This is a genomic window from Shinella zoogloeoides (assembly GCF_020883495.1).
GTDB lineage: Bacteria > Pseudomonadota > Alphaproteobacteria > Rhizobiales > Rhizobiaceae > Shinella > Shinella zoogloeoides.
On record NZ_CP086610.1, the window covers coordinates 3711666 to 3768200 of the forward strand.

Genomic DNA, 56535 nt, shown 5'->3' on the forward strand with positions numbered 1-56535 from the left:
GCCACCTGGCTCTCGGGTTTCGGCATGCTCTGTCTCGTCTATTACGCGGGCGCGGACCTCTACCTCATCGATCCGAACGTGCTGAACGTTTCCAAGCCGGTGGCCATCGCCATCTCGCTCGGCTCGCTCGCCTTCGGCTGGATCATGTACGACCTCATCTGCAAGTCGCCCTTCGGCAACGACAACACGCGGCTGATGGTGGCGCTGTACTTCATCCTGGTCGTCGTCGCCTGGGGCTACACGCAGCTCTTCACCGGCCGCGCCGCCTTCCTGCATCTCGGCGCCTTCACGGCAACGATCATGTCGGCGAACGTGTTCTTCATCATCATGCCGAACCAGCGCATCGTCGTCGCCGACCTCATCGCCGGCCGCACGCCCGATCCGAAATACGGCAAGATCGCCAAGCAGCGCTCCACACACAACAACTACCTGACGCTGCCGGTTCTATTCCTCATGCTGTCGAACCACTATCCGCTGGCATTCGGCACGGAGTTCAACTGGATCATCGCCTCGCTGGTCTTCCTGATGGGCGTCACGATCCGCCACTACTTCAACACGACCCATGCCGGCACGGGCAACCCGACCTGGACCTGGCTTGCAACCGCGCTGCTCTTCGTCATCATCATGTGGCTTTCCACGGTGCCGAAGGTGCTGACGGGTGAAACCGCCGACGCCACGGTCTCGGCCACGCAGCAGCCCTTCGTGACGGCGGAAGCCTTCCCGAAGGTGCGCGACACCATCGCCGGGCGCTGCGCCATGTGCCACGCCAGGGAGCCGGGCTGGGAAGGCATCGTCACGCCGCCGAAAGGCGTGATGCTGGAAACCGACGCGCAGATCGCGGCCCATGCCCGCGAGATCTACCTGCAGGCCGGCCGCTCGCACGCCATGCCGCCGGCAAACGTCACCCAGGTTTCGGACGAGGAGCGTAAGCTCTTCGTCGCCTGGTACGAAAGCGCCGTCAGCGGGGAGAAGACCCAGTGAGCGATCTCCTGATCCGCGGACGGGTGCTTACCTTCATCGCCGAGCCCCAGGGCATCGACGACACGGCCGCCTATCGCTACCACGAGGACGGTGCCGTCCTCGTGCGTGACGGCAAGGTGGTTGACACAGGCGACTATGCTGCCATCAGCAAGCTCGCCGGCACGGATGTCGAGGTGGCCGATCATCGGCCCAACCTCGTTCTGCCGGGCCTTATCGATACGCATTTGCACTTCCCGCAGACTCAGGCCATCGCCTCCTACGGTGCCCAGCTCCTCGAATGGCTGAACACCTATATCTTCGTCGAGGAACAGAAATTCGCCGATGCCGTCCATGCGGCGGCCGTGGCGGACCGGTTCTACGACGAGCTTCTGTCGAACGGCACCACCACCGCCGTCGCTTACTGCTCGGTGCATCCCGAAAGCGTCGACGCCTATTTCACGGCGGCCGAGGCGCGCGGCATGCGCATGGTCGGCGGCAAGGTGATGATGGACCGCAACGCGCCCGACGCGCTGCGCGACACGCCGCAGAAGGGCTATGACGAGACGAAGGCGCTCATCGAGAAATGGCACGGCCGCGGCCGCGCGCATTACGCGATCAGCCCGCGCTTCGCCATTACCTCGACGCCGGAGCAGATGGAGATGAGCCAGGCGCTCGTCGCGGAAAATCCCACCTGCTACGTCCAGACCCATCTTTCGGAAAACCACGACGAGATCGCGTTTGCGACCTCGCTCTACCCGGAAGCCAAGGACTATACGGACATCTACGCCCGCTACGGCCTCCTGAACGAGCGCATGCTGCTCGGTCACTGCATCCACCTCAGCGACCGGGAAGTCGGCGTTCTCGCCGAGACCGGCAGCGTTGCGGTCTTCTGCCCGACCTCGAACCTCTTCCTGGGGTCCGGTCTCTTCGACCGCGACCGTTTCGACAAGGCCGGCGCGCGCTGGTCGGTGGCGACGGATGTGGGCGCGGGCACCAGCTTCTCCATGCTGGAGACGATGGACGAAGCCTACAAGGTGCTGCACCTGCGCGGCCAGAAGCTGACGCCGTTCAACTCCTTTTACCGCATGACGCTCGGCAATGCCCGCGCGCTCGGCCTCGAAAAGCATATCGGCTCGCTCCATGCCGGGGCGGATGCGGATATCGTCGTGCTCGATTCCAGCGCCAAGCCCGCCATGGAATACCGCATGCGCACGGCGAAATCGCTGCTGGAGGAACTGTTCGTCCTCCAGACCATGGGCGACGATCGCTGCGTGGCGGAAGTCTATGTCGCCGGCAAGCCGATGAAGCCGAAGGCGCACGGCGCGCGGGGGTAACCCGCCGCCTCACGCCTGACGGTCAACACCATTACGCCGCCGTATCCCTCCGGATGCGGCGGCGTTTCATTTTCCGTTGAGCCGCCCGCCCATCGCCTTGGTCACGCCTTCCGCCGCGGCGCGCACCACGGGGCCGAGCGCATCCACCTTGGCATCGGGCAGGCGCACAGCCGGCCCGGAAACGGAAATGCCGGCGACGGCCTCGCCATATTCGTCGAAGATCGGAGCGGCCACGCAGCGCATGCCGAGCGTGTGTTCCTCGTCATCGATGGAAAAGCCGCGGGCGCGGATTTTCGCGATATCGCCGAGCAGCAGGGGCAGGCTGTCGCGCGTCTTGTCGGTGAAGTGCAGAAGCTCGCGGCCGGCAAGCAGCGCCTCGATGCGTGCATCCGGCCAGGTCGAGAGGATCGCCTTGCCGATGCCGGAGGCGTGGATCGGCCCGCGCCGGCCGGGGCGGAAGAAGGCGCGCATCGGCGCATGGCTTTCCACCTGCGAGATGAACACCACGTCGCCGTCGTCCTCGATGCCGATATTGGCGGTCTCGCCGCAGCCCTCCATCAATTGCTTCAGGAAAGGCCGGCTGATCGTGCCGAGCTTGCGGAAGCGGAGATAGGCGGTACCGATCTCGAAGGCCTTCACGCCGATGGTCCAGGCTCCGGTCTCCCCGTCATGGGTCACCATGCAGTGCTGGGCGAGCGAGGTCAGCAGGCGATGCACCGTCGAGGGCGCCATGCCGGACTGGTCGGCAAGGTCCGTCAGCGCCGCGCCGTCCGCCCGCGCCACCAGATCGAGGAGTTTCAGGCTCCTGTCCAGCACCTGCACGGAAGAGGGCGCCGCATTCTCCGCCGGTTTGCGGCCGGGCCGTCCCCTCGTCTTTTCCTGATGCTCCGCCATGGCCTTGTCTCCTCGTCGCCGCATCATGCCATAGCCCGCTTGCGGCGATTGTTCCAGATTCGTTGAAAATGTTTATTTCCATCTGATGGGATGAATTTCCATTTTCCCATTGCGTGAAAAACGGAATGCGGTACCTTCCGCCCTGAGAGACGGAGGAAAACCCATGGCTAAAATGCGTGCTGTCGATGCAGCGGTGCTGGTTCTGGAAAAGGAAGGCATCGACTGTGCCTTCGGCGTACCGGGCGCAGCGATCAATCCCTTCTATTCGGCGCTGAAGGCGCGCGGCTCGGTCCGCCACGTCCTCGCCCGCCATGTCGAAGGCGCAAGCCACATGGCCGAAGGCTATACCCGTGCCCGCTCCGGCAATATCGGCCTTTGCATCGGCACGTCCGGCCCGGCCGGCACCGACATGATCACCGGCCTTTATTCGGCATCCGCCGACTCGATCCCGATCCTGTGCATCACCGGCCAGGCGCCCCGCGCCCGCCTCGACAAGGAAGACTTCCAGGCTGTCGACATCGCGAAGATCGCCGCGCCCGTCACCAAGTGGGCCGTCACGGTCATGGAACCGGGCCTCGTTCCCTATGTCTTCCAGAAGGCCTTCCACACGATGCGCTCCGGCCGTCCCGGCCCGGTCCTTATCGACCTGCCGATCGACGTCCAGCTCGCCGAGATCGAGTTCGACATCGACGCCTACGAACCGCTGACGCCCTACAAGCCGGCCGCGACCCGCGCCCAGGCCGAGAAGGCGCTCACCATGCTCAATGAATCCGAGCGCCCGCTGCTCGTCGCCGGCGGTGGCATCATCAATGCGGATGCCTCGGACCTGCTCGTCGAATTCGCCGAAATCATCGGCGTCCCGGTCATCCCGACCCTGATGGGCTGGGGCACGATCCCGGACGACCATCCGCTGATGGCCGGCATGTGCGGCCTGCAGACCTCGCACCGCTACGGCAATGCCACGCTGCTCGCCTCGGACTTCGTCTTCGGCATCGGCAACCGCTGGGCAAACCGCCACACCGGCAATGTCCCGACCTATACGGAAGGCCGCAAATTCATCCACGTCGACATCGAGCCGACGCAGATCGGCCGCGTCTTCACACCCGATTTCGGCATCGTCTCCGACGCCGGCGCCGCCCTTCAGGTCTTCCTGGAAGTCGCGACGGAATGGAAGGCCGCCGGCAAGCTGCGCGACTGGTCCAACTGGGCCAATGAATGCCGCGAGCGCAAGCGCACCATGCTGCGCAAGACGCATTTCAACCAGATGCCGCTGAAGCCGCAGCGCGTCTACGAGGAAATGAACAAGGCCTTCGACCGCGATACCTGCTACGTCTCGACCATCGGCCTCAGCCAGATCGCCGGCGCGCAGTTCCTGCACGTCTACAAGCCGCGCAACTGGATCAACTGCGGTCAGGCCGGCCCGCTCGGCTGGACGCTGCCGGCAGCGCTCGGCGTGCGCGCCGCCGATCCGGATCGTCCGATCGTCGCCCTGTCGGGTGACTACGACTTCCAGTTCATGATCGAGGAGCTTGCGGTCGGCGCCCAGCACAAGCTGCCCTACCTGCATGTCGTCGTGAACAATTCGTATCTCGGCCTCATCCGCCAGGCCCAGCGCGGCTTCAACATGGACTTCGAAGTTTCGCTCGCCTTCGACAACATCAACGCGAATGCCGACTCGGAAGCCGGCTACGGCGTCGATCACGTCGCGGTCGCCGAAGGCCTCGGCTGCAAGGCGCTCCGCGTCCGCAGCGCCAACGAGTTCCAGGAAGCCTTCAACACGGCGCAGAAGCTGATGAAGGAACACCAGGTTCCGGTCGTCATCGAGTTCATCCTCGAGCGCGTCACGAACATTGCCATGGGCGCAGACATCAACGCCGCCGTCGAGTTCGAGGAACTGGCCGAGCGCGGCGAAGACGCACCGACGGCGACGCTCGCCGCCCTGCTGGACTAAGGAGAGAGAACCATGCCGAAATTTGCGGCCAACCTCACCATGCTCTTCAACGAAGCGCCCTTCATGGAGCGCTTCGCCCTGGCCGCCAAGGCCGGCTTCGAAGGGGTCGAGTATCTCTTCCCCTACGATTTCGACAAGGACGCCATCCGCGCCGAACTCGACAAGCACGGCCTGACGCAGGTCCTGCACAACCTGCCGGCCGGCAACTGGGCCGGCGGCGAGCGCGGCATCGCGGTCCTGCCGGATCGCGTGGACGAATTCCGCGAAGGCGTGGCGAAGGCCATCGATTACGCAACGAAGCTCGGTTGCAAGCAGATCAACTGCCTGTCGGGCATCGCGCCTGCCGGCGTGCCGGACAGCGTGCTGCGTGCCACCTTCGTCGCCAACCTGAAGCTGGCGGCCTCCGAACTCGGCAAGCACGGCATCAAGCTGCTGATCGAGCCGATCAACCATTTCGACATTCCGGGCTTCTACCTGAACACCCCGGATCAGGCGGCCTCGATCATCGCGGAAGTCGGCTCCGACAACCTCTATATCCAGTACGACCTCTACCATCAGCAGCGCACCGAGGGTGAGCTGATCGGCACGTTCAAGAAGCACCAGGCACAGATCGTCCACGTGCAGCTTGCCGACAATCCGGGCCGCAACGAACCGGGCACGGGCGAGATCGCCTATCCCTTCGTGTTCAAGACGCTGGACGCGCTCGGCTACGACGGCTGGATCGGCTGCGAATACAAGCCGCGCACGACCACCGAAGAAGGCCTCGGCTGGCTGGCCGAAGTCGGTCGCTGAGCAAACCATACATTCTAAGATTGGGAGACAAGATCATGGCAAATATCGGTTTCATCGGCCTCGGCATCATGGGCACCCCCATGGCGCGCCACCTGCAGAATGCCGGCCACACGGTCATCACCTCGAAGTTCTTCATTCCGCCGCACAAGGATCTGGTCGATAACGGCCTGCAGATCGTCGAAAGCCCGAAGGCGCTCGCCGAAACGGTCGACACGATCATCCTCATGCTGCCCGACACCCCGGAAGTCGAAGACGTGCTCTTCGGCGAGAACGGCGTCTCCTACGGTCTTTCGGCCGGCAAGCTCGTCATCGACATGAGCTCGATCTCGCCGATCGCCACCAAGGAATTCGCCAAGAAGGTTCGTGCGACCGGTGCGGAATATGTCGACGGCCCGGTTTCGGGCGGTGAAGTCGGCGCCAAGAATGCCTCGCTCTCCATCATGGCCGGCGGTTCGCAGGAAAGCTTCGACCGCGCCCTGCCGCTCTTCCAGCTCATGGGCAAGAACATCACGCTCGTCGGCGATTGCGGCGACGGCCAGGTGACCAAGGTCGCCAACCAGATCATCGTTGCCCTCACCATCGAAGCCGTTGCCGAAGCGCTCGTCTTCGCATCCAAGGCCGGCGCCGATCCGGCCCGCGTGCGCGCGGCGCTGATGGGCGGCTTTGCCTCCTCGCGCATTCTCGAAGTGCACGGCGAGCGCATGGTCAAGCGCACCTTCGATCCGGGCTTCCGCATCTCGCTGCACCAGAAGGACCTCAACCTGGCTCTCCAGGGCGCCAAGGCGCTGGGCGTTTCGCTGCCCAACACCGCCTCGACGCAGGAACTCTTCAACCAGTGCGCCGCCCATGGCGATGCAGGCCTCGATCACTCAGGTCTCGTCACGGCGCTGGAGCGCATGGCGAACCACGCCGTCGCATGACGGCCTGACCGGGCGGGGAGGGGAGCCCCGCCCGGTCACCCCTTCTGGAGGAGGAGATACAGCCCCTCGCCCCGCTGCGCCGTTACCGACTGGAGGCGGTTCTGGCGCGCGGGCGGGGGGCTGTGTTTATATGAGCCATTCGCATGAACCGGAGGAACCCTATGCCGACCATCGCCGATCCGCGCGCCTTTCTCGAAAACCTCTTTTCCGTCGCGGTTTCCGCTGCCGACCCGGAAAAGGTGCTGGCCGCCAACCTGCCGGAAAAGCCGAAGGGCCGCACGGTGGTGATCGGCGCCGGCAAGGGCGCCGCGCAGATGGCCCGCGCCTTCGAGCGCCTGTGGGATGCGCCGCTGACCGGCGTCATCGTCACGCGCTACGGTTATGCCGTCCCCTGCGAGCGCATCGAGGTTCTGGAAGCGGCCCATCCGGTGCCTGACGATAGCGGCCTTCTCGCCTCCGGCCGCCTGATGGCCGCCGTACGGGGCCTTAACGAAGACGACCTCGTCGTCGCCCTCGTCTGCGGCGGCGGCTCGGCCCTTCTGCCCGCGCCCGCCGGCGACCTGACGCTGGCCGACGAGATTGCCGTCAACAAGGCGCTGCTCGCCTCCGGCGCGCCGATCAGCGCCATGAACGCCGTGCGCAAGCAGGTCTCGCGCATCAAGGGCGGCCGGCTCGCCGCGCTCGCCCATCCGGCCCGTGTGGTCTCGCTGGTCGTTTCCGATATTCCCGGCGACAATCCCGCCCTCGTCGCCTCCGGCCCGACCATCGCCGACGAGACGACCCGCGCCGACGCGCTGCGCCTCATCGAGCGCTACCGCCTCGACCTGCCGGAAGCCGTCATGCGCCATATCCGCGACGGTAAGGACGAGCCGCCGCTGCCGTCCGATCCGCGTTATGCCCGCAACGAGGTGAAGCTGGTCGCTTCCGCCGCCGTCTCGCTGGAAGCTGCTGCCGCTGCCGCGAAGAAGGCCGGCGTCGAGGCCGTCATCCTGTCGGATGCCATCGAAGGCGAGGCCTCCGAAGTCGGCCGCGTCCACGCCGCCATCGCGGCGGAAGTCGTGCGCCGCAACCGGCCATTCGAAAAGCCCGTCGTCATCCTTTCGGGCGGTGAGACCACCGTCACGATCAAGGGCAAGGGCAAGGGCGGCCGCAACGGCGAATTCCTGCTCTCCTTCGCCTGCGCCACGGATGGCCTTGCCGGCCTTTCGGCGCTTGCCGCCGATACGGACGGCATCGACGGCTCGGAGGACAATGCCGGCGCCTTCGCCGACGGCACCACCGTCGCGCGCCTCGCCGACAAGGGCAAGGACGCCGCCGAATTCCTGTCGCGCAACGATAGCTGGACCGCCTTCGACGCCCTTGGCGACCTCTTCGTGCCCGGCCCGACCGGCACGAATGTCAACGATTTCAGGGCGATCCTCATCCAGTAGCCCAAAACAGAAAGCCCCGGCATTGCCGGGGCTTTTCGTTTGGTCCTCCAGGCGATCAGCCTTCGAAGAATTCCTTCATCCGGGCGAAGAAGCCCGCCGATTCCGGGTTGTTCTCCTTCGAGGAAATCTCCTCGAATTCCTTCAGCAGCTCGCGCTGGCGCTTGGTCAGCTTCTGCGGCGTCTCGATCTGGATCTGGATGTAGAGATCGCCGACCTGGCTGGAGCGCAGCACCGGCATGCCCTTGCCCTTCAGGCGGAACTGTTTTCCCGCCTGCGTGCCCTCGGGCACCGAGACGCGCGACTTGGTGCCGTCGAGCGTCGCCACGTCGAAGGTGCCGCCGAGTGCCGCCGTCGTCATCGAGATCGGCACGGCGCAATAAAGGTCCGCCCCGTCGCGCTGGAAGAATTCGTGCGGCTTCACCGACAGGAAGATATAGAGGTCGCCCGCCGGTCCGCCGCGAACGCCCGCTTCACCCTCGCCGGAAAGGCGAATGCGCGTGCCGTCCTCGATGCCGGCCGGGATGTTGACCGACAGCGAGCGCTCTTCCGTGACGCGGCCGTTGCCGTGGCACTTGGTGCAGGGATCGGTGATCGTCTGGCCGCGGCCGTGGCAGGTCGGGCAGGTACGTTCGACCGAGAAGAAGCCCTGTGCGGCGCGCACACGGCCGGAGCCCTGACAGGTGGCGCAGGTCTTCGGGCTGGTGCCGGGCTTTGCGCCCGTGCCGGTGCAGACGTCGCAGGTGATCGACGTCGGCACGCGAATCTGCGCGGTCTTGCCGGCGTAAGCCTCTTCCAGCGAGATTTCCATGTTGTAGCGAAGGTCACCGCCGCGCTCGCGCCCGCCGGAGGACCGCCGCTGGCGCCCGCCGCCCATCATCTCGCCGAAAATGTCCTCGAAGATGTCGGAGAAGCCGCCGCCCTGGAAACCGCCGCCGCCGAAGCCGCCGCCACCCATGCCGCCCTGCTCGAAGGCGGCGTGGCCGTAACGGTCATAGGCCGCGCGCTTCTGCGGGTCCTTGAGCGTCTCATAGGCCTCGTTGACGTCCTTGAACTTCTGTTCGGAAGAGGCATCGCCCGGATTCTTGTCGGGGTGATACTTCATCGCCATCTTGCGGAAGGCGCTCTTCAGCTCCTTCTCGTCGGCGGTCTTGGAGACACCCAGCGTCTCGTAAAAATCAGCTTTTGCCATTCGGGTTCACGTCCGTTTCGCGGGAACGGTCTTGTTGTGTGTATCGGGAAGCTTGCCTTGGCCGCACGCATGCGAAAGGCGGAAGCCGGGCGAAGGGAAGGCCATGACGTCGTCGCCGCGATAAACGGGAGTGATCATGGTGCCTTGTTTCCCTTCGCGCTGACTTCCGCCTTTTCGCTATCCGTTGCACCGGCCGCGCTTGCGCGGCCGGTTTGGCTGGAGGCTTAGGCCGACTTCTTGTCGTCCTTGACTTCCTCGTAGTCGGCATCGACCACGTTGTCGCCGGCATCGCCCGAGGCGTTCTCTTCGGCCTGCTGGGCCTCGTAGATCGCCTGGCCGAGCTTCATGGAGACTTCCATGAGCGTGTTGGTCTTGGCCTTGATGTCCTCGGCGTCCGGCTCGGAGGCTTCGACAGCGGTCTTGAGGTCGGCAATCGCGTCCTCGATGGCCTTGCGGTCGGCTTCCGTGACCTTGTCGCCGTATTCCTTGACGGACTTTTCCGACGAATGGATCAGGCTTTCGGCCTGGTTCTTCGCCTCTACGCCCTCACGACGCTTCTTGTCGGCCTCGGCATTGGCTTCGGCATCCTTGACCATCTTCTCGATGTCGGCGTCGGAAAGGCCGCCGGACGCCTGGATGCGGATCTGGTGCTCCTTGCCGGTGCCCTTGTCCTTGGCCGAAACCTGCACGATGCCGTTGGCGTCGATGTCGAAAGTGACTTCGATCTGCGGCATGCCGCGCGGTGCCGGAGGAATGCCGACGAGGTCGAACTGGCCGAGCAGCTTGTTGTCCGCGGCCATTTCACGCTCGCCCTGCGAAACGCGGATGGTCACGGCCGACTGGTTGTCTTCGGCGGTCGAGAAGGTCTGGCTCTTCTTCGTCGGGATCGTCGTGTTGCGCTCGATCAGACGGGTGAAGACGCCGCCCAGCGTTTCGATGCCGAGAGACAGCGGGGTCACGTCGAGGAGGAGAACGTCCTTGACGTCGCCCTGCAGAACGCCGGCCTGGATGGCGGCGCCCATGGCGACCACTTCATCCGGGTTCACGCCCTTATGCGGCTCCTTGCCGAAGAGCTGCTTGACGACTTCCTGCACCTTCGGCATGCGGCTCATGCCGCCGACGAGAACGACTTCGTCGATCTCGGCCGCCGTGACGCCGGCATCCTTGAGGGCTGCCTTGCACGGGGCGACGGTGCGCTGGATGAGGTCGTCGACGAGCGCTTCGAACTTGGCGCGGGTCAGCTTCATCGTCAGGTGCTTCGGACCGGAAGCGTCCGCCGTGATGAACGGCAGGTTGATTTCGGTCTGCTGCGAGGACGAAAGCTCGATCTTGGCCTTTTCGGCAGCTTCCTTGAGGCGCTGCAAGGCGAGCTTGTCGTTCTTCAGGTCGATGCCCTGGTCCTTCTTGAACTCGGCTGCGAGATATTCGACGAGACGCATGTCGAAGTCTTCACCGCCGAGGAAGGTGTCGCCGTTCGTCGACTTCACTTCGAAGACGCCGTCGCCGATTTCCAGGACCGAGATGTCGAACGTGCCGCCGCCAAGGTCGTAGACGGCGATGGTCTTGCCGTCCTTCTTGTCGAGGCCGTAGGCGAGCGCGGCAGCCGTCGGCTCGTTGATGATGCGGAGCACTTCAAGACCCGCGATCCTGCCGGCGTCCTTGGTCGCCTGGCGCTGCGCGTCGTTGAAGTAGGCCGGAACCGTGATGACGGCCTGCGTGATGGTCTCGCCGAGATAGGATTCGGCGGTTTCCTTCATCTTCTGCAGGATCATCGCGGAGATCTGCGAGGGAGAATAGCCCTTACCGCGGGCGTCGACCCAGGCATCGCCGTTGTCGCCCTTGACGATCTTGTAGGGAACGAGACCCTTGTCCTTCTCGACGAGCTTGTCGTCGTAGCGGCGGCCGATGAGGCGCTTGACGGCGAACAGGGTGTTTTCCGGGTTGGTGACCGCCTGGCGCTTGGCCGGCTGGCCGGTCAGCCGCTCACCGTCTTCGGTGAAGGCGACCATGGAAGGCGTCGTGCGCGCGCCTTCGGCGTTTTCAATGACCTTCGCGTCCTTGCCATCCATGACGGCGACGCAGGAATTGGTCGTTCCAAGGTCGATACCGATTACTTTAGCCATGTCATTCTCTCCTTCAAGCGAACTGCCGGAACCCATTCAGGCATTCTTTTGGCAGCCCCTAATGGTATGGTCTTGTCGAAAACCCCGGCCTGAACCGGAGCTTTGCGGGGTATATAAGGACCACTCCAGACGACTGCAAGACATGGACGAGCCGCAAAGCTCGCGAAATCAGCGTGTCCGGGAGGATTTTGTACGCCGTCTGCGTTCCCCGCAATCAACCGCAATCGCGCGCGGGTTTCAAGGGACTGTCCGTGGTTCCTCGCGGCGTTGCGGGAAGAGGGTGGGCAGAAGTACGGAAACGGCGAGCCACCATCCGCCGCGCTGGGATGAGCAGCGGCGTTCCAATGGCAATGGGTGCAGGAAACATCCAGCATATTCAATGGCACCCCCCGGCTTTCCAGGCGCTATTTCATCCCCGCTGCCTCCAGTCACGCACACAATCGTCCAACTGAGCGAGAACGGACTGCTGCAGGGGAGTGGGTCGTTGCACCGGAAATCTACAGGCGGCCTAACCGGGTGGAACAGATGGAAATTGATCGAATCGGCCGCGTCTATGGGTGCCATTGGTGCGGTACAAAGGTGCCAGGAACCAGAAGAGGCCATTTCATCGGCGATCATCAGGTGCCAAAGTCGGTAGGAAAGCCAAGCCGGATTTATCCGCATTGCTGGTCGTGTAGCCAATCACAAGGCGGCTTGTTGTCAAAAGGGAGATACTGACATCATGACTGTTCAACGCCTGTCGATCGCGCCGGAATATGTAAGTTTCTATGCTGCAGGCCGCCGAGATGTGCCCATTCCAACCCATATGGATCGAAGAGGCGTCCTTTCCTCAAAAAACTGCATCTTAATTCCGGCACTCTACTATTACGACGGAGACACGCATGTGACGTTCGGCCCGGCGTCCGAGATTACCGAAGCAGGGAAACCCGATTTCGACGGCATCCTCAATACGCCGAACAGAGAGCTTATCCTGTTCGATGCGAATGAGCCTCAGTATGCCATTGCGACCGTAGCTGCGGAGAGGACTCGTATCAGGATCTGGATGGATCACCCCGACGAGCCCGAACACGTCACCATTGCTTGGGGATAGAGACGGTGCGCCAGTGCTGTCACTCGTTACCAATGATGGCACCATGTATCGACGGCGCAAAGGACGTTCGGCATCACCCCCCGGTGAGGAAGTCGAAGAGGGTCGTGCGGCGTGTGCCGGTCTGGCGCTCGCCGCCGACATCGGTCGGCGGGATCAGGCCGTCGTCGAGGGGGACCGCGCCCGTTTGGTCGGTCGCTACCGCTTCGCCGTTGCCGGCGGGCCGCTGGTCGGTGTCGAGCGTGCGGGAAATGATGTCGAAGAGCTGGTCGCCGCCTTCTTCCGGCGCGGCGCGGGCCGGGTCCTGCAGCGGGTCGCCGTTCGCCGTGCCGAAGAGCGGGGAGGGCGAGAGGCCCGCATGGGCGGCGGTCATGAATTCGCCCCAGGCTTTCGCCGGAAGTCCCCCGCCCGTCACCTTCTTCATCGACTTGCCGTCGTCGTTGCCGAACCAGACGCCCGTCGTCAGGTTGCTGGTATAGCCGACGAAGAGTGCGTCGCGGAAGGATTGCGTCGTGCCGCTCTTGCCGGCGGCCGGCCAGCCGGGAATGCGGGCATTCTTGCCGGTGCCCTCGGTGATGACGCGCATCATCATGCCGTTCATCATGGAGACGATGTTCGGCTCCAGCACGCGGGGCGGGTTGTCGTAGGTGTTCTCGTAGAGCACCTTGCCCTCTGCCGTCGAGATGCGCCGGATGATGTGCGGCGTCGCCTTGTAGCCGCCGTTCATGAAGGGGGCGTAAGCGGAGGTCAGTTCCACCAGCGTCACTTCCGACGTGCCGAGCGCGATGGAGGCGTTTGATTGCAGGTCCGATTCGATGCCGAGCCGGCGCGCGAGCTTGATCACCTCGCCCGGGCCGACCTCCATGACGAGCTGCGCGGCGATGGTGTTCAGCGAATTGGCGAGCGCCGAGGCGAGCGTCACCTCGCCGCGATATTTCTGGTCGTAGTTTTCCGGCGTCCAGTTGCCGATCTTCACCGGCGCGTCGTTGCGCACGGAAAGCGGCGAGCGGCCGGCTTCGAGCGCCGCCGCATAGACGAAGGGCTTGAAGGCGGAACCCGGCTGGCGCTTGGCCTTGGAGGCGCGGTCGAACTGGCTTTCGGCATAGTCGCGCCCGCCGACCAGCGCGCGGATCGCGCCCGTGCCGTCGATGGAGACGAGGGCGGCCTGCGAGGCGTTCGATTTCGCGCCGTCCTTGTCGAGCATTGCCGAGAGCGTCTCGTCGGCCTTCTTTTCGAGGTCCAAGTCGATCGTCGTGTCGATGACGAGGTCTTCCTTGATGTCGCCGATCATGCCGGGAAGCTGCGCCATCACCATGTCGGCGGCGTAGTATTGCGCGCCGGACCAGTAGCTCTTGGCCCGCGCCGGGGTCTGCGACATCGCGCTCTTGATCTCGTTGTCGGTGACGTAGCCTTCCTCGCGCATGGCGCCGAGAACGACCTGGGCGCGCGCTTCCGCCGCCTCCGGGTCGCGGGCGGGCGACAGGCGCGAGGGTGCTTTCAGGAGGCCGGCGAGAAGGGCGGCCTCGCCGAGATTCACATCCCGCGCCGACTTGTTGAAGTAGCGCCGCGAGGCGGCTTCCACGCCGTAGGAATTGGAGCCGAAGAAGACGCGGTTGAGATACATCGCAAGGATCTGGTCCTTGGAATATTTGTGCTCCAGCCAGAAGGCGAGCAGCACTTCCTGCACCTTGCGCTCCAGCGTGCGCTCGGGCGAGAGGAACATGTTCTTGGCAAGCTGCTGGGTCAGCGTCGAGCCGCCCTGAACCATGCGGCCGGTCGTGACATTGGTCAGCATCGCGCGGGCAAGGCCGAGCGGGTCGACGCCGAAATGCGAATAGAAGCGCCGGTCCTCGATGGCGATCACGGCCTGCGGAATATAGGGCGACATGTTCTCCAGCGACAGCGCCTCGCCGCCGGTCAGGCCCCGGTTGGCGATGATGTCGCCGCTGACGGCGAGGATCTTGACGTTCGGCGGCCGGTCCGGGATCGACCAGCTCGTGGCGCTCGGCATGCGCGCGCCGTAATAGAGCACCAGCCCGCCGACGCCGATGGCGCCCCAGATGCCGAGCACGATGCACCAGTAGAAGAGCCGGCGGAAGAGGCCGAAGACGCCGCCGGAAGAGTCGCGCCGCCGGGACGATGCGCGCCGCTGCCGCTCGGCCTTGGCCGGCTTGCCGCGCCCGCCCTTGCGGCCGCCGCCCGCCACGCGGTCGCCTGCGCCGACGTGGAAATCATCGTCGTCGTCGCGGCCTGCCGATCCCTGGAAGGACGGTTCGATGCGCTGGGATTTGCGGTTGCCTGCCATAAGCGGTCGGATATGCCCTCGGAACGTTGGCGTCCGGTGGACTCTAAATGCGGCGATTTAAGGGGTGGTTAAGAAGCGGTGAACGGCGTCCGCCACTTTAAGGGGATCGGGCGGCCCGAAGGCCGCCCGGAAAGTCGCCTCAGAAGTAGGGCGAGAGGCACTGGCGGCGCGGCCCCTGATTGGGCTGGAACGTGTTGTCCCAGGATCGATAGGAGCGGAAGCGCGCATAGCACCACTGGACATGGCGCGGGTTGATGCCCGCGTCGCGCGGCCGGTTGTTATTGTTGTTGTTGGCGATAGCGCCGCCGATGATCGCGCCCGCGCCGAAGGCCGCCATGGGATACCACCAGCCGTCCGAGTGGCGGCGATAGCCGCGGCGATGATAGCGGGAGCCGCGATGGCCGTTGTGCCAGCCATGGCGATTATGATGGCGGTTGCGGCTATGGTGGCGATTGCGGTTGCGGTTCTGCACCTGCAGGACATCGCTGGTCTGGGCGATATCGGCCTTGACCAGCGGCATGGCGACAACCGGCGCCGGAACGAATGTCGTGGCGAACATGGCCATGCCGATGAAAGCGGAAAAGCCGCTCTTGATCATTGCCTTCATATGGATCTCCCTCAGTTGCCATTGTCGAATTGCGATGGCACGCACCATAGCATGAATGCCCCCGGATGAACCGGAGGTGAACCAAAAATATCCGCCCCGTCAATCCTCGCCATTGCTGCGGCGGGCGAGGAAGCGGGAGCGCTCGTAGACCAGAATGACCACCAGCGCCATGATGAAGGGAACGATGAGATAGAACAGCCGGAAGACGGCGAGCGCCGCGAGGACGGCGGCCGGATCCATGTCCGGCAGGCCGGCGATGAAGACGAGTTCCAAAACGCCGATGCCGCCCGGCGCATGGGAGAGCAGCGCGACCGAGAAGGAGGCGAGGAAGATACCGAGAACGACGAAGAAGCCGGGATTGCCCGCCGCCGGCAGCGCGAAATAGATGATCGCCGCCGCCCCGATCAGCTCGATGGGCGCGATGATAAGCTGGCGAAAGACGAGCGAGGGCTTGGGATATTCCAGCTTCAGCCAGCGCGTATCGACCGGCCGGAAGCCGACGAGGCTGCCCACCACGTAGAGCGCGACGAGGGCGAGCAGGAAGATGCCTGTCGAAAAGGCCGCCTCGATCGGCAGGAACTTGGCGAAGCGGCCGACGATTTCCGGCTCCAACACCAGCACGAGGCCGAACAGCATGACGGTGCCGAGCGCGAAGGTGAAGGAGCAGAAGGCGACGAGCATCCCCACCTCGGACCCGCTCAATCCCTTCGACGTATAGGCGCGGTAGCGCACCAGCGCCCCGGAGAACACCGAGGCGCCGATATTGTGCGACAGCGCATAGGTGGTGAAGGAGGTGATGGTGATGAACCACAGCGAGATGCGGTGGCCGAGGTGCTCCAGCGCCAGATGGTCGTAGGCGGCGAGCGCGGCATAGGCGAGAAGCGTGGCGAGGCAGGCGAGTATCCAGCCGGAGGCTGGAATGGCGTGGATGCTCGCCATGAATTCGTCGAGCGACAGGCCCCTGAGGTCCCGGTAGAGGATATAGACCGACAGGGCGATCGCGGCGGTGCTGACGAGCGGCCAGAAGAATTTCCTGAGCCGCTTCATTCCGCCTTGCCCCCGGTCTCCGGCATATCGCCGCCCGGGCGGCAAAGCCCCCTTGCAATCGGTCCCGACGCCATCCTTGCCCTTTTCCCATCGTCCGGGCCTGTCATCGCCTTGCGGCGCGCGGCCCTTGTCGTTGTTCAGTTGGCCGGCATTTCCATTCCCTATCGTTAATGCCGGCCAATTTCGTCATCACATCTGCGTCAGTGCGCCGCGAGCGCCGCAAGGATGCGCACCCAGGAGCGGATGCCCTTCTCGAAGGAGCGCAGCTCGTATTTCTCGTTCGGCGAATGGATGCGGTCGTCCGACAGCGCGAAGCCGACGAGCAGGGATTCCATGCCCAGCATCTTCTGGAAATCCCCAACGATGGGGATGGAGCCGCCCATGCCGATGACGACGGCGGGCTTCGGCCATTCGTCGGAAAGGGCCGACTTCGCCTTTTCGAGCAGCGCGGAATCGTAGGGAAGCTGGATTGCCGGCGAGCCGCCATGGGCGTGGAAGGAAACCGAGCAGTCGGCCGGAACCTTCGAGCGCACATAGGCGCGGAAGGCATCGCGGATCTTGGCCGGATCCTGCTTGCCGACGAGGCGGAAGGAGACCTTGGCCGAAGCTTCCGCCGCGATTACCGTCTTGAAGCCTTCGCCGGTATAGCCGCCGGTGATGCCGTTCACTTCCGCCGTCGGGCGCGCCCAGGTCAGTTCCAGCACGGAGCGGCCCTTCTCGCCCGAGGGGATCGAAAGGCCGATCTTGCCGAGGAACTGTTCCGCCGAGGTGCCGAGCTTGTCCCAGGCGGCCTTGATCTGCGATGGGGTCTCCTCGACGCCCTCGTAGAAGTCGTCGAGCGTCACGCGGCCGGTCTCGTCGTGCAGGCCGGCAAGGATGCCCGAGAGGATGTGGATCGGGTTTGCCGCCGCGCCGCCGAAATGGCCCGAATGCAGGTCCCGGTCGGCCGCCTTGACGATGACCTCCTCGCCGACGAGGCCGCGCAGGCCCGCCGAGATGGCCGGCGTATCGGCGTCCCACATGCTGGTGTCGCAGACGAGCGCGAAATCGGCCGTCAGTTCCGCCGCATTGGCCTCGAGGAAGGGTTTCAGCGAGGGCGAGCCGGATTCTTCCTCGCCCTCGAAGAGGATGGTAACGCGGCAGGGCAGGGCGCCGGCGGTTTCCTTGTAGGCGCGGCAGGCTTCCACGAAGGTCAGGAGCTGGCCCTTGTCGTCGGAGGTGCCGCGGCCGGTGATGATGCGCCGGCCGCCCTCGACTTCGCGCACGGCCGGCTCGAAGGGATCGTTGTCCCACAGGTTCAGTGGATCGACGGGCTGGACGTCGTAGTGGCCGTAGAACAGCACATGCGGCGCGTCGGGCTTTGCGCCGTCGTGATGGGCGACGACCATGGGATGACCGGGCGTGTCGCGCACCGTGGCGTCGAAGCCGAGCGAGCGCAGCTCCGCGACCAGCCACTCGGCCGCGCGGCGGCATTCCGGCTTGAAGGCCGGGTCGGTGGAGATGGACTTGATGCGGACGAGTTCGAACAGGCGTTCGAGGCTGGCGGGAATGCCGGCGCTGGCGCGGTCGAGGACGGGCAGAATATTGGTCATGGTCGAATCCCTTGCGAATTGCGCGGCGACATTAGACCGATCGTGTCGGGGAGGGCAAATCGTATGACGGTCTTGCGATGGTCAGACGCGCGGATCGCGCCCGAGATTGGCCAGCACCATGCGCATATATTCGAGAAGCAGTTCCCGCTCGAAGCGGCGGAACCCCTGGAACAGCGCATCCTCCGTGGCCGAGGCCGCCGCGAGCGCCGTTTCCTGCAGCGCCTTGCCCCTTGCGGTGAGGAAGACGAGCTGCGCGCGCTTGTCCTTGGGGTGGCGGCGGCGGGAAACGAGACCGTCCCGCTCCATGCGCGAAAGCGTGTTGGCCATGGTCGCCTGCTCGATATCGAGACGGTCGAGAAGCTCGCGCTGGGTCAGGCCGTCGCCGCTCCACAATTCGAGCAGGACCGGGAACTGGCCGGGCGCAAAGCCTGACCCGTCCGCCCGCGCCTGGAGTGCGCGGGACGCCGCTTTCGCCAGGAGATTGGCGAGGTAGGCAGCCGACTCCTTCCGGTCAAAGTCCATGAGCGGAAGCTAAGCTGGTTCGCGGCCGAAGACAATGCGCTATCGGCGGCGGTTGCAAGGGGTGGATCGCAGGCTATGCAAGCCCCAAATGAAAGAAGCCGCCGTCGACAGGAGGCTTGTCGCGGCGGCTTCTCCCGAATTATGGACAAAGGCCCGGAGAGGGGGATAAGGCCTTTGTCCTCGTCTGGCGCGGCGGGGGACAGGCCGGGATGCCAGACAGCGGCTTGATCAGGTGCCGATGAGGAATATTTGTGGGTCCGAATGTGGCTTTTCAAGGGATTCGAGGCCCCCGGAAAATTACAAATTGGTAACGTTCCTGTGAGGCTTTCCGATCCTTCGAAAGGGGGCTGGAAGCGCAATGAAAGATGGACGCGGAAAGCCGCCCGCGCTATCCATTCCCCCCATGAAAAAAGGTGATCATCTCTTCCTCGTTGACGGCTCGGGTTTCATCTTCCGCGCCTTCCATGCCATCCCGCCGCTCAACCGCAAGTCGGACGGGCTGCCGGTCAATGCCGTCTCGGGTTTCTGCAACATGCTGTGGAAGCTGCTGAAGGATGCGCGCAATACCGACGTGGGTGTGACGCCGACCCATTTCGCCGTCATTTTCGACTATTCCTCGAAGACCTTCCGCAATGCGCTCTACGACCAGTACAAGGCCAACCGCACTGCGCCGCCGGAAGACCTGATCCCGCAATTCGGCCTGATCCGCCACGCCACGCGCGCCTTCAACCTGCCCTGCATCGAGAAGGAAGGTTTCGAGGCCGACGACCTGATCGCCACCTATGCGCGCCTTGCCGAAGCCGATGGCGCGGACGTCACCATCGTCTCCTCCGACAAGGACCTTATGCAGCTCGTGACTGAGAACGTCTCGATGTATGACGGCATGAAGGACAAGCAGATCTCCATTCCCGAGGTCATCGAGAAATGGGGCGTGCCGCCGGAGAAGATGATCGATCTCCAGTCGCTGACGGGCGACAGCACGGACAACGTGCCGGGCGTGCCCGGCATCGGCCCGAAGACCGCCGCCCAGCTTCTCGATGAATATGGCGACCTCGATACGCTGCTTGCCCGCGCCGAGGAGATCAAGCAGGTCAAGCGCCGCGAAAACATCGTCGCCAACCGGGACCTCGTGCTGCTTTCGCGCCAGCTCGTCACGCTGAAGACGGATACGCCCCTCGACGTGCCGCTTGACGAGCTGATCCTGCATCCGCAGGACGGCCCGAGGCTCATCGCCTTCCTCAAGGCAATGGAATTCACAACGCTGACGCGCCGTGTCGCCGAAGCCTGCGACTGCGATGCCGGCGCCATCGACGCCGCCGACGTTCCCGTCGAATGGGGCACCGAGGCGCGCGGCCCCGACCTCGACAAGGGTGAGGCCGCCGCAGCGGCTCCTGCTGCCGAGGGCAAGGCGGCAGCAGCCGAGACGACAACGCTTCCGGCCACAGCGCCCGGCGAGGCGACGCCCGCGGCGCTCGCCAAGGCCCGCGCGGAGCGTTTTTCCGCAGCGCCCATCGATCACTCCACCTATGAGACGGTGCGCGATCTCGCCGCGCTCGACCGCTGGATCGCCGCCGCGCGCGAAACCGGCCTCGTCGCCTTCGACACCGAAACGACCTCGCTCGACGCGATGCAGGCCGAGCTTTGCGGCTTCTCGCTCGCCATCGCCGACAATGCCAGGGACCCGACGGGAACCGCGATTCGCGCCTGCTACGTGCCGCTGAACCACAAGACCGGCGTCGGCGATCTTCTCGGCGGCGGGCTGGCCGAGGGGCAGATTCCGATCCGCGCCGCTCTGGAGCGGCTGAAGGCGCTGCTGGAAGACCCGTCCGTCCTCAAGGTCGCGCAGAACCTCAAATACGACTACCTCGTCATGCGCCGCCACGGCATCACGGTTCAGGGCTTCGACGATACGATGCTGATGTCCTATGCGCTGGATGCGGGCGTGACGACACACGGCATGGACACGCTCTCCGAGCGCTGGCTCGGCCACAAGCCGATCGCCTACAAGGACGTCGCCGGCTCCGGCAAGGGCGCACAGACCTTCGACATGGTCGATATCGCCCGCGCCACCGCCTATGCGGCGGAGGATGCCGACGTGACGCTGCGCCTCTGGCATGTGCTGAAGCCGCGCCTTGCCGCCGAGCGCATGACGACGGTCTATGAGCGGCTGGAGCGCCCGCTGGTGCCCGTGCTCGCCCGCATGGAAGAGCGCGGCATCACCATCGACCGGCAGGTGCTCTCGCGCCTTTCCGGCGAACTGGCGCAGGGCGCGGCCGGTTTCGAGGAAGAGATCTATGAGCTTGCCGGCGAGCGCTTCAACATCGGCTCGCCCAAGCAGCTCGGCGACATTCTTTTCGGCAAGATGGGCCTTCCCGGCGCGTCCAAGACGAAGACCGGCCAGTGGTCCACCTCCGCGCAGGTATTGGAAGACCTTGCCGCGCAGGGCATTCCGCTGCCGCGCAAGATCGTCGACTGGCGCCAGCTCACCAAGCTGAAATCCACCTATACCGACGCGCTGCCCGGCTTCGTGCATCCCGATACCAAGCGCGTGCACACATCCTATGCGCTCGCCTCGACGACGACCGGCCGCCTGTCCTCCTCGGACCCGAACCTGCAGAACATCCCCGTGCGCACGGCCGAAGGCCGCAAGATTCGCACGGCCTTCATCTCGACGCCCGGCCACAAGCTGGTCTCGGCCGACTACAGCCAGATCGAGCTGCGCGTGCTCGCCCATGTGGCTGACATCCCGCAGCTCAAGCAGGCCTTCGCCGACGGCATCGACATCCACGCCATGACGGCCTCCGAAATGTTCGGCGTGCCGGTCGAGGGCATGCCGTCCGAAATCCGCCGCCGCGCCAAGGCGATCAATTTCGGCATCATCTACGGCATCTCGGCCTTCGGCCTCGCCAACCAGCTCTCCATCGAGCGCTCGGAAGCGGGCGATTACATCAAGAAGTATTTCGAGCGTTTCCCGGGCATCAAGGACTATATGGATTCGACCAAGGCCTTCGCCCGCGAGCACGGCTATGTCGAGACCATCTTCGGCCGCCGCGCACACTATCCGGAGATCAAGTCCTCCAACCCCTCGGTGCGCGCCTTCAACGAGCGCGCCTCGATCAACGCGCCGATCCAGGGGTCTGCGGCCGACATCATCCGCCGCGCCATGGTGAAGATGGAGCCGGCGCTTGCCGCTGCCGGCCTTTCCGCCCGCATGCTGCTGCAGGTGCATGACGAACTGATCTTCGAGGTCGAGGACGGCGAGGTCGACAAGGCCATTCCCGTCATCGTCGACGTCATGGAGAACGCCTCCATGCCGGCGCTGTCGATGAAGGTTCCGCTGAAGGTGGATGCGCGCGCGGCGACCAATTGGGACGAGGCGCATTGAGCGGGCGAACCGGAACGGAGGCAAGACATGCGGTTCCTATCCGGGACGACGGGGCTTTTCCGGCTGGCGGCGGCCGTGGCGGCGATTGCGTTTCCTCTTGAGGCCGGCGCGGCCTGCCTGAAGGGCGTCAACCTCGCCGGGGCCGAATTCGGCGAGGGGCGCGGCGTCTACGGCAAGGACTATACCTATCCCTCGGTCGAGACGATCGGCTATTTCGCCGGCAAGGGCTTCAATGCCGTGCGCCTTCCCTTCAAGTGGGAACGGCTTCAGCCGCGGCTGAACCGCGGCTTCGACAAGGCCGAGCGCGTGCGGCTTGCCGAGACGGTTGCGGCGCTGCGCCAGGCCGGCATGACCGTCATCCTCGATCCGCACAACTACGCCTATTACGACAAGAAGCAGCTCGGGGCCGAGGGCGGCGTGCCGGACAGCGCCTTCGCCGATTTCTGGCGGCGGCTCGCCGAGGAATACAAGGGCGATGCCGGCGTGCAGTTCGGCCTGATGAACGAGCCGCATGACGTGCCGGCGGCACAATGGCTCGCCTCCGCCAATGCCGCCATCGCCGCCATCCGCAAGGCGGGCGCGAAAAACCTCGTCCTCGTGCCGGGCACGCTCTGGTCGGGTGCGCATAGCTGGGAGGAGGAGCGCGAGGGCGGCTCCAACGCCGCCGTCATGCTCGGCATCGTGGACCCGGCGAACAACTACGTTTACGAGGTGCACCAGTATCTCGACGCGGACTTTTCCGGCACGGCCAAGACCTGCGAGCGCGCTGACGATGCGGTGAAGGCGCTGGAGCGGTTCACGGACTGGCTGAAGCGCAACGGCCAGCGCGGCTTCCTCGGCGAATTCGGCGGCTCCGCCGATCCGGCCTGCCTTGACGGACTTGCCCGCATGACGGCGCTCGTCGGCAGGGAGAACACGGTCTGGACCGGCTGGACCTACTGGGCGGCGGGCGACTGGTGGCCGGCGGACGAACCGCTCAACATCCAGCCGACCGCCGATGGCGACCGGCCGCAACTGGCCGCGCTTGTCGCCGGCGGCGGGCTTGCCGCCAAGCCGGAAGCCTGCCCGGCCCTGCCCTAGAGGCGTTTTCACGCGCCGGGCCGCTTTTCCACGGCGCTTTCACCCTATGGATAACGAAGCCTGAACGCTCCCGGTTCGTATCGTTACGGAACGGCGGCCGCCGCGTGCAATCCCCGGGAAAACCGGGCGCGCTCAGCTTTTCTTCATGAAGGGCCGGAAAGGTGCGTTTCAGGGCGATCCAGTTTTCCCGGCGGCTTCACGAAATCTTATCCATGTCCCTTCAGGTGATCTTATACAGCGGGGCGTATGCCTGTCGGGAATGATGAACAGGCCAGCTTTCCGGCTGCAAAGAAAGCGATGGAGAAGAACATGAAGCAGAAGATTCGTGACATTCTGGGCAAGCACGGCGGTCTCCCGGTGCCGGTCGACACGCTCTCGGACGATGCCGATCTCTATGCGGCGGGCCTGTCCTCCTTTGCCTCCGTGCAGGTGATGCTCGGCATCGAGGAAGCCTTCGACGTCGAGTTCCCCGACAGCCTGCTCAACCGCAAGTCCTTCCAGAGTATCGACGCCATCGCCCGGGCCGTCGCAAGCCTCGTCGGCAATGCGGAGGCCGCCGAATGACACTCACGGTCGGTTCCAGCCTCGTGGAACGCGCCGAGCGCGTTTCCGCCGTGGCTGCCGCGCATGCCGACGACGTGGACGTCAAGGGCCGCTTCCCGCGCGAAGCGGTCGATGCGATGATCGCCGAGCGGCTGCTGTCGATCCAGATTCCCGCCGCCCTCGGCGGCGAGGGCTGCACCCTTTCCGAGATCGCCGAGGTCTGTTCGCTGCTCGGCCAGGGCTGCTCGGCCGCGGCCATGATCTTCGCCATGCACCATATCAAGCTGTCCAGCCTCGTCACGCACGGGCAGGAAAGCGCCTGGCACGCCGCCTTCATGCGCCGTGTCGCCGACGAGCAGCTTCTGCTCGGCTCGGCGACGACCGAGGGCGGCATCGGCGGCAACCTGCGCAACAGTATCTGCGCCATCGAGGTCGAGGGCGGCACCTGCCGCCTGACCAAGGACGCGACGGTCATTTCCTACGGGGCCGAGGCCGATGCGATCCTCATCACCTCCCGCGCCCATGCCGACGCCGCCTCGACCGACCAGGTCATGACGGTCTTCACGAAGGACCAGTACACGCTCGACCGCACCCATGTCTGGGATACGCTCGGCATGCGCGGCACCTGTTCGGACGGCTGGCTCTTCAAGGGCGAGGCGCCGAAGGAGCAGATCTTCCCCAAGCCCTTCGCCGAGATCGCCGCCCAGTCGATGCTCGCCACCTCGCACCTGCTCTGGAGCGCGGTGTGGTACGGCATCGCGGTCAACGCGGTTTCCCGCGCGCAGGCCTTCGTGCGCGCCGCGGCCCGCAAGAGCCCCGGCGTCACGCCGCCCGGCGCGCTGCGCCTTGCGGAAGCCTCGAACCTCCTCCAGCTCCTCAAGTCGAACACGATCGCGGGGCTGCGGGAATACGAGGTGGCCAAGGCCGATGCGGACCGGCTCTCCTCCATGGGCTTTGCGGTTGCGATGAACAACGTGAAGATCGCCTCCTCCGAGACGATCCTCGTCATCATCAACCAGGCCATGCTGATCTGCGGCATCATGGGCTACAAGAACGGCACGCCCTACAGCCTCGGCCGGCACCTGCGCGACGCGCATTCGGCCCAGCTCATGATTTCCAACGACCGTATTCTCGGCAACACCTCGAACCTCCTGCTCGTTCACAAGCAGGACACCAGCCTGATCGGGTGACACCATGGACATGCAGACTTCCCTTCTCGACCGGCTCTTCGACACGGGCCTTCTCATCGATACCGGCGTCGAGGGCCTTTATGGCCGCAGCGGCGCCTTCGAGGACGTCATCGCCCGCTTCGAGCGGCTGATCGACGCCTATGGCGCCGACGACGGCGCGGAAGCCATGCGTTTTCCGCCGGGCATGAACCGTGCGCATTTCGAATCCTCCGGCTACATGAAGAGCTTCCCGCAGCTTGCCGGCACGGTGCACAGCTTCTGCGGCGGCGAGCTGGACCATATGAGCCTGCTGCAATGCATGGAGGTCGGCGGCGACTGGACGAAGGACCAGAAGGCGACGGAGATCGTGCTGACGCCGGCGGCCTGCTATCCGCTCTATCCGACGATCGCCAGGCGCGGCCGCCTGCCGGCCAAGGGCGGTCTCTATGACCTCCAGTCCTACTGCTTCCGCCATGAACCCTCCAACGACCCGGCGCGCCAGCAGCTCTTCCGCATGCGCGAATATGTCTGCATGGGCATGCAGGATCATGTGACGACTTTCCGCCAGACCTGGATGGACCGGGGTCTGGAAATGATGGCCAAGGTCGGCCTCGACGTGACGATGGACGTGGCGAACGACCCGTTCTTCGGCCGCGCCGGCCGCATGCTCGCCAACAACCAGCGCGACCAGAACCTGAAGTTCGAGCTGCTCATCCCCGTGACGTCCGCCGCCAAGCCGACCGCCTGCATGAGCTTCAACTACCATCAGGACGCCTTCGGCGCGAAATGGGGGCTCAACCTCGAAAACGGCGATGTCGCGCACACCGCCTGCGTCGGCTTCGGCCTGGAGCGCATCGCGCTCGCGCTCTTCGCCCGCCACGGCCTCGATATCGCGGCCTGGCCGGCGGATGTGCGCAAGGTGCTGGGATACCAGGACTGACATGGCCGCCGTCTTCGCCGGGGCCGATCCCGAGAGCTACCGGCCGCACACGCTCCATGACCCGGAGCGCATGTGGCCGGAGACGAACTGCTATGTCGATCTCTGGATCGAGGTGCTGAACGCCTTCGGCGTCGCCCCGCAGGCGATGCTCGGCTTCTCGCTGACGCAGGATTTCGAGGGCGACCAGTTCACCTTCTTCAAGGTGCCGCTGGAAGACCTCGAAACGCTCTACGGCATCCGCTGCACCGAGCTTGCCATCTTCGACCGGGTGGAGGACCACGTCGCGACCCAGATCGCGCGCGGCCGCCTCTGCCTGCTCGAGATGGACAGTTTCTACATGCCGGATACGCGCGGCGTCGCCTACCGCCAGGAGCACGGCAAGACGACCGTCGCCATCAATCGGCTCGATCTTGCGAACAGGCGGCTCGACTATTTCCACAATGCCGGCTTCTTCCGGCTGGAGGGCGAGGATTTCGACGGCCTGTTCCACCTGAACGACGGCCCCGAAGACCTGCCCTTCTTGCCCTATACGGAATTCGCCAAGTTCCCGGCGCATGTGCCGGACGAGGCGCATCTGCGCCGCGAGGCCAAGCGCCTTGCCGCCTTCCACTTCGCCCGCCGGCCGGCCGAAAACCCGGTGGCGGCTTTTGCCGGGGTCTTCCCGAAGCAGGTCGAGGCCGTGGCGGACCGCCCCTTCGGCTTCTTCCACAAATACGCCTTCAACACGCTGCGCCAGCTCGGGGCCAATTTCGAGCTTGCCGGCAGCCATCTCGACTGGCTCACGCCGGACGGCAGCCTCACAGAAGCCGCCGACGCCGCGCGAAAAATTTCCGAGACGGCGAAGTCGGTGCAGTTCCAGCTTGCTCGCGCGGTGACGCGCCGCAAGTTCGATCCGCTCGCCACAGCGCTCGATCCGGCCGCCGAGGCCTGGGACAGGCTGATGGCGACGCTCGCCGCGCGCCTAGGCTGAAGGGGGTGCGAGTGTCTTCCACCGGAAAAGCGCTCTCGGACGGCTGGCGGATGATCCTGACACCGGCCGGCGCCGTTTCCGGGCCGGCAGGGCTTGCGGCCTTTTCCGATGCTGTCGACGCCCCCGTGCCCGGCACGGTCGCCGGGGCGCTGGAGCGCGCCGGCCGCTTCGACCGGACGACGCCCGAACCGCTCGATCATCTCGACGCCTGGTATATGCTGGACCTTGCCGGCGAGGGGCCGGGCGAGGCCGTGTTGCATTTCGAGGGGCTGGCGACAATCGCCGAGGTCTGGTGGAACGGCGCGCTGCTGCTTTCCTCCGACAGCATGTTCGTCCGCCACGACCTGCCCATCACGCTCACCGGCGGCGACCGGCTCGCTCTCTGCTTCCGTGCGTTGAAACCGCATCTGGAAAAGCGCGGCCCGCGCGCCCGCTGGCGGCCGCAGATGATCACGCCGCAGGGCCTGCGCCTTGTGCGCACCACGCTGCTCGGCCGCATGCCGGGCTGGTGCCCGGAGGTTCATGCCGCCGGCCCCTGGCGGCCCATCCGTCTCTCGCGGCCCGAGCCGGCATGTCCTGCCGATATCCGCATCTCCGCCCGGCTGGAGGAGGATGGCGCGGGCCGTCTCGACGTCCGCTTCGATTTCGAGGGCGAAGCGCCGGCCGTGGAATGTGCGGGCGTGATCGTCGCTTCCGTTGCCGAAGGGAAGGGCCGGTTCAGCGCGCGCCTCACCATCCCGAATGTCGAGGCATGGTGGCCACGAACGCATGGCAAGCCCGCCCTGCACGATGTCTTCGCGATCCTGAAGGGCGAGCGCCGCAGGATCGGCCGCACCGGCTTCCGCCGCATCGCGGTCGACCGTGGCGCGGATGGCCGGGATTTTGCGCTGTCCGTCAATGGCGTTTCGGTCTTCTGCCGCGGCGCGGTCTGGACCAGCGCCGATATCGTCGAGCTTCCCGGCAGCCGCGAGCGTTATGAGCCGCTGCTGCGGCTGGCGGCGGACGCCAATATGAACATGCTGCGCATCGGCGGCACCATGGCCTATGAGACGCCGGATTTCTTCGCGCTTTGCGATGAGCTCGGGCTGATGGTGTGGCAGGATTTCCAGTTCGCCAATTTCGATTATCCGGCTACCGATCCTGCTTTCGTGGAGAATGTACGCCGGGAAGCCGTGCAGTTCCTCGACGCGACCGCCGCCTCGCCATCGCTGGCGATCCTGTGCGGCGGCAGCGAGATCGACCAGCAGGCGGCGATGCTCGGCCTGCCGGAGGCAGCCCGGGCCGGCCCGCTCACCCGCGAGGTCCTACCGGAAATCGCCGCCGCGCACCGGCCGGACGCGTCCTATGTGGAGAATTCGCCGAGCGGCGGGGCGATGCCCTTTTCGCCCAATGCCGGCGTGACGCACTATTACGGCGTCGGGGCCTATTGCCGGCCGCTGGAGGATGCGCGCCGCGCGCAGGTGCGCTTTGCCGCCGAAAGCCTCGCCTTCGCCAATGTGCCGGAACAGCAGACCCTCGACGCGCACCTGCCGGTGCCGGCCGTACACGATCCGCGCTGGAAGGCCCGCGTGCCGCGCGACCGTGGCGCCTCCTGGGATTTCGAGGATGTGCGCGACCACTATCTCGCCCTCCTCTACGGCGAGGACCCGGCGCGCCTGCGCCGCGAGGACCCGCCCCGCTATCTCGATCTTTCCCGCGCTGCGGTCGGCGAGGTGATGGAGGCGACCTTCGCGGAGTGGCGGCGGTCGCAATCCACCTGCAACGGCGCGCTGGTCTGGACCTTCCAGGACCTGTTGCCCGGCGCCGGCTGGGGTGTGGTCGATGCGACGGGCCTGCCGAAATCCGCCTGGCACGCGCTGCGCCGCGCCTTCCGCCCGGTGCAGCTCATGCTGTCCGACGAGGGCACGAACGGGCTGGATATCCACGCCGTCAACGACAGCGCGCAAGAGCGGCGCGTGACGGTGGAACTCACCTGCCTGCGCCACGGCCGCCAGCCGGTCGTCTCCGGCCGCAGGGAACTGGTCCTTGCGCCCCATTCGGCCGGGTCGCTGCCGGCGACCGATCTCTTCGGCGCGTTCTTCGACACGGCCTATGCCTTCCGCTTCGGCCCGCCTTCCCATGACGTGACCGTCGGCCGGCTGCTCGATGCGGAGGGGATAGTGCTTGCCGAGGCCTTCCATTTCCCGCAGGGCCGGACGAAGGCGATCCATTCCGCCGTGCTTTCAGCGGTGCTGCGGCAGGATGGGGAAGGGTGGCTGCTGGATGTTTCGGCGGATCGCTTCGTGCAGTCCGTGGCAATCGAGGCCGAGGGTTTCCTGCCGTCCGATAGCTGGTTCCACCTTGCGCCGGGCGGCGTGACGAGTGTGCGGCTTGTGCCCCGCACGGGCATCGATCCGGCGGCAAGGCCGGCCGGCACAGTCCGCGGCCTCGGCGCGGAGGCCGTCGTCTCGTTCTGAGGGGCGAAAATTTCAGAAGAAGACGTGAACCGGCCACTGCACCGGGCGGCGGGAGGCCGAAAGGCGGCTGCCTTCGAGCGGGAGCCTGTCTTCCGTCGCCGGGGCGGCCTTTTCATCGCTGCCGGCTGCTTCGGTCTTCGGCTGGAAGCCGACCGGGTAGAGGTTGAAGTAACCGAGCGTCACGCCACCGAGATACATCATGCCACCGTCTCCGTCGTTGTACGATCCTGAGGACATCATGGCAAAATCGTGGCGACTGTCAATAGTCTATAGAATTAGTGGTCTACTCGGTGCTTGAAACCGTGGATGCCGAAGGGCTAGGAGACGGGTTCGACCGCAACCAAAACCGCCCGGGAAATGGCCTTGTACACGCTGGATCGCATCGAACGCTTCGAGCAGGACGTCCGCAAGAGCTGCTTCCTTGCGATCGCCTGCCCGGTCGAGAGCGAGGCCGAGGTGAAGCAATATCTGGCGGAGGTTTCCGATCTTTCCGCCAGCCACAATTGCTGGGCCTACCGCATCGGCCAGGCCTATCGTTTCAGCGATGACGGCGAGCCGAGCGGCACGGCGGGAAAACCCATCCTGCAGGCCATCGACGGGCAGGCGCTCGATCGCACGCTGGTCGTCGTCACGCGCTGGTTCGGCGGCATCCTGCTCGGCAGCGGCGGGCTGATCCGCGCCTATGGCGGCACGGCGGCCCTGTGCCTGCGCGCCGCCGCCAAGACGGAATATGTCGAGCGCGTCACGCTCGGCGTGTCGCTCGGCTTCTCCGATCTGGCGCTGGTCAAGGCGCGGCTCGGATCCTTCGCGGGGCTTGTGATGGACGACGAGACCTATCACGACACCGGCGCGCGCCTTGTCTTCCGCGTGCCGGCGGAAAAGGCGGAGGAGGTTGGCCGGATGATCGTCGACCTGACGAGCGGGCGCGCCGAAATCGATGCCTGACGGCGGAATTCGAAAATAAAATCGACTTTTCCCGGTGCGGCCTCTTCGGGGAACGGTTTGGCGCGGGGTGGACGAGACGCCGAAAGCCTTCTTGCGGCGCGCGTGTTCGGCGCAAAGTTGCGCTCTGCGGCGGCCCCGAGCGGCGGCCCGCCGCTATAGGCAAGCCGGTTTTTTCGTTCTATCTACCGCCCGGATAGATTTTCGCGGGGCCTGGCCCGCGCTCCCCGCATGGAAGAAAGGACGACCCCATGAGCCTTCGTATCAACGATATCGCGCCGGACTTCACCGCCGACACCACCGCCGGCCAGATCGGTTTCCATGAATGGATCGGCGACGGCTGGGCCGTTCTCTTCTCGCACCCGAAGAACTTCACCCCGGTCTGCACCACCGAGCTTGGCGCAATGGCCGGCATCGAGGGCGAGTTCCGCAAGCGCGGCGTCAAGATCATCGGCATCTCCGTCGATCCGGTCGACAGCCATACCAAGTGGAAGGCCGATATCCGCACCGCCACCGGCTTCGACGTCGAATATCCGCTGATCGGCGACAAGGACCTCAAGGTTGCGAAGCTCTATGACATGCTGCCGGCCGCCGCCGGCGACAGCTCGGAAGGCCGCACGCCCGCCGACAACGCCACGGTGCGCTCGGTCTTCGTCATCGGCCCGGACAAGAAGATCAAGCTGATCCTCACCTATCCGATGACGACCGGCCGCAATTTCTCGGAAATCCTGCGCGCCATCGACTCGATCCAGCTCACCAGCAAGCATCAGGTCGCAACCCCGGCCAACTGGCAGCAGGGCGACGACGTCATCATCACCGCCGCCGTTTCCAACGAAGACGCGATCACGCGCTTCGGCTCCTTCGACACGGTCCTGCCCTACCTGCGCAAGACCCGCCAGCCGGCCGCCTGAGCGAGCGGCATCGGACATGGAAAAGCCGGGGTCGGAAGACCCCGGCTTTTTTCATTTCGCGCGCAGGATGAAGCGGGCGAAGCGCTTCTGCACGAAGGGGGAGACGACGAAGACCATGGCGGAAACCATGATCGGGGTAATGACGGCGGTGCGCTGCCAGATCGTCCAGCCTTCCGTCAGCGGCAGCACGATGTAGAGGATCGTGGTGATCAGCGGATAGACGGGCACGAGCATGGCAAGCGCCAGATGCGGCTTGGAAAGCGTACGGACGGGGGAGGAGGGCGTGGTCATGGGAGGAGCCTTTATGGAACGGAACGTTTCGTTTATATAGAAACGAAACGTTCCGTTCAAGTAGGTTTCGTGCTACGGGAAAGAAAAAGGACAGGACCATGACCGAGGCAGAAACGAAGCCCGCCCGCCGCTCGATCGGCGCCACGCGCAATCCGGCCAGCCAGGAGGCGATCCTTCAGGCGGCGGAGGCGGTGCTGCTGGAAAACGGCCTTTCGGGTTTCTCCATCGAGGCGGTGGCGCGGCGCGCGCGGGCCGGCAAGCCGACGATCTACCGCTGGTGGCCCTCGCAGGCCGCCCTGCTGCTCGATGTCTACCATTGCCGCAAGAAGGTCGATTTCAATTTTCCCGACAAGGGGAACGTTCGCGACGACCTGCGCGCCTATCTCAAGGGCCTACTGGCGACTTGGCAGGGCACGAGCGGCGCGATCTTCCGCTGCGTGGTGGCGAAGGCCCAGGGCGAGCCGGAGGCCTTTGCCGCCTTGTCCGCCTACATGGCCGAGCGCCGCCTCCAGAGCCGCCGGCTCGTCGAGAAGGCGCAGGAGCGCGGCGAGGTGCGCGCCGACGTGCGCCCCGAACTGGTCACGGAAATGCTCTCCAGCTTCGCCTGGGGCCGCCTGCTGACGGAGCGGCTGGATATTTCCGACGAGGAGGTCGACGCCGTGATCGATACGGTTCTGGCCGGCATCGTGCCGAGGCCGGCGGGCTGATCGCTCAGCCCGCGGTCCGCACGAGCCGCAGCCTGCCGTCGCCGTCCACCTCCGGGGCGACGCCCTCGTAGCTTTCCAGTTTCGGATGGCCGGTCTCGATGGGATGGTGGTGCGTCGCCGTGATCACGGCCACATGCGCGCCCGCGCCCTCGCCGGCAAGGATGCCGGCCGGCACGTCCTCGAAGACGAGGCAGTCGGTCGGCTCGAAGCCGAGGCGCGCGGCCCCGAGCCGGTAGCCGTCCGGGGCGGGCTTGCCCTTCGTCACGTCCTCCGCCGTCACGATGACCTTCGGCAGCGCAATGCCGGCGGCGGCAAGGCGGCGCCGGGCGAGCCTTGCGGGCGCGGAGGTGACGATGCCCCAGCGGTCGGCGGGCAGCGCGGCAAGAAAGGCAAGTGCGCCGGCAATGGGCGCGATGCCGTCGACATCGTCCATCTCGCCCTGTTCCACTTCCTTGACCTCGACGGCCGGATCGACACCCGGCAGGCCGAGCAGGGTGATCGTGTCGATGCCGCGCTTGCCGTGCATGGTCGGCAGGAAGGTCGCGACGTCGAGGCCGTGTTTCAGCGCCCAGCGCGTCCAGACGCGCTCGGTGGCGAGGATCGAGTTGAGGAGCGTGCCGTCCATGTCGAACAGGAAGGCGGAGAAGCTGCGATCGAAGACGGGGCTTGCGGACAAGGGAGAACCTGCTGGCTTGGGAGGGGAGGATGCAAGGCAAGGCGGGCCCTTGAATTACCCGCTGCCGGCGGCACAGGCAACCGCGCTCACGCGCTTGTGTCCCGCGCGCCGGCATCCCATCTTTCTGTTGCTCACCCGGGAATGTGCCGCGAGGTGATTCCACTGAAGCGAAAAATGCTCTAGCTCTCACGCCATGCCGCACAAGGTTTCCCTTTCCCGCCTCAAGCTCACGGATTTCCGCAACTATGCGGGCCTGTCCCTGCCGCTCGACGGCCGGCATGTCGTGCTGACGGGGCAGAACGGGGCCGGCAAGACCAATCTCATGGAAGCGGTCTCCTTCCTCTCGCCCGGCCGGGGCCTGCGCCGCGCCGCCTATGGCGACGTGCCGCGCGCCGGCAGCGAGGGCGGCTTCTCCGTCTTCGCGACGCTCGAAGGCATGTCGGGCGAGGTGGATATCGGTACCGGCACGGAAGGCGGCGAGGATGGCCAGTCACGAAAACTCCGGCTCAACGGCACGCCCGCCCGCACCGTGGACGAGCTTCTCGATCACTTGCGCGTCGTCTGGCTGACGCCCGCCATGGACGGGCTGTTCACCGGCCCCTCCGCCGACCGCCGCCGCTTCCTCGACCGGCTGGTCCTGTCGCTCGACCCCGAGCACGGCCGCCGCGCGGCGGATTTTGAAAAGGCGATGCGCGGCCGTAACCGCCTGCTTTCCGAGCACCGGGCCGATCCCGTCTGGCTGACGGCGCTGGAAAAGCAGATGGCCGAACTCGGCATCGCCATGGCCCATGCCCGCCACGAACTCGTCGGCCTTCTTTCCGGTCTCGTCGAGGCGGCCCGCGACGACGGGCCGTTCCCCTCGGCCACCATGCGGCTTTCCGGTTTCCTCGACGGGGAATGGCATCGTCCGGCCTATGAGATCGAGGATATCTATCTCGGCATGCTGCGGGACGGCCGCTACCGCGACGCCGCCGCCGGCCGCACGCTCGATGGCCCGCACCGCGCCGATCTTCTCATCCGCCACCGCGAGAAGGACATGGAGGCCGAGCGCTGCTCGACGGGCGAGCAGAAGGCGCTGCTCGTCGGCCTTATCCTCGCCCATGCCGGGCTGGTCGCGGGCATGACCGGCCATGCGCCCGTGCTGCTGCTCGACGAGATTGCCGCCCATCTCGACGAGGGCCGGCGCGCCGCGCTGTTCGACCGGGTCGATTCGCTCGGCGGGCAGGCTTTCATGACGGGCACCGACCGCGCCATGTTCGATGCGCTCGGCGAGCGCGCCCAGTTCCTCACCGTCTCGAACGGAGGCATCCTGCCATGACCGATCCGCTGACTTCGCAAGAAATCGACCGTTACCGCCGCCATATCGTGCTTGCCGAAATCGGCGGCGCGGGCCAGCAGAAGCTCAAGGCGGCCCATGTCCTGATCGTCGGGGCCGGCGGCCTTGGCGCGCCGGTCATCCAGTATCTCGCCGCCGCCGGCATCGGTCATATCGGCGTGCTCGACGACGACACGGTCTCGCTCTCCAACCTCCAGCGCCAGGTGATCCACGATACGGCCGGCCTCGGCACAACGAAGATCGCCAGTGCCGAGGCGGCGGTGTCCCGCCTCAACCCGCATGTCCGCTTCACCGGCATCGCCGAGCGGCTGACGCCGGCCAGTGCCGCGCGCCTCCTCTCCGGCTACGACCTCCTCATCGACGGCTCGGACAATTTCGACACCCGCTACGCCTCGGCGGATGCGGCGGAAGCCGCGCGCATTCCGCTCGTCACCGGTGCGGTCGGCCGCTTCGACGGTTCGGTGACGGTGCTGAAGCCCTATGAGGCCGGACCGGACGGCGTGCTCAATCCCGCCTATCGCGACCTCTTCCCCGCTGCCCCGCCGCCCGGCGTCGTGCCCGCCTGCGCGGAAGCCGGCATCGTGGGCGCGCTGACGGGCGTCATCGGCACGCTGATGGCGATGGAGGCGATCAAGCTGGTAACGGGGGCGGGGGAGCCGCTGGTCGGGCGGCTGCTGCTTTATGATGGATTGGCGGCGCGGTTTGAGACGCTGAAATACAAGCGCCGCAAGAGCGCCTCCTGATTGCGCAGGCGCTTGCCGCCGCCTCCCTGCCCGTCAGAGCAGAGAGGATGCCTCTGACGAGACCCTAAACCCGGCTCGGCAGCACCCGGTCCGGCGGGCGATGACCGTCGAAGAAGGTGCGGATGTTGATCACCACCTTCTCGCCCATGTCGACGCGGCCCTCGATGGTGGCCGAGCTCATATGCGGCAGCAGCACGACCTTGCCGTCGGCGGCAAGCTTCAGCAGCTTCGGATTGACCGACGGCTCGTTCTCGAAGACGTCGAGGCCGGCGCCGGCGATCCTGCCTTCCCTCAGGCACTTGATCAGCGCCGTCTCGTCAATGATGCCGCCGCGCGCCGTGTTGACGATATAGCTCGTCGGCTGCATCAGCTCGAGCCGGCGGGCCGAGAGCAGGTGGAAGGTGGCGGGTGTCGAGGGGCAGTTGACCGAGACGATATCCACGCGGGCGAGCATCTGGTCGAGGCTGTCCCAGTAAGTCGCTTCCAGTGCGTCTTCGGTGTCCGGATGCACGCGGTTGCGGTTGTGGTAGTGGATGGACAGGCCGAAGGCCCGGGCGCGCTTGGCGACGGCGGTGCCGATGCGGCCCATGCCGACGATGCCGAGGCGCTTGCCCCAGATGCGCCGGCCGAGCATCCAGGTCGGCGACCAGCCGGACCATTCGCCCCGGCGGTCCGTCAGAATGCGCGCGCCTTCCGCAAGGCGGCGCGGCGCGGCGAGAATCAGCGCCATCGTCATGTCGGCCGTATCTTCCGTCAGCACGTTCGGCGTGTTGGTGACGGTGATGCCCTTTCGCGCGGCCGCTTCCACATCGACATTGTCGACGCCGTTGGAGAAGCAGGCGATCAGCTTGAGCTGCGGCCCGGCCTGCTCGATCAGCGCGGCGTCGATCCGGTCCGTCAGCGTCGGCACCAGAACGTCCGCGCTCTTCACGGCGGCGACGAGTTCGGGCTGGCTGCGCGGCGTGTCGTCGATGTTGAGTTCGGCGTCGAACAGTTCGCGCATCCGGGTCTCCACCACCTCTGGCAGGCGGCGGGTGATGTAGACCTTCGGTTTTTTCTTCTGCGTCATGGGGTGTTCCGGCGTCCTGTTGACGGGTCCTTAACCAAGTTGGGCAAGGATTGCTTCATCAGGGGCATTTTCTACCAGACCCGGTCGCGAAGACAATCCGCCCAAGGGGCCGTTCCCGCGATTTGCCTGCCAGTACCGGTCCGGCAGCCCGATGTCCCTTCAAAAAATTGTGCGGATCACCCATGCGTAACCTTGTCGTGCGTTTCAGCCTCGCCGCCCTTGCGGGCATCCTCGTTTCCGTCGCGGGCATCCAGTTCGCCCATGCCCAGGCGGGCAAGGGGCCGAGCGGCCTGCCGCTGCCCCGCTTCGTCAGCCTCAAGGCCAAGAGCGTGAACCTGCGCGTCGGCCCCAGCGTCGACTACGCCGTTTCCTGGCGCTACATGAAATCCGGCGTGCCGGTCGAGATCATCCAGGAATACGATAACTGGCGCCGCATCCGCGATGCGGACGGCACGGAAGGCTGGGTCAACCAGGCGCTGCTTTCCGGTGAGCGCACCGCCGTGACCGCGCCGTGGATGCGCGGCAAGGGCGACGGCATCTTCGTCAACATGCGCCGCGAGGCGCTGCCCAATGCCACGTTGGTCGCCAAGATCCAGCCCGGCGTCGTCGTCAAGGTCGGCGAATGCAATGGCGACTGGTGCCGCGCCGAAGTGGACGGCACGGCCGGCTGGGTCTCGCAGAACGAGATCTGGGGCGCCTATCCCGGCGAAGCCTTCAAATAAGGCCGGCCTTGCGGCCTTCTTCCGCCAGCGACAGCAGCGGACGCGGGCCGATCTGCTGGATGACCAATCCTGCGGCAAGGCTGCCCAGCCGGCCGCAATCGGCCAGCGACCGCCCGGCGGTGTAGCCGTAGAGGAAGCCGGCGGCGTAGAGATCGCCCGCCCCCGTCGTATCCACCACGCGCGGAACGCTGATCGCGTCCACCTTTGTGCGCTCGCCCTTCGTCAGGATGACGGAGCCCTCTTCACTCATCGTCACCGCCGCCATCCGGCAGTCCTCGGCAATGCGCCTCAGCGCCTCCTCGAAATCCTCCGTCTCGTAGAGCGCCAGCGCCTCGGCCTTGTTGGCGAAGACGATGTCGATCGTGCCGGAGCGCATGAGGTCGAGGAATTCGCCGCGGTAGCGATGCACGCAGAAACTGTCCGACAGCGTCATCGAGACTTCGCGGCCATGGGCATGGGCGATGCGGGCGCATTCGCGGATCGCATCCTTGGCGCGCGGCGGATCCCAGAGATAGCCTTCGAAATAGGTGACCTTGGCTTCCGCCACGACCTGTTCTTCCACGTCCTCGGGGCCAAGCTCCACGCAGGCGCCGAGATAGGTGTTCATCGAGCGCTCGCCGTCTGGCGTCACGAAGATCATCGAGCGGGCGGTCGGCGGGGTACCCTTGAGCGGCTTCGTCTCGAAATGCACGCCCTGGGCGCGGATGTCGTGGATGAAGATGTCGCCGAGCTGGTCGTTCGCCACCTTGCCGAAATAGGCGGCCTTGCCGCCGAAGCTAGCGACGCCCGCGGCGGTGTTGCCGGCGCTGCCGCCGGAGGCTTCGAGCGCGGGGCCCATGCGGGAATAGAGCAGTTCCGCCCGCTCGGCGTCGATGAGGTTCATCGCGCCCTTGATGATGCCGTTATCGGTGATGAAGGCCTCATCGCAGCGCGCGATGATGTCGACGATGGCGTTGCCGACCGTCAGCACGTCGAATTTGGTCATGGATTCCCGTCTCGGTTTTGTAAGAGCCGGGATTTGCTCATAATGGATTTTGCGGAAGTTGAAAGAAAAAAGCCGCCGCGCCGTTTCCGGCGGGCGGCTCGATGCATCGGCGCAGGGCCGATCAGTCCTTGGCGCGTTCCACGTAGGAACCGTCTTCCGTCGCGATGACGACGCGCGTGCCGGCCGTGATATGCGGCGGCACCAGCGTGCGCACGCCGTTCGAAAGGATCGCCGGCTTGTAGGAGGAAGACGCCGTCTGGCCCTTCACGACCGGCTCGGTCTCGGTGATCTCGAGGGTCACGTGACGCGGCAGGTCGATGGCGATGGCGACGCCTTCGTGGACCGACAGGATGACCGTCATGCCTTCCTGGAGGTAGGCCTTGAGGTCGCCGATGTCTTCGCTGGACATGGTGAGCTGGTCGTAGCTTTCCGGGTTCATGAAGTGGAAGCCGTCGGCATCGTCATAAAGGAAGTTGTGCTCGCGGTCTTCCACGAAGGCGCGCTCGACCTGCTCGGTCGTGCGGTAGCGCTCGGAAACCTTCACGCCGTCGGAGATGCGGCGCATGTCGACCTGCGTGACCGGCGTGCCCTTGCCCGGGTGGAAGTTCTGCGCCGTCAGCACGACATAGAGCTTGCCTTCGACCTCGAGGACATTGCCCTTGCGGACGGAAGAGGCGATGATCTTTACCATAAGTCTTCCTTGTAACTGGATGGTTCGCGTCGTAGAGGACCGCCACAAGACGTTTCCGCGAACGCTGAAAATACGTTTTCGGGGCCGCAACTACCCTATATTCCGGCAAAAGACCAGTCTTGCCGCCGGCATCGCCGAAGAAACCTGTTCCATGAGCGCCACAAGCCTGAAGCCCTCGCCCTGGTGGACGCCCGACGTCCATGCCGATCGCCGGCCCTTCCTGATGGCGCGAAACCGCATCCAGGCGGCGCTGCGCGGCTGGTTTGCCGCGCGCGACTTCATCGAGGTGGACACGGCGACCTTGCAGGTCTCGCCCGGCAACGAGGCGCATCTGCATGCCTTCGAGACTGCCGCCATCGGCCATGCGGGCACGAAGACGCCGCTCTATCTGCACACCTCGCCGGAATTCGCCTGCAAGAAGCTGCTGGCGGCGGGTGAGCGCCGTATCGCCTGTTTCGCCCATGTCTATCGCAACCGCGAGCGCGGCCCGCTGCATCATCCTGAATTCACCATGCTGGAATGGTATCGCGCCGGCGAGACCTATGACGTGCTGATGGCCGATTGCGGCGAGATGCTTGCTTTGGCGGCCGAAGTGGCCGGCGCTTCCCAGCTTACCTATCGCGGCGCGACCTGCGATCCCGCGCTATCACCCGAACGGCTGACGGTGGCGGATGCCTTCACGCGCCATGCCGGCATCGATCTTCTCGCAACGATCCGCCCCGATGGTTCGACGGACCGCGCGGCCCTTGCGACCGCCATGCGGACGGCAGGCCTGCGTGTCGCGGAAGACGACACCTGGGCCGACCTCTTCAGCCGCGTGCTGGTGGAAAAGGTCGAACCCGGACTTGGCTTCGGCCGCGCCACGATCCTGTGCGAATACCCGACCGCCGAGGCTGCGCTGGCACGCCCCGCGCCGCACGATCCGCGTGTCGCCGAGCGCTTCGAGCTTTACGCTTGCGGCGTGGAGCTCGCCAATGCCTTCGGCGAACTGACGGACGCCGCCGAACAGCGCCGCCGCTTCGAAATGGAAATGGCGGAAAAGGCCCGTGTCTACGGCGAGACCTACCCGCTCGATGAGGATTTCCTCGCCGCGCTCGCTATGATGCCGGAAGCGAGCGGCATCGCGCTCGGCTTCGACCGGCTGGTCATGCTGGCGACAGGCGCATCGCGTATCGACCAGGTGCTCTGGGCCCCCGTCGCGGAGACCCAGCCGTGACCGCCGCCCGCAGCCTGACCACGGTCGCCGAGCTTGCAGCCGCCGGTCTTCTGCCCGAAGCGAAGCGGGCGGATGCGGCCGCCGTCGCCGAGCGCTACGCCGTCGCCGTCACGCCCGCGCTTGCCGCGCTGATCGACACGGACGATCCGCGCGATCCCATTGCCCGCCAGTTCATCCCCGATGCTGCCGAACTCGTCACTTTGTCGGAAGAGCGCGCCGATCCCATCGGCGATCTCGCGCACAGTCCCGTCGAGGGCATCGTCCATCGCTACCCGGACCGGGTGCTGCTCAAGGCCGTGCATGTTTGCCCGGTCTATTGCCGCTTCTGCTTCCGCCGCGAAATGGTCGGGCCGGAAGGGCTGGGCACGCTCTCGGCCAAGGCGCTGGACGTGGCCATCGCCTATATCGCGGAACGGCCGGAAATCTGGGAGGTCATCCTGACGGGCGGCGATCCGCTCGTGCTCTCCCCGCGCCGCCTTCAGGCGATCATGGAGCGGCTTGCCGCCATCGATCATGTGAAGATCGTGCGCTTCCACACCCGCGTTCCCGTCGTCGATCCCGACCGCATCGACGCCGCGCTCATCGAGGCGCTGAAGGCCTCCGGCAAGACGACCTATGTGGCGCTCCACGCCAACCATCCGCGCGAATTCACGGTGGAGGCCCGCGCCGCCATCGCCCGCATCGTCGATGTCGGCATCGTGATGGTCAGCCAGACGGTGCTTCTGAAGGGCGTCAACGACGATGCCGGGGTGCTGGCCGCCCTGATGCGCGCCTTCGTCGAGAACCGCGTGAAACCCTATTACCTGCACCACCCGGACCTTGCCCCCGGCACGGCGCTTTTCCGCCTGTCGCTCGCCGAGGGCCGGGCGCTGGTCGAAAGCCTGCGCGGCCGGGTCTCCGGCCTCTGCCAGCCGGCCTATATTCTCGATATCCCCGGTGGGCACGGCAAGGTGCGGGCGGATTCGCTGGCGGTGGAGGAGGCGGACGACGGCTGTTTCCGCCTGCGCGATTTTCGCGGACAGGCACATGCCTATCCGCCGGAAGACGGCTAGGGCCAATCGACCTTCGGCTCAGCCTGAGCCGAAGGTCGATTGGCCCTAGTCTTTAAAGACTGGCCTCAGAACTCTTCCCAGTCTCCATCGTCTCCCTTGTCCTGCCGCACCCCGAGCGCGCCGGCGAGCTTGTCGCTGAGCACAAGGGCGGGGGAGGTGACGGGGCGGGATTTGTCCGTGACGGCCCTGATGTTCCACTGACCGGGCGATTTGCGGGCGACCTTCTGCTCCGGCGCGGGCGGCGGCGGTGTGGACGGAACCACCTGGAGATGCGGCGCGCGCACGGTGCGGCCGGCGGCGGTGGTGCCGCCGATGTCGAAGCGACCGAGCAGCGCGTTCAACGCCTGCGCGTCGGAGGCGAGGCCATGGCTGGCGGCGGTCGTTTCCGCCACCATGGCGGCGTTCTTCTGCGTGCCCTGGTCCATGGCATGGACGGTGGTGTTGATCGCCTGAAGGCCGGTCGACTGTTCGCGGGCGGCCCCGACGATCGCCTGCACATGGCCGTTGATCTCCTCGACCTCCGTGACGATGGTCTGGAGCGAGCGGCCCGTATCGCCGACCAGAGCGACGCCGGTGCGCACCTGTTCGCCCGAAGTGGTGATCAGCGACTTGATCTCCCGGGCGGCCTTGGCCGAGCGCTGCGCCAGTTCCCACACCTCCTGCGCCACGACCGCGAAGCCCTTGCCGGCCTCGCCCGCGCGGGCGGCTTCCACGCCGGCATTGAGCGCCAGAAGGTTCGTCTGGAAGGCGATGTCGTCGATGACGCCGATGATGCTGTTGATCGCGCTGGAGGATTTCTCGATTTCCTGCATCGCTGCGACGGCGCGGCGCACGATCTCGCCGGATTTCTCCGCACCCGTACGGGTGCGGGCGACAAGCGAGCCTGCCTCTTCCGCCCGCAGGGTGGAGCGCTTCACGGTGGTGGTGATCTCTTTCAGCGCGGCGGCGGTCTCCTCGATGGAGGCGGCCTGCTGCACGGTGCGGCGCGACAGGTCGTCGGCGGCCGTGCGGATCTGGCTGGCGCCGGCGTCGATGGCGCGCGCATTCTCGCCGACGTCGCGCAGCGCTTCGCCAAGGCGTGCCACGGCGGCGTTGAAATCCTCGCGCAGGCGGTCGAGATCGCCGGAAAAGGGCTTTTCGATGCGGCAGGTCATGTCGCCGCCGGCAAGCCTGCCGAGCGCGTCGGCAAGGCCGGCGACGGCTTCCTGCATACGGCCGCTCTCGCGGATATGTTCGGCCTCGCGCGCCTGCCGCTCGCCATCGGTCCGGCGGCGGTCGTCCTCGTTCCGGCGGTCGCGGTTCTGGCGTTCGGCCGCATCGTCGCGCAGCGCCGCCACGGCAAGCGCCAGGGCGCCGATCTCGTCGCCTCGGTCGGCATGGGGAATATCGACCGCCGTGTCGCCGGCGGCGAGGCGCCGTACGGCTACGGCAAGCTCATCGAGCGGCGTTGCGACGCGGCGTCCGGCAAGGATGGCGGCGGCCAGTGCAAGGCCCGCTGCGGCGGCGGGCAAGGCCCAGTCCGCGGGGAAGGCCGCGCCGCCGAAGAGGCCCTGCAATCCGGCCGGAACGGCCACGAGGACGAAGAGGGCGGGCAGGAGCCTGCTGATCCGGGCATGACGCATGACGGTTTCCTGATGTGTCGCGCACGGCTCCGTGCGGGTGCGCGGGAGTCTAGGAGCGGTCCTTTAACGAGGTCTTAACGGAGGGCGCGGCCGCCCGTCTTGCCCGGGGCTTTTCCACATCCTACATGCGGGATCGAACAGGAGTTTTCGATGATCGTCCACGCCGTCCGGCTTTCGCTCGCCAATCTCTTCGCGCCCGAGACGCGCAGCGTCTTCTGGAAGGTTCTGGGGCTGACGCTCCTGGCCCTTGTCGTGATCTGGTTCGGGCTGCGCGAAACCTTCATCGCCTTCGCCTGGCCATGGATCGAGGGGGCGATGATGCCGAACCTGCCGGATTGGGCTGGCTGGCTCACCTTCGTCTTCGGCATCGTCGCAAGCCTCGGCCTTGCGCTCGGCCTCGCTTTGCTGCTCGCGCCGGTCACGGCCATCATCGCCGGTTTCTTCCTCGACGATGTCGCAGAGGTCATCGAGACGCGCGACTATCCCGGCGAGGCGGTAGGCACGGCGCTGCCGCTCGGCCAAGCCATCGCGGGGTCGCTGAAATTCCTCGGCGTGGTCATCCTCGGCAACCTCATCGCCCTGTTCCTGCTGTTCATTCCCGGCGTGAACCTCGTCGCCTTCTTCCTCGTCAACGGCTACCTGCTCGGCCGGGAATTCTTCGAATTCGCCGCCATGCGTTACCGCCCGCCCGCCGAGGCGCGGTTGTTCCGTGCCAAGCACGCCTCCACGGTCCTCCTTGCCGGCTTCGTCATCGCCGCGTTTCTGGCGATCCCCATCGTCAACCTGATGACGCCGCTCTTTGCGGCCGGCCTCATGGTGCATCTCCACAAGGCGCTGAGCCGCAGGGATCCCGGCTTCTCACTGCGGCAGAACTGACGCATCGTAGAGGGCCGCATAGTCGGCGCTCGGCGGGATCGGCTTGATCACGTCGATCATCACGCCATTCGGATCGGCGGTGATGAAATGGCGCTGGCCGAAATCCTCGTTGCGAATGGCAAGGAGGATCGGCAGGCCGGCGGCGCGCACGGCGTCATGGACGGCATCGACATCCTCGACCTCGAAATTCAGGAGCAGGCCGGAGGCTGTCTTGCCCCGGCCGACGGCCGGAATGGTCTCGTGATTGCGGTCGAGTACGGCGCGCGTCACCTTCTCATCCTCGCGGGACTGGAGATGGATGTACCAATCGCTGGTGAAGAGCGCCTCGAAGCGGAAATGCGCCGTGTAGAAGGCGGCGGTGCCGGCGACGTCGTCGGTCATGATGACAGGATAGTAGCTGGTCGTTTTCATCTCTTTCCCTTTCGGCTTGGCACAATTCCGGGCGCAAAACCGCTGCGCATTTTTGCTGGAATTGCCTTTGGAGAAAACATACAATCTGCATGTTTCTATGAATTAACATACATACAGTTTGTATGTAAAGAGGCGAGATGGCGCGCAGCAACAAGGAACGCACCGAGGCGACGCGCCTCGCTTTGATTGAGGCTGCCCGGCGGCTTTTTGTGGAAAAGGGTTATGCGGAGACGGCGACGCCCGACATCGTGGGGGAAGCCGGGGTGACGCGGGGCGCGCTCTACCACCATTTCGAGGACAAGAAGGCGCTCTTCCGCGCCGTTCTGGAGCGCGAGGCGCAAGCCGTGGCGGAGCGCATCGAGGCCGTGTCGGTGCCGGCCGGCACGCCGCGCGAGGCGCTGCTTCTCGGCGCGTCGGCCTATTTCGACGCCATGGCGGCACCCGGCCGCACGCGCCTTCTGCTTCTCGAAGCCCCCGCCGTGCTCGGCTTCGAGGGGGCAGGGGCAATCGAACGGGACAATGCCGAAAGCACGCTCGAAACGGGGCTGTCCGCCTTGCTGGGGCCGGATGTCGAGGCGGGGAAACTCGTGGCGCTCACCGGCCTTCTCTCCGCCGCCTTCGACCGCGCGGCCATCGCCATCGAGGCCGGCGGCGACCGCAAGGCCTATGAGGGGGCGATCGCCGCCCTGCTGGATGGGCTCAGGGCGTAGGGCCGAACATCTGCGCCGGCAGCTCGACCAGCGGGGCGGGCACGTCGCAGGTCTTTTCCGGCGACTTGCAGAGATCGGCGATGACGCAGTGCTCGCATTCCGGCTTGCGCGCCTTGCAACAGTACCGCCCATGCAGGATCAGCCAGTGGTGGGCGTGGTAGAGATATTCGTCGGGGACGATGCGCATCAGCTTGTCCTCCACCTCGTCCGGCGTCTTGCCGGGGGCGAGGAGCAGCCGGTTGGCGATGCGGAAGATATGCGTGTCGACCGCCATCGTCGCATGCCCGAAGGCCATGGAGAGCACGACATTGGCCGTCTTGCGGCCGACGCCGGGCAGCATCACCAGTTCCTCGCGGGTGCGTGGCACTTCGCTGCCGAAGCGCTCGACCAGCATCCGGCTGAGCGCGATGACGTTCTTGGCCTTGTTGCGGTAGAGGCCGATGGTCTTGATGTATTCGCGGACCTTCTCCTCGCCGAGATCAAGCATCTTCTCCGGCGTGTCGGCGATCTTGAAGAGCGCGCGCGTCGCCTTGTTGACGCCGGCATCCGTCGCCTGCGCGGAAAGCGCCACGGCGACGACGAGCGTGAACGGGTTCACATGCTCCAGCTCGCCCTTGGGTTCCGGCCGCTGGATGGAGAAGCGCCGGAACATCTCCTTCAGCTCGTCCTGCGAATAGAGGCTTTTCACCCGCGCGGGCGCCTTGCGGCGCGGCGGCGCCGAGGGCGTTTTCTTCCGGGTCTTCACGCTGTCCATGATGCCTCCGATGCGGGCCGCAAAACCGCTACACAGTCCCGCGCGGCTTGCTTATAATCAAGCGTCATGACCCAAGGCAACGCCGACATCACGATGAACGACCGGCCGGTCTTCTCCGCCGAGCTGCATCCCTATCGCTCGCTGGGGCGGAACGGGCACCGCGTCTTCTTCCTCATCGCGGGCGCGCTCAGTTTCGCCCATATGGCCGTCTTCATGATTTCCGGCGCCTGGCCGGTGGTCATGTTCTTCGGCGCGGATTTCCTCATCCTCTTCGGCGCTTTCTGGCTGAACAACCGGGCGGCAAAGGCGAAGGAGATCGTCTCGCTATCGCGCACCAATATCTCGATCCGCAAGATCACCCCGTCCGGCAAGGAAACGGAGTTCGTCTTCAACCCGTTTTGGGCGCGCTTCCTCGTCTCGCGCAAGCCGAAGATCGGCATCACCGCGATGCATCTGAGGGGCAACGGCCGAGAGACCGATATCGGCGCTTTTCTGCCGCTCGACGACCGCGAGCGCTTCGCCTCGGCCTTTTCCGGCGCGCTGGCGCGGGTGAAACGCGGTTATTGAAAGGCCCCGCAGGAAACGGGTGGCGGCCACGCCGGGGGCGTGCTTTTCTGGCGGCACAGGAGAAAAGCGATGAATATTGCCGCGACTTTGCAAACCGACATCACGCCCGAGGGCGACGACTATGCGACCGTCCGCCGGGTCATCGAGATGATCACCGAGGACTACCGCGACCAGCCGGGGCTTGAAGACATTGCCGGCCGGCTCGGCCAGTCGCCGACGCAGTTGCAGAAGACCTTCACCCGCTGGGCCGGTCTTTCGCCCAAGGCCTTCCTGCAGGCCGTCACGCTCGACCATGCCAAGCGCCTTCTGCGCCAGGAAGAGCTGCCGCTGCTCGAAACGAGCTTCGAGGTGGGCCTTTCCGGTCCCGGCCGGCTGCATGATCTCTTCGTCACGCATGAGGCCATGTCGCCCGGCGAGTGGAAGGCGCGCGGCGCGGGCCTGACGATCCGTTACGGCTTCCACCCCTCGCCCTTCGGCCGGGCGCTGGTCATGATCACCGACCGCGGCCTTGCCGGCCTCGCCTTCACCGACGAGCCGGGCGGCATGGACGCCTTCGAGGACATGTCTTCGCGCTGGCCGAATGCCCATTATGTCGAGGACAGCGATGCGACGGCCCCTTACGCGGCGCGTGTCTTCGACCCCAAGCGCTGGGACCCCAAGGAGCCGCTGCGCGTGGTGCTGATCGGCTCGGATTTCCAGGTCCGCGTCTGGCAGGCGCTGCTGCGCATCCCCATGGGCTGCGCCGTCACCTATTCCTCCATCGCCGAGGGCCTCGGCCAGCCGACCGCCTCGCGCGCCGTCGGCGCGGCGGTCGGCCGCAACCCCATTTCCTTCGTGGTTCCCTGCCACCGGGCGCTGGGCAAGAGCGGCGCGCTGACCGGCTATCACTGGGGCCTCACGCGCAAGCGCGCCATGCTGGGCTGGGAATCGGGCAAGGCCTGAAATGCAAAAAGGCCGGCGAAAGCCGGCCTTTTCCGTTGGAGGTGGTGGGCGAAGCGCTCAATGCGCGCCCGACATGTCCCCGAGAACGTCCTTCGACTTCACCGTCGAATCGGCGTTGAGCGTGTAGACCATCGGCACGCCGGTCGCGAGGTTGAGCTTCAGGATCTCATCCTTCGTCAGCTTGTCCAGCACCATGACGAGCGAGCGCAGCGAGTTGCCGTGCGCGGCGACCAGCACCTTTTCGCCGCGCAGCACGCGGGGCAGGATGTCCGTGAGATAGTAGGGCCAGACGCGTGCGCCGGTGTCGCGCAGGCTTTCGCCGCCCGGCGGCGGAATGTCGTAGGAGCGGCGCCAGATATGGACCTGCTCCTCGCCCCACTTGGCGCGCGCATCGTCCTTGTTGAGGCCGGAGAGGTCGCCGTAGTCGCGCTCGTTGAGGGCCTGGTCGCGGATCGTCTCGAGGCCGGGCTGGCCGATCTCGTCGAGGATGAGCTTCAGCGTCTTCTGCGCGCGGGTGAGGTCGGAGGTGAAGGCGATGTCGAACGTGATGCCGGTTTCGGCCAGCGCCTTGCCGCCGGTCCTGGCTTCCTCGACGCCGAGTTCGGTCAGGTCGGGATCGCGCCAGCCGGTGAAGAGGTTTTTCAGGTTCCATTCGCTCTGGCCGTGGCGAACGAGGACGAGGGTTCCGCTCATATGGTCTGTCTCCTGACGCTGATTTAGTTGAGCCCGAGCACGTCGAGCATGGAATAGAGGCCGGGCTTCCTGTCGCGCGCCCAGAGCGCTGCCTTGACCGCGCCGCGGGCGAAGATCGAGCGGTCCGTCGCGCTGTGCGACAGCGTCACCGTCTCGCCCTCGCCGGCAAGCAGCACCGAATGTTCGCCGATGACGGAACCGCCGCGCAGCGTGGCGAAGCCGATCGTGCCGGTGGGGCGCGGGCCGGTATGGCCGTCGCGCACGCGCACGGAATTGTCCGCCAGCGCAATGCCGCGGCCCTTCGCGGCGGCGTTGCCGAGCAGCAGCGCAGTGCCGGAGGGAGCGTCGACCTTGTGCTTGTGGTGCATTTCCAGCACCTCGATATCCCAGTCGGCGGCGTCGAGCGCGCGGGCGGCCGTCTCGGTCAGAACGCCGAGCAGGTTGATGCCGAGGCTCATATTGCCGGACTTGACGATGCGGGCATGGCGGGCGGCGGCCCTGATCTTCTCGTCGTCGGCGGCCGAGCAGCCGGTGGTGCCGACGACATGCACGATGCGCGCCTGCGCGGCGAGGCCGGAAAATTCGACGGTCGCGGTCGGGGCGGTGAAATCGAGCACGCCTTCGGCCGCCACGAAGGCTTCCAGCGGCTTGTCGGTGACGGGAACGCCGATGGGGCCGAGGCCGGCGAGTTCCCCCGCATCGCGGCCGACGAAGGGCGACCCCTCACGCTCGATGGCGGCAAAGACCTCCGCGCCCTCGATGGCGTGGATGGTGCGGATGAGCGTCTGGCCCATGCGGCCCGCAGCGCCCACGACGACCAGCTTCATTGCGTTGCCGCTCATGTCTTGCGTCCTGTCCCGTAATTACGTGCCCGTATTGCCGACGGGTGCTTGAAGGTTGTTGAGGCGAGCGTAAAGGCCGTTTTCGCGGGCCGCAAGCGCCGCATGCGTGCCCTCCTCGGCGACCATGCCGTCCTGCATCACGATGATCTTGTCGGCGCGCACGACGGTCGACAGGCGATGGGCGATGACGACGACGGTGCGCCCGCTCATCGCCTCGTCCAGCGCCTTCTGCACGGCCTGTTCCGACTCGGTGTCGAGCGCGGAGGTCGCCTCGTCGAGCAGGAGGATCGGCGCATTGCGCACCAGGGCGCGGGCAATCGACAGCCGCTGGCGCTGGCCGCCCGAAAGCGTCACGCCGTTTTCGCCGACGGGCGTGTCGTAGCCGAGCGGCTGGGCGAGGATGAAGTCGTGTGCATAGGCGTGGCGCGCCGCTTCCTCGATTTCAGTGTCCGTCGCGTCCGGCCGGCCGTAGCGGATATTGTCGCGGATCGTGCCCTCGAAGAGATAGGGCTGCTGGGAAACGTAGGCGATGCCGTTGCGGAGCGACTGCTTGGTCACATGGGCGATGTCCTGCCCGTCGATCAGGATCGCGCCTTCCGCCGGATCGTAGAAGCGCGGGATGAGGCTGATCACGGTGGATTTGCCCGCGCCGGACGGGCCGACAAGCGCCGTCGTCCTGCCGCCCTCGGCGGTGAAGGAGACGCCCTTGAGGATGGTCTCGCTCTCCGAATAGCCGAAGCGCACATTGTCGAAGCGGATCGTCGCATCGGTAATGGTGAGCGGTTTGGCGTCGGCAAGGTCGGCCTGGCGCGGCTTGAGGTCGAGGATCTCGTAGATCATGCGCGCATTGACGGCGGCGCGCTCCAGCGAGACCTGCAGGCGGGCGAGGCGGCGGGCCGGATCGTAGGCCATCAGCAGCGCGGCGACGAAGGCGAAGAAGGCGCCCGGCATCACGCCGGCATAGATCGAGCGATAGGCGGCATAGGCGAGAACGCCGGAAATGGCGAAGCCCGCGAAGGTCTCGGTCATCGGCGCCGTGCGCTCGGTCAGCCGCGCGATGCGGTTGGAGCGGCTTTCGGCCTCGCCGATGATGGCTTCCACCTTGGTCTTCAGCTCGGTCTCCATGGTGAAGGCCTTGACGATGGTGATGCCCTGGATCGTCTCCTGCATGGCGCCGAGAACGTGGCTGTTCAGCTCCACTGCCTCGCGCGTCGCGTTGCGCAGGCGCTTGGAAACGTAGCGCAGGCCCAGCAGCAGCGGCGGCGCGACGACGAAGACGAGCAGCGTCAGCAACCAGTCCTTGGAGATCATCACGCCGATCAGCGCGACGAGGGTCAGCACGTCGCGGGCAAGGGACGTCACCGTCATGTTCAGCACGTCGCGGATGCCGGTGACGTTCTGGCTGATCTGGGCGGCGAGATAGGCCGAGCGCGATTCGTTGTAGTAGCTGACGCTGAGCGCCATCAGGTGCGAATAGAGCCGGCGCTGGTAGCGCGCCACGATGTTGTTGCCGATCTTGGAGAGGATGACGGCTTCGTAATAGGTTGCGATGCCGCGCAGCACGAAGGCGGCGAAGATCGCGCCGCAGATGATCATGACGAGGTCGGCGCGTTTGTTGGCGAAGGCCTCGTTGACCACCGATTCCATGATCCAGGCGGTAAAGGCGGTCGTCAGCGCCACGACCACGAGGCAGCCGATGGCCATGGCGTAGCCGCGCACATGCTCGCGGCCGTTTTCGGCGATGACACGCTTGAGCACGGTGGCGACGGTGTCGGCGCTGACGGAATGGCGCTCGTTGCGACTCTTATCGGCCAATGGCTTGACTTCCCTGCACGATCTCGACGGCGGCCGGCGCAAACCGGCCCGTTGGCCGCTCTATAGGGGGTCGGTCCGCCTTTGGCGAGTCCGCGCGGCGGCGAAGCGTCACCGAGGCCGTCACCTTTTCCAGTGGCGTCCCTCGGTTGCAACACCGAAGCGGTCCGGCATGCGGGCGAAGGCGGCAAGGCCGGCAAGCGCGGCGACGGGGTGAGTGACGACATAGGTCGGGATGGAGGCGAGGAGCGCGCTGTGCGGGGCCTTGTCCTCGAAGGCCGCGCGGAATTCCGGCCCGCGCAGCGCCGGAAGGATTTTCTGCGAGATGCCGCCGGCCAGGAACACGCCGCCCTTGGCCATGAAGATCATCGCCATGTCGCCGGCGACGCGGCCGAGATAGGTCGAGAACAGCGAGACGGTCTCGATGGCCATGCGGTCGTCCTGCGCCAGCGCCTTGGCGGTCACGTCGGCGGGCGTTGCAAGCGTCGCGTCGACGCCGTCGGCGGCGGCGATGGCGTGGTAGATGTTCATGATGCCGCGCCCGCACAGAAGCTGCTCGGCGGAGATGCGGCCCTCGATGGGTTCGAGGAACGGCCAGATCTGGTAGTCGCGCTCGCTGCGCGGGCCGACATCGACATGTCCGCCTTCGCCGGGAACAGGAATCCAGCTATGGCGCGCATGGACGAGGCCGGCCACGCCGAGGCCGGTGCCGGGGCCGAGCACGGCGCGCGAGGCCGAATGACGCTCGATGCCGGGGCCGATCTTCTCGCGGTCATCGTCGCCGAGCGAGGCGACGGCGAGCGCCTGCGCCTCGAAATCGTTGACCAGCACCACATCCTCGAAGCCGAGATTGGCGATCATGTCGCGCGGGCGCACCACCCAGGGGCAATTGGTCAGCGGCACCTCGTCGCCCTCGATGGGGCCGGCGAGCGCCAGAATCGCCGAGCGCGGCTGCACCGAGGTCGTGTCGAGAATGCAGCGCTGCAGCGCGTCGTCGATATTCGGGAAATCGGCCGTCTGGACGATGGGGAACTGCTTTGGCTCGGCGAAGGCGTCGATCAGCAGCGCGAAGCGCGCATTGGTGCCGCCGATATCGCCGACGAGGATGGGGAAGGGGAGGTTCGTGTCGTTGTCGCCCGGCCGTGCCATCAAGCTGTCCCGTTCTCTATGTGTGGTGGTCTGCTTCCGCTAGGTTGCCGTCAATCGGCCGCGAAGTCGAGGAGCTGTTCGGCCGTCGCCCGGTTCAGCGCCATCGGAATGTCGTAGACGATGGCAAGCCGCATCAACGCCTTCACGTCCACGTCATGCGGCATGGGGGTGAGCGGGTCGACGAAGAAGATGAGGAGATCGACCTCGCCGGTCGCGATGAGCGCGCCGATCTGCTGGTCGCCGCCGAGCGGGCCGCTCTTCAGGCGCGTCACGTCGAGGCCGGGGCAGGCCTCCAGCACGCGGCCGCCGGTCGTGCCGGTCGCCACGATCTTCGCCTGGGACAGCACCTTTTCGTGCTGCGCGGCAAAGGCCGCCATGTCGTCCTTCTTCTCGTCATGCGCGATGAGCGCAATGCATTTCCGGCGCGACATGGGCGTTCCTCGACGGGGAATTTAAATCGATTTGAACGCCTTATACAAAAGCGGCGGGACCTTGGAAAGCCCCGCCGCCGGATCGGTTACTGGAAGGGGCGCGGAATGGGGATCGGCACGATGGCCGGCAGCGCCGTGTCGGCGGCGATCACCGATTCGATGCTGGCGCCGCCCGCATCCGCCCCGCCGTTCGAAAAGGCGAGCGCGGTCGAGGTGCCGCCATTGCCCTGATAGGTCACTTCCATCTCGGAAGAGGGCGAGGCGCTGGCGAGAACCGTGCCGCAGGCTTTCGGCAGGTCCGACATCTTCACGTACCAGGGTTTTAGGGGCTTGGCGTCCTTCTTCGGCTTGGGCTTTTCCCAGGGCTCCTTGGTGAACCACCAGGCGAGCGATTTATCGCAGCCGTCGCCGGCCGGCACCCGCGCCTGCGGCTTGCAGCCCGCCGCGCCTTCCGGGCACTTGATGCGGATATGGAAGTGCTCGTCATGGCCGTAGATCGGCCGCACCTTGCCGAGCAGCGAGCGGTCGCCCTGCCAGGTTTCGCAGAGCTTCTTCTTGATCGCCGGATTGACGAAGACGCGGTCCACCTGCGGATAGCTCGCCGCCTTCATGACGAGGCGGGCATGAGTGGCGGTCCAGCGGCGCGAATCGACCGTCAGGAACTTGCTCTTGTCGAGCATGGAGGTGAAGGGCAGCTTTTCCCGCTCCTCGGCGGACATGCGATGGTCCGGCATGGGCGTGAACCAGATATCGGCGTCGAGGCCCACCTGATGGGAGGCATGGCCCGAGAGCATCGGCCCGCCGCGCGGCTGCGAGATATCCCCGAGCAGGAGGCCCGGCCAGCCGAGCTGCCGTGCATCCTGCGAGAATTGCTCCAGCAGCGCGATCATGTTGGGGTGGCCCCAGCGCCGGTTGCGCGACAGGCGCATCGCCTGCCAGGCCGGGCCGTCCGTCGGGATCGCCACCGCACCGGCAATGCAGCCCTTGGCGTAGGAGCCATAGGGATTGGTCGCCATCTTCGCCGGCAGGCGCTTGGAACCGAAGAGTTCCTTGGCCGGCCGCTCCTCGGCCGCGAGCGGCGTGGCGAGCGCGGTCAGCGCAAGGCCGGCGGCGAGGAGGCAGGTGGTCAGGCGGGAAAGCATGGAATGGGCTGGCATTATCCGGTCTCGAAGTCGCAATGGTTGCGAAAGGTTAAAGGATCATCCTTTCGCTAAAGTGAATCTCCGGCCGCAATAGGCGTGGCAAAAACCGCCGCTTTCATGGCGGGCCTGTCATTTGCCCGGATTTTGCCTATTCTCTCGCCCATGCTTCGGCAGAGGATATGAAAGGGAATCGGAATGCAGGCAGCCTTCGGGAAAATGGTGTTCACCACGGCGCTGGCCCTGTCGCTGGCGCTTGCGGCCGGTGCGAAGGCGCAGGAAACCAGCGAGCCGGTCTGGCGCAGCGGCCTTTCCACCATCGGCGAATTGAAGCACCCGGACGGCTTTGCCCATTTCGACTACGTCAATCCCGACGCGCCCAAGGGCGGCGAGCTGAAGCTTTCCGAAACCGGCACCTACGATACGTTCAACCCGATCCTTTCCAAGGGCGAGGCGGCGTCGGGCGTTGCGTCCCTCGTCTTCGACACGCTGCTGAAATCCGCCGAGGACGAGATCACCACCGCCTATGGCCTGCTGGCCGAGGGCGTCTCCTATCCCGACGACATTTCCTCCGCGACCTTCCGTCTTCGGGCGCAAGCCAAATGGGCGGATGGCCAGCCGGTCACGCCCGAGGACGTGATCTTCTCCTTCGAGAAATCGAAGGAGCACAATCCGCTGCACGCCAATTACTACAAACACGTCGTCTCGGCGGAAAAGACCGGCGAGCGCGACGTCACCTTCCATTTCGACGAGAAGAACAACCACGAGCTTCCCAACATCCTCGGCCAGTTCCAGATCGTGCCCAAGCACTGGTGGGAGGGCACGGACGCCAAGGGCAACAAGCGTGACATAGGCCGCACGACGCTGGAGCCGGTCATGGGATCCGGCCCCTACAAGATCGCCGACTTCCAGCCGGGTGGCTCCATCCGCTTCGAGCGGCGCGACGACTATTGGGGCAAGGACCTCAACGTGAATGTCGGCCAGAACAATTTCGACGCGATCACCTACACGTTCTTCGGCGACCGCAACGTGGAATTCGAGGCCTTCCGCGCCGCCAATGTCGATTTCTACCGCGACAACAGTTCCAGCCATTGGGTGACGGCCTATGACTTCCCGGCCGCCAAGGACGGCCGCATCATTCGCGAGGAAATCGAAAATCCGCTGCGCGCCACCGGCATCATGCAGGCCTTCGTGCCGAACATGCGCCGGGAGAAATTCAAGGACCAGCGGGTGCGCGAGGCGCTGAACTACGCCTACGATTTCGAGAGCCTGAACCGCAACCTCTCCTATGGCCGGCTCAACCGCATCGACAGCTATTTCTGGGGCACCGAGCTTGCCTCTTCCGGCCTGCCGGAAGGCCGCGAGAAGGAAATCCTGGAGGAGCTGAAGGACAAGGTTCCGCCCGAAGTCTTCACCATGCCCTATACCAACCCCGTTTCTGGCGATCCGAAGAAGACGCGCGAGAACCTTCGCAAGGCCATGACGCTCTTCAAGGAGGCGGGCTACGAGCTGAAGAACCGCAAGCTGGTGAACGTGAAGACCGGCGAGCCCTTCGGCATCGAGATCCTGCTCTCCAACCCGGCGCAGGAGCGTACCGTCCTGCCCTATGTGAAGAGCCTCACCGATATCGGTATCGACGCGCGCATCCGCACGGTCGACAGCTCGCAATATACCAACCGCGTGCGCAGCTTCGACTACGACATGCTCTACGGCATCTGGGCGCAAAGCCTGGTTCCGGGCAACGAGCAGGTCGATTACTGGGGCTCCTCCTCGGTCGACCAGCAGGGGTCGCGCAACTATGCCGGCATCGCCGATCCCGCCGTCGACGAGCTGATCCGCCGGATCATCTTCGCGCCCGACCGCGCCGAGCTGGTGGCGACCGTCAAGGCGCTGGACCGCGTCCTCCTCGCCCATCATTACGTGGTGCCGATGTTCTATTCCAAGTCGGTGCAGACCGCCTATTGGAACCACCTCGCCCATCCGCAGGAGCTGCCCTATTACGGCCTCGGCTTCCCGGAGGTCTGGTGGTCGAAGAACGCAGCCAAATGAGCCGGGGCTTGCGCCTGCGGTCCGGCTGGGTTCCATATAGCGATGACGAATCACCGCCCTTGCGGGCGGCGGAAGAACGGAAGGATCGGGCTTGAACGGCTGGACATCGACGCGGCGCATTCGGTCGGGTGACCGCTGATGGGCGCCTATATCCTGCGCCGCATCCTGCTGATGATCCCGACGATCTTCGGCATCATGGCGATTTCCTTCGCAATCGTGCAGTTCGCGCCCGGCGGCCCGGTCGAGCAGGTCATTTCCGACCTGACGAGCCAGGGCGGCGGCGATCGCCTGTCCGGCGGCGGCGACATGCTGCAGGAGGTCGGGCAGGACAGCGCCTATCGCGGCGCGCGCGGTCTCGATCCCGAATTCATCGCCAAGCTGGAAAAGCAGTTCGGCTTCGACAAGCCGCCGCTCGAGCGCTTCTTCTCCATGATGTGGGACTATATGCGCTTCGATTTCGGCGAGAGCTTCTTCCGCAACACGGCGGTGGTCGATCTCATCGCGCAGAAGATGCCGGTCTCCATCTCGCTCGGCGTGTGGATCCTGATCTTCTCCTACGCCATCTCCATTCCGCTCGGCATCAAGAAGGCCGTGAAGGACGGCTCGGCCTTCGACGTCTGGACCTCCGGCATCATCATCGTCGGCTATGCGGTGCCGAGCTTCCTCTTCGGCATCCTGCTCATCGTGCTCTTCGCCGGCGGCTCTTTCCTCGACTGGTTCCCGCTGCGCGGCATCGTCTCGGATAATTTCGACAGCCTCGCCTGGTGGCAAAAACCGCTCGATTACATGTGGCACATGACGCTGCCGCTGATCACGCTTCTGCTCTCCGCCTTCGCCACGACGACGCTGCTGACGAAGAATTCCTTCATCGACGAGATCAAGAAGCAATATGTCACGACCGCCCGCGCCAAGGGCCTGACCGAGGGACAGGTGCTCTACGGCCACGTCTTCCGCAACGCCATGCTGATCATCATCGCCGGCTTCCCCGGCGCCTTCATCTCGGCCTTCTTCACGGGTTCGCTGCTCATCGAATATATCTTCTCGCTCGATGGCCTCGGCCGCCTCGGCTACGATTCCATCGTCCGGCGCGACTATCCCATCGTCTTCGCCACGCTCTTCATCTTCTCGCTGATGGGCCTCGTCGTCTCCCTCGTCTCCGACCTCATCTATACCTGGGTCGATCCGCGCATCGATTTCGAGCGGAGGGACGTCTGATGGCTGCCGTCACCGACACGATCCCCGTCGCCCCGCCGAGAAAGGGCCTGCTCTCGCCGACCAACAAAAGGCGCTGGGAGAACTTCAAGGCGAACCGGCGCGGCTACTGGTCGCTCTGGATCTTCCTCGTCATCTTCGTGCTCAGCCTCTTCGCCGAATTCATCGCCAACGATCGGCCGATCCTCGCCTCCTACAGGGGCGAGCTGCTGTTCCCGGTCGTCATCGATTACCCGGAGGAAAAGTTCGGCGGCTTCCTCGCCGAGACGGATTACCGCTCCGATTTCATCACCGAGGAGATCGAGGCGAACGGCTGGATGATCTGGCCGCCGATCCGCTATTCCTACAGCTCGACCAATTCCAACATCCCGCATTCCGCGCCGACCGCACCGTTCTGGCTGATGTCGAAGGAAGAGCGCTGCGCCGGCTATCCGGCCGGGGCGGCGGACCCGAACTGCAATCTCAGCAACCTCAACTGGCTCGGCACGGACGACCAGGCGCGCGACGTGCTTGCCCGCGTCATCTACGGCTTCCGCATCTCCGTGCTCTTCGGTCTCGCGCTGACGATCTGCTCGGCCGTGGTCGGCGTCACGGCCGGCGCGGTGCAGGGCTATTTCGGCGGCTGGACGGACCTTCTGATGCAGCGCTTCATCGAGATATGGTCCTCGATGCCGGTGCTCTACATCCTG

Annotated in this window: 52 protein-coding genes (2 of these 52 running past the window's edge); 29 read left to right on the forward strand and 23 right to left on the reverse strand. The window is 65.6% G+C overall.

Features of this window, described 5'->3' with window-relative positions; translation table 11 throughout:
- Positions 1 to 981: the 3' portion of a urate hydroxylase PuuD gene (locus K8M09_RS18215; RefSeq protein ID WP_160786812.1), read on the forward strand. The gene continues 261 nt to the left of window position 1, outside the view; 981 of the gene's 1242 nt are visible here — the last part of the coding sequence; its start codon lies off the left edge, out of view; it ends in the stop codon at positions 979 to 981.
- Positions 978 to 2294 (forward strand): guanine deaminase, encoded by a 1317-nt coding sequence (gene guaD / locus K8M09_RS18220; RefSeq protein WP_160786811.1) that lies wholly within the window; start codon positions 978 to 980, stop codon positions 2292 to 2294. Before K8M09_RS18215 ends, guaD begins: the two co-directional genes overlap by 4 nt.
- Positions 2295 to 2360: 66 nt before the next feature.
- Here guaD and bhcR read toward each other — a convergent pair whose 3' ends face one another.
- Positions 2361 to 3188, reverse strand: a complete 828-nt coding sequence (gene bhcR, locus K8M09_RS18225) for an HTH-type transcriptional regulator BhcR (protein ID WP_160786810.1) — start codon at positions 3186 to 3188, stop codon at positions 2361 to 2363.
- Positions 3189 to 3351: 163 nt separating this feature from the next.
- Between bhcR and gcl the strand changes: the two genes are divergently transcribed.
- From gcl to K8M09_RS18245, 4 genes are all read left to right on the forward strand, one after another.
- A complete protein-coding gene (gene gcl / locus K8M09_RS18230; protein ID WP_160786809.1) occupies positions 3352 to 5139 on the forward strand; it encodes a glyoxylate carboligase in 1788 nt (595 codons plus the stop codon).
- Positions 5140 to 5151: 12 nt separating this feature from the next.
- A complete protein-coding gene (gene hyi, locus K8M09_RS18235) occupies positions 5152 to 5931 on the forward strand; it encodes a hydroxypyruvate isomerase (RefSeq protein WP_160786808.1) in 780 nt (259 codons plus the stop codon).
- Positions 5932 to 5966: 35 nt separating this feature from the next.
- On the forward strand, positions 5967 to 6851 hold the full coding sequence (locus K8M09_RS18240) for a 2-hydroxy-3-oxopropionate reductase (RefSeq protein ID WP_160786807.1): 885 nt from the start codon (positions 5967 to 5969) through the stop codon (positions 6849 to 6851).
- 161 nt (positions 6852 to 7012) lie between these two features.
- Positions 7013 to 8281 carry a glycerate kinase type-2 family protein gene (locus tag K8M09_RS18245; protein WP_160786806.1) on the forward strand — a complete coding sequence of 423 codons (1269 nt, stop codon included), beginning with the start codon at positions 7013 to 7015 and terminating at the stop codon, positions 8279 to 8281.
- A gap of 55 nt (positions 8282 to 8336) precedes the next feature.
- Here the strand turns inward: K8M09_RS18245 and dnaJ are convergent, their stop codons facing one another.
- Positions 8337 to 9470, reverse strand: a complete 1134-nt coding sequence (gene dnaJ / locus K8M09_RS18250) for a molecular chaperone DnaJ (RefSeq protein ID WP_160786805.1) — start codon at positions 9468 to 9470, stop codon at positions 8337 to 8339.
- Between the two features lie 224 nt (positions 9471 to 9694).
- Positions 9695 to 11593: a molecular chaperone DnaK gene (gene dnaK, locus K8M09_RS18255; protein ID WP_160786804.1), complete on the reverse strand. Its 1899-nt coding sequence runs from the start codon at positions 11591 to 11593 to the stop codon at positions 9695 to 9697.
- 721 nt (positions 11594 to 12314) lie between these two features.
- Between dnaK and K8M09_RS18260 the strand changes: the two genes are divergently transcribed.
- Positions 12315 to 12683 (forward strand): hypothetical protein, encoded by a 369-nt coding sequence (locus K8M09_RS18260; protein ID WP_160786803.1) that lies wholly within the window; start codon positions 12315 to 12317, stop codon positions 12681 to 12683.
- 73 nt (positions 12684 to 12756) lie between these two features.
- Here K8M09_RS18260 and K8M09_RS18265 read toward each other — a convergent pair whose 3' ends face one another.
- From K8M09_RS18265 to K8M09_RS18285, 5 genes are all read right to left on the reverse strand, one after another.
- Positions 12757 to 14985: a transglycosylase domain-containing protein gene (locus tag K8M09_RS18265; protein ID WP_160786802.1), complete on the reverse strand. Its 2229-nt coding sequence runs from the start codon at positions 14983 to 14985 to the stop codon at positions 12757 to 12759.
- Between the two features lie 139 nt (positions 14986 to 15124).
- Positions 15125 to 15550, reverse strand: a complete 426-nt coding sequence (locus tag K8M09_RS18270) for a BA14K family protein (RefSeq protein WP_380735310.1) — start codon at positions 15548 to 15550, stop codon at positions 15125 to 15127.
- A gap of 141 nt (positions 15551 to 15691) precedes the next feature.
- The gene (locus K8M09_RS18275) at positions 15692 to 16639 is read right to left on the reverse strand and encodes a lysylphosphatidylglycerol synthase transmembrane domain-containing protein (RefSeq protein WP_160786801.1); all 948 of its coding nucleotides are present in this window, start codon (positions 16637 to 16639) and stop codon (positions 15692 to 15694) included.
- Positions 16640 to 16839: 200 nt separating this feature from the next.
- Positions 16840 to 18231, reverse strand: a complete 1392-nt coding sequence (locus K8M09_RS18280) for a M20/M25/M40 family metallo-hydrolase (protein ID WP_160786800.1) — start codon at positions 18229 to 18231, stop codon at positions 16840 to 16842.
- Positions 18232 to 18312: 81 nt separating this feature from the next.
- A complete protein-coding gene (locus K8M09_RS18285; protein ID WP_160786799.1) occupies positions 18313 to 18753 on the reverse strand; it encodes a MarR family winged helix-turn-helix transcriptional regulator in 441 nt (146 codons plus the stop codon).
- 403 nt (positions 18754 to 19156) lie between these two features.
- On the opposite strand from K8M09_RS18285, the gene polA reads away from it, so the two are divergent.
- The 7 genes from polA to K8M09_RS18320 all read left to right on the forward strand — a co-directional run bounded on the left by polA (position 19157) and on the right by K8M09_RS18320 (position 29296).
- Entirely contained in the window at positions 19157 to 22138 is a 2982-nt protein-coding gene (gene polA, locus K8M09_RS18290) for a DNA polymerase I (protein WP_160786798.1), read from the forward strand.
- Between the two features lie 27 nt (positions 22139 to 22165).
- Positions 22166 to 23218, forward strand: coding sequence for a glycoside hydrolase family 5 protein (locus tag K8M09_RS18295; protein ID WP_160786797.1), 1053 nt, complete (start codon positions 22166 to 22168; stop codon positions 23216 to 23218).
- A gap of 309 nt (positions 23219 to 23527) precedes the next feature.
- Positions 23528 to 23782: an acyl carrier protein gene (locus tag K8M09_RS18300; protein WP_160786796.1), complete on the forward strand. Its 255-nt coding sequence runs from the start codon at positions 23528 to 23530 to the stop codon at positions 23780 to 23782.
- Positions 23779 to 24951, forward strand: coding sequence for an acyl-CoA dehydrogenase family protein (locus tag K8M09_RS18305; protein ID WP_160786795.1), 1173 nt, complete (start codon positions 23779 to 23781; stop codon positions 24949 to 24951). Before K8M09_RS18300 ends, K8M09_RS18305 begins: the two co-directional genes overlap by 4 nt.
- A gap of 4 nt (positions 24952 to 24955) precedes the next feature.
- On the forward strand, positions 24956 to 25870 hold the full coding sequence (locus K8M09_RS18310) for an amino acid--[acyl-carrier-protein] ligase (RefSeq protein WP_160786794.1): 915 nt from the start codon (positions 24956 to 24958) through the stop codon (positions 25868 to 25870).
- A gap of 1 nt (position 25871) precedes the next feature.
- A complete protein-coding gene (locus tag K8M09_RS18315) occupies positions 25872 to 26840 on the forward strand; it encodes a DUF1839 family protein (protein WP_160786793.1) in 969 nt (322 codons plus the stop codon).
- The gene (locus tag K8M09_RS18320; RefSeq protein ID WP_160786831.1) at positions 26837 to 29296 is read left to right on the forward strand and encodes a glycoside hydrolase family 2 protein; all 2460 of its coding nucleotides are present in this window, start codon (positions 26837 to 26839) and stop codon (positions 29294 to 29296) included. Before K8M09_RS18315 ends, K8M09_RS18320 begins: the two co-directional genes overlap by 4 nt.
- A 12-nt stretch (positions 29297 to 29308) precedes the next feature.
- Here the strand turns inward: K8M09_RS18320 and K8M09_RS18325 are convergent, their stop codons facing one another.
- Positions 29309 to 29497 (reverse strand): hypothetical protein, encoded by a 189-nt coding sequence (locus K8M09_RS18325; RefSeq protein WP_160786792.1) that lies wholly within the window; start codon positions 29495 to 29497, stop codon positions 29309 to 29311.
- Positions 29498 to 29659: 162 nt separating this feature from the next.
- Between K8M09_RS18325 and K8M09_RS18330 the strand changes: the two genes are divergently transcribed.
- Both K8M09_RS18330 and K8M09_RS18335 read left to right on the forward strand, forming a co-directional pair.
- Complete coding sequence (locus K8M09_RS18330; protein ID WP_160786791.1) at positions 29660 to 30241, forward strand: IMPACT family protein; 582 nt, start codon at positions 29660 to 29662, stop codon at positions 30239 to 30241.
- Positions 30242 to 30489: 248 nt separating this feature from the next.
- Positions 30490 to 31149: a peroxiredoxin gene (locus K8M09_RS18335; RefSeq protein ID WP_160786790.1), complete on the forward strand. Its 660-nt coding sequence runs from the start codon at positions 30490 to 30492 to the stop codon at positions 31147 to 31149.
- Between the two features lie 51 nt (positions 31150 to 31200).
- On the opposite strand, the gene K8M09_RS18340 is transcribed toward K8M09_RS18335, so the two are convergent.
- A complete protein-coding gene (locus tag K8M09_RS18340; protein ID WP_160786789.1) occupies positions 31201 to 31440 on the reverse strand; it encodes a hypothetical protein in 240 nt (79 codons plus the stop codon).
- 98 nt (positions 31441 to 31538) lie between these two features.
- Here K8M09_RS18340 and K8M09_RS18345 point away from each other — a divergent pair, with 98 nt between their 5' ends.
- Positions 31539 to 32147, forward strand: a complete 609-nt coding sequence (locus K8M09_RS18345; RefSeq protein ID WP_160786788.1) for a TetR/AcrR family transcriptional regulator — start codon at positions 31539 to 31541, stop codon at positions 32145 to 32147.
- Between the two features lie 4 nt (positions 32148 to 32151).
- Here K8M09_RS18345 and K8M09_RS18350 read toward each other — a convergent pair whose 3' ends face one another.
- Positions 32152 to 32772, reverse strand: a complete 621-nt coding sequence (locus K8M09_RS18350) for an HAD-IA family hydrolase (RefSeq protein ID WP_160786830.1) — start codon at positions 32770 to 32772, stop codon at positions 32152 to 32154.
- Positions 32773 to 33016: 244 nt separating this feature from the next.
- On the opposite strand from K8M09_RS18350, the gene recF reads away from it, so the two are divergent.
- Positions 33017 to 34141 (forward strand): DNA replication/repair protein RecF, encoded by a 1125-nt coding sequence (gene recF, locus K8M09_RS18355; protein ID WP_160786787.1) that lies wholly within the window; start codon positions 33017 to 33019, stop codon positions 34139 to 34141.
- Positions 34138 to 34902, forward strand: coding sequence for a molybdopterin-synthase adenylyltransferase MoeB (gene moeB / locus K8M09_RS18360; protein WP_160786786.1), 765 nt, complete (start codon positions 34138 to 34140; stop codon positions 34900 to 34902). Before recF ends, moeB begins: the two co-directional genes overlap by 4 nt.
- Before the next feature lie 64 nt (positions 34903 to 34966).
- Here the strand turns inward: moeB and K8M09_RS18365 are convergent, their stop codons facing one another.
- Complete coding sequence (locus K8M09_RS18365) at positions 34967 to 35971, reverse strand: 2-hydroxyacid dehydrogenase (protein ID WP_160786785.1); 1005 nt, start codon at positions 35969 to 35971, stop codon at positions 34967 to 34969.
- A 182-nt stretch (positions 35972 to 36153) separates the two neighbouring features.
- Between K8M09_RS18365 and K8M09_RS18370 the strand changes: the two genes are divergently transcribed.
- The gene (locus K8M09_RS18370) at positions 36154 to 36693 is read left to right on the forward strand and encodes an SH3 domain-containing protein (RefSeq protein ID WP_160786784.1); all 540 of its coding nucleotides are present in this window, start codon (positions 36154 to 36156) and stop codon (positions 36691 to 36693) included.
- Here the strand turns inward: K8M09_RS18370 and K8M09_RS18375 are convergent.
- A complete protein-coding gene (locus K8M09_RS18375) occupies positions 36686 to 37678 on the reverse strand; it encodes an adenosine kinase (RefSeq protein ID WP_160786783.1) in 993 nt (330 codons plus the stop codon). The two genes, K8M09_RS18370 and K8M09_RS18375, sit on opposite strands and share 8 nt — an antisense overlap.
- A gap of 121 nt (positions 37679 to 37799) precedes the next feature.
- A complete protein-coding gene (efp, locus tag K8M09_RS18380) occupies positions 37800 to 38369 on the reverse strand; it encodes an elongation factor P (protein ID WP_160786782.1) in 570 nt (189 codons plus the stop codon).
- Between the two features lie 151 nt (positions 38370 to 38520).
- On the opposite strand from efp, the gene epmA reads away from it, so the two are divergent.
- Both epmA and K8M09_RS18390 read left to right on the forward strand, forming a co-directional pair.
- Positions 38521 to 39585: an EF-P lysine aminoacylase EpmA gene (gene epmA / locus K8M09_RS18385; protein WP_160786781.1), complete on the forward strand. Its 1065-nt coding sequence runs from the start codon at positions 38521 to 38523 to the stop codon at positions 39583 to 39585.
- Positions 39582 to 40637, forward strand: a complete 1056-nt coding sequence (locus tag K8M09_RS18390; protein WP_160786780.1) for a lysine-2,3-aminomutase-like protein — start codon at positions 39582 to 39584, stop codon at positions 40635 to 40637. Before epmA ends, K8M09_RS18390 begins: the two co-directional genes overlap by 4 nt.
- A gap of 65 nt (positions 40638 to 40702) precedes the next feature.
- Here the strand turns inward: K8M09_RS18390 and K8M09_RS18395 are convergent, their stop codons facing one another.
- A complete protein-coding gene (locus K8M09_RS18395) occupies positions 40703 to 42259 on the reverse strand; it encodes a methyl-accepting chemotaxis protein (RefSeq protein ID WP_160786779.1) in 1557 nt (518 codons plus the stop codon).
- 150 nt (positions 42260 to 42409) lie between these two features.
- Here K8M09_RS18395 and K8M09_RS18400 point away from each other — a divergent pair, with 150 nt between their 5' ends.
- Entirely contained in the window at positions 42410 to 43135 is a 726-nt protein-coding gene (locus K8M09_RS18400) for a sulfate transporter family protein (RefSeq protein ID WP_160786778.1), read from the forward strand.
- Here K8M09_RS18400 and K8M09_RS18405 read toward each other — a convergent pair.
- Positions 43118 to 43546: a VOC family protein gene (locus K8M09_RS18405; protein WP_160786777.1), complete on the reverse strand. Its 429-nt coding sequence runs from the start codon at positions 43544 to 43546 to the stop codon at positions 43118 to 43120. The two genes, K8M09_RS18400 and K8M09_RS18405, sit on opposite strands and share 18 nt — an antisense overlap.
- A 137-nt stretch (positions 43547 to 43683) precedes the next feature.
- Here K8M09_RS18405 and K8M09_RS18410 point away from each other — a divergent pair, with 137 nt between their 5' ends.
- Positions 43684 to 44256: a TetR/AcrR family transcriptional regulator gene (locus K8M09_RS18410; RefSeq protein WP_160786776.1), complete on the forward strand. Its 573-nt coding sequence runs from the start codon at positions 43684 to 43686 to the stop codon at positions 44254 to 44256.
- Here K8M09_RS18410 and nth read toward each other — a convergent pair.
- Positions 44246 to 45010, reverse strand: coding sequence for an endonuclease III (nth, locus tag K8M09_RS18415; RefSeq protein ID WP_160786775.1), 765 nt, complete (start codon positions 45008 to 45010; stop codon positions 44246 to 44248). The genes K8M09_RS18410 and nth overlap by 11 nt on opposite strands.
- A gap of 66 nt (positions 45011 to 45076) precedes the next feature.
- Between nth and K8M09_RS18420 the strand changes: the two genes are divergently transcribed.
- Together K8M09_RS18420 and K8M09_RS18425 are read left to right on the forward strand one after the other, a co-directional pair.
- Positions 45077 to 45577, forward strand: a complete 501-nt coding sequence (locus K8M09_RS18420) for a DUF2244 domain-containing protein (protein WP_160786774.1) — start codon at positions 45077 to 45079, stop codon at positions 45575 to 45577.
- Between the two features lie 69 nt (positions 45578 to 45646).
- Positions 45647 to 46519: a methylated-DNA--[protein]-cysteine S-methyltransferase gene (locus tag K8M09_RS18425; RefSeq protein WP_160786773.1), complete on the forward strand. Its 873-nt coding sequence runs from the start codon at positions 45647 to 45649 to the stop codon at positions 46517 to 46519.
- A gap of 57 nt (positions 46520 to 46576) precedes the next feature.
- On the opposite strand, the gene K8M09_RS18430 is transcribed toward K8M09_RS18425, so the two are convergent.
- The 6 genes from K8M09_RS18430 to mepA form a co-directional block, all read right to left on the reverse strand.
- Positions 46577 to 47212: a 2,3-bisphosphoglycerate-dependent phosphoglycerate mutase gene (locus K8M09_RS18430; protein WP_160786772.1), complete on the reverse strand. Its 636-nt coding sequence runs from the start codon at positions 47210 to 47212 to the stop codon at positions 46577 to 46579.
- A 23-nt stretch (positions 47213 to 47235) separates the two neighbouring features.
- Positions 47236 to 48054, reverse strand: a complete 819-nt coding sequence (dapB, locus tag K8M09_RS18435) for a 4-hydroxy-tetrahydrodipicolinate reductase (protein WP_160786771.1) — start codon at positions 48052 to 48054, stop codon at positions 47236 to 47238.
- A 21-nt stretch (positions 48055 to 48075) separates the two neighbouring features.
- Positions 48076 to 49869: an ABC transporter ATP-binding protein gene (locus tag K8M09_RS18440; RefSeq protein ID WP_160786770.1), complete on the reverse strand. Its 1794-nt coding sequence runs from the start codon at positions 49867 to 49869 to the stop codon at positions 48076 to 48078.
- Positions 49870 to 49989: 120 nt separating this feature from the next.
- Positions 49990 to 51015 carry a glucokinase gene (locus K8M09_RS18445; protein ID WP_160786769.1) on the reverse strand — a complete coding sequence of 342 codons (1026 nt, stop codon included), beginning with the start codon at positions 51013 to 51015 and terminating at the stop codon, positions 49990 to 49992.
- Positions 51016 to 51065: 50 nt separating this feature from the next.
- Positions 51066 to 51446, reverse strand: a complete 381-nt coding sequence (locus tag K8M09_RS18450) for a methylglyoxal synthase (RefSeq protein WP_160786768.1) — start codon at positions 51444 to 51446, stop codon at positions 51066 to 51068.
- 86 nt (positions 51447 to 51532) lie between these two features.
- Positions 51533 to 52603, reverse strand: a complete 1071-nt coding sequence (mepA, locus tag K8M09_RS18455; protein ID WP_160786767.1) for a penicillin-insensitive murein endopeptidase — start codon at positions 52601 to 52603, stop codon at positions 51533 to 51535.
- A gap of 180 nt (positions 52604 to 52783) precedes the next feature.
- On the opposite strand from mepA, the gene K8M09_RS18460 reads away from it, so the two are divergent.
- From K8M09_RS18460 to K8M09_RS18470, 3 genes are all read left to right on the forward strand, one after another.
- A complete protein-coding gene (locus tag K8M09_RS18460; protein WP_160786766.1) occupies positions 52784 to 54634 on the forward strand; it encodes an extracellular solute-binding protein in 1851 nt (616 codons plus the stop codon).
- A gap of 138 nt (positions 54635 to 54772) precedes the next feature.
- Positions 54773 to 55849 carry a microcin C ABC transporter permease YejB gene (locus tag K8M09_RS18465; RefSeq protein WP_160786765.1) on the forward strand — a complete coding sequence of 359 codons (1077 nt, stop codon included), beginning with the start codon at positions 54773 to 54775 and terminating at the stop codon, positions 55847 to 55849.
- Positions 55849 to 56535 carry the 5' portion of an ABC transporter permease gene (locus tag K8M09_RS18470; protein WP_160786764.1) on the forward strand. It continues 453 nt past the right edge of the window, so the window shows 687 of its 1140 coding nt (coding positions 1-687); its start codon is at positions 55849 to 55851; the stop codon falls past the right edge of the window. Before K8M09_RS18465 ends, K8M09_RS18470 begins: the two co-directional genes overlap by 1 nt.

Bases quoted from the DNA above. Each gene is read 5' to 3' on its own strand.
- bhcR (WP_160786810.1), bottom strand. From the start codon at position 3,188: ATGGCGGAGCATCAGGAAAAGACGAGGGGACGGCCCGGCCGCAAACCG.
- gcl (WP_160786809.1), top strand. From the start codon at position 3,352: ATGGCTAAAATGCGTGCTGTCGATGCAGCGGTGCTGGTTCTGGAAAAG.
- hyi (WP_160786808.1), top strand. From the start codon at position 5,152: ATGCCGAAATTTGCGGCCAACCTCACCATGCTCTTCAACGAAGCGCCC.
- K8M09_RS18240 (WP_160786807.1), top strand. From the start codon at position 5,967: ATGGCAAATATCGGTTTCATCGGCCTCGGCATCATGGGCACCCCCATG.
- K8M09_RS18245 (WP_160786806.1), top strand. From the start codon at position 7,013: ATGCCGACCATCGCCGATCCGCGCGCCTTTCTCGAAAACCTCTTTTCC.
- dnaJ (WP_160786805.1), bottom strand. From the start codon at position 9,470: ATGGCAAAAGCTGATTTTTACGAGACGCTGGGTGTCTCCAAGACCGCC.
- dnaK (WP_160786804.1), bottom strand. From the start codon at position 11,593: ATGGCTAAAGTAATCGGTATCGACCTTGGAACGACCAATTCCTGCGTC.
- K8M09_RS18260 (WP_160786803.1), top strand. From the start codon at position 12,315: ATGACTGTTCAACGCCTGTCGATCGCGCCGGAATATGTAAGTTTCTAT.
- K8M09_RS18265 (WP_160786802.1), bottom strand. From the start codon at position 14,985: ATGGCAGGCAACCGCAAATCCCAGCGCATCGAACCGTCCTTCCAGGGA.
- K8M09_RS18270 (WP_380735310.1), bottom strand. From the start codon at position 15,550: ATGGCCATGTTCGCCACGACATTCGTTCCGGCGCCGGTTGTCGCCATG.
- K8M09_RS18275 (WP_160786801.1), bottom strand. From the start codon at position 16,639: ATGAAGCGGCTCAGGAAATTCTTCTGGCCGCTCGTCAGCACCGCCGCG.
- K8M09_RS18280 (WP_160786800.1), bottom strand. From the start codon at position 18,231: ATGACCAATATTCTGCCCGTCCTCGACCGCGCCAGCGCCGGCATTCCC.
- K8M09_RS18285 (WP_160786799.1), bottom strand. From the start codon at position 18,753: ATGGACTTTGACCGGAAGGAGTCGGCTGCCTACCTCGCCAATCTCCTG.
- polA (WP_160786798.1), top strand. From the start codon at position 19,157: ATGAAAAAAGGTGATCATCTCTTCCTCGTTGACGGCTCGGGTTTCATC.
- K8M09_RS18295 (WP_160786797.1), top strand. From the start codon at position 22,166: ATGCGGTTCCTATCCGGGACGACGGGGCTTTTCCGGCTGGCGGCGGCC.
- K8M09_RS18300 (WP_160786796.1), top strand. From the start codon at position 23,528: ATGAAGCAGAAGATTCGTGACATTCTGGGCAAGCACGGCGGTCTCCCG.
- K8M09_RS18305 (WP_160786795.1), top strand. From the start codon at position 23,779: ATGACACTCACGGTCGGTTCCAGCCTCGTGGAACGCGCCGAGCGCGTT.
- K8M09_RS18310 (WP_160786794.1), top strand. From the start codon at position 24,956: ATGGACATGCAGACTTCCCTTCTCGACCGGCTCTTCGACACGGGCCTT.
- K8M09_RS18315 (WP_160786793.1), top strand. From the start codon at position 25,872: ATGGCCGCCGTCTTCGCCGGGGCCGATCCCGAGAGCTACCGGCCGCAC.
- K8M09_RS18325 (WP_160786792.1), bottom strand. From the start codon at position 29,497: ATGATGTATCTCGGTGGCGTGACGCTCGGTTACTTCAACCTCTACCCG.
- K8M09_RS18335 (WP_160786790.1), top strand. From the start codon at position 30,490: ATGAGCCTTCGTATCAACGATATCGCGCCGGACTTCACCGCCGACACC.
- K8M09_RS18340 (WP_160786789.1), bottom strand. From the start codon at position 31,440: ATGACCACGCCCTCCTCCCCCGTCCGTACGCTTTCCAAGCCGCATCTG.
- K8M09_RS18345 (WP_160786788.1), top strand. From the start codon at position 31,539: ATGACCGAGGCAGAAACGAAGCCCGCCCGCCGCTCGATCGGCGCCACG.
- K8M09_RS18350 (WP_160786830.1), bottom strand. From the start codon at position 32,772: ATGGACGGCACGCTCCTCAACTCGATCCTCGCCACCGAGCGCGTCTGG.
- recF (WP_160786787.1), top strand. From the start codon at position 33,017: ATGCCGCACAAGGTTTCCCTTTCCCGCCTCAAGCTCACGGATTTCCGC.
- moeB (WP_160786786.1), top strand. From the start codon at position 34,138: ATGACCGATCCGCTGACTTCGCAAGAAATCGACCGTTACCGCCGCCAT.
- K8M09_RS18365 (WP_160786785.1), bottom strand. From the start codon at position 35,971: ATGACGCAGAAGAAAAAACCGAAGGTCTACATCACCCGCCGCCTGCCA.
- K8M09_RS18370 (WP_160786784.1), top strand. From the start codon at position 36,154: ATGCGTAACCTTGTCGTGCGTTTCAGCCTCGCCGCCCTTGCGGGCATC.
- K8M09_RS18375 (WP_160786783.1), bottom strand. From the start codon at position 37,678: ATGACCAAATTCGACGTGCTGACGGTCGGCAACGCCATCGTCGACATC.
- efp (WP_160786782.1), bottom strand. From the start codon at position 38,369: ATGGTAAAGATCATCGCCTCTTCCGTCCGCAAGGGCAATGTCCTCGAG.
- epmA (WP_160786781.1), top strand. From the start codon at position 38,521: ATGAGCGCCACAAGCCTGAAGCCCTCGCCCTGGTGGACGCCCGACGTC.
- K8M09_RS18395 (WP_160786779.1), bottom strand. From the start codon at position 42,259: ATGCGTCATGCCCGGATCAGCAGGCTCCTGCCCGCCCTCTTCGTCCTC.
- K8M09_RS18400 (WP_160786778.1), top strand. From the start codon at position 42,410: ATGATCGTCCACGCCGTCCGGCTTTCGCTCGCCAATCTCTTCGCGCCC.
- K8M09_RS18405 (WP_160786777.1), bottom strand. From the start codon at position 43,546: ATGAAAACGACCAGCTACTATCCTGTCATCATGACCGACGACGTCGCC.
- K8M09_RS18410 (WP_160786776.1), top strand. From the start codon at position 43,684: ATGGCGCGCAGCAACAAGGAACGCACCGAGGCGACGCGCCTCGCTTTG.
- nth (WP_160786775.1), bottom strand. From the start codon at position 45,010: ATGGACAGCGTGAAGACCCGGAAGAAAACGCCCTCGGCGCCGCCGCGC.
- K8M09_RS18420 (WP_160786774.1), top strand. From the start codon at position 45,077: ATGACCCAAGGCAACGCCGACATCACGATGAACGACCGGCCGGTCTTC.
- K8M09_RS18425 (WP_160786773.1), top strand. From the start codon at position 45,647: ATGAATATTGCCGCGACTTTGCAAACCGACATCACGCCCGAGGGCGAC.
- K8M09_RS18430 (WP_160786772.1), bottom strand. From the start codon at position 47,212: ATGAGCGGAACCCTCGTCCTCGTTCGCCACGGCCAGAGCGAATGGAAC.
- dapB (WP_160786771.1), bottom strand. From the start codon at position 48,054: ATGAGCGGCAACGCAATGAAGCTGGTCGTCGTGGGCGCTGCGGGCCGC.
- K8M09_RS18445 (WP_160786769.1), bottom strand. From the start codon at position 51,015: ATGGCACGGCCGGGCGACAACGACACGAACCTCCCCTTCCCCATCCTC.
- K8M09_RS18450 (WP_160786768.1), bottom strand. From the start codon at position 51,446: ATGTCGCGCCGGAAATGCATTGCGCTCATCGCGCATGACGAGAAGAAG.
- mepA (WP_160786767.1), bottom strand. From the start codon at position 52,603: ATGCCAGCCCATTCCATGCTTTCCCGCCTGACCACCTGCCTCCTCGCC.
- K8M09_RS18460 (WP_160786766.1), top strand. From the start codon at position 52,784: ATGCAGGCAGCCTTCGGGAAAATGGTGTTCACCACGGCGCTGGCCCTG.
- K8M09_RS18465 (WP_160786765.1), top strand. From the start codon at position 54,773: ATGGGCGCCTATATCCTGCGCCGCATCCTGCTGATGATCCCGACGATC.